Source organism: Actinomadura rugatobispora (assembly GCF_055379765.1).
The window spans coordinates 5,447,950-5,503,402 of the sequence record NZ_AP029191.1 but is presented as its reverse complement, the minus strand read 5'-3'; the positions used below and the strand labels follow the sequence as shown (position 1 = coordinate 5,503,402).

Annotated in this window: 58 protein-coding genes and 1 pseudogene (2 of these 59 running past the window's edge); 26 read left to right on the top strand and 33 right to left on the bottom strand. The window is 72.1% G+C overall.

The features are described 5' to 3' along the window. The 5 genes from ACZ466_RS24530 to ACZ466_RS24510 form a co-directional block, all read right to left on the bottom strand. Positions 1–84 carry the start of an AAA family ATPase gene (locus ACZ466_RS24530; RefSeq protein ID WP_378284067.1) on the bottom strand. 2,418 nt of this gene lie to the left of the window's left edge, so 84 of the gene's 2,502 nt are visible here — the first part of the coding sequence; it begins with the start codon at positions 82–84; its stop codon lies beyond the left edge, outside the window. Then, on the bottom strand, positions 74–1,465 hold the full coding sequence (locus ACZ466_RS24525; RefSeq protein ID WP_378284066.1) for a coiled-coil domain-containing protein: 1,392 nt from the start codon (positions 1,463–1,465) through the stop codon (positions 74–76). The genes ACZ466_RS24530 and ACZ466_RS24525 overlap by 11 nt, the downstream gene beginning before the upstream one ends. After that, complete coding sequence (locus ACZ466_RS24520) at positions 1,462–2,052, bottom strand: 4Fe-4S single cluster domain-containing protein (RefSeq protein ID WP_378284065.1); 591 nt, start codon at positions 2,050–2,052, stop codon at positions 1,462–1,464. Before ACZ466_RS24520 ends, ACZ466_RS24525 begins: the two co-directional genes overlap by 4 nt. Next, the gene (locus ACZ466_RS24515) at positions 2,049–3,698 is read right to left on the bottom strand and encodes a DUF4407 domain-containing protein (RefSeq protein ID WP_378284064.1); all 1,650 of its coding nucleotides are present in this window, start codon (positions 3,696–3,698) and stop codon (positions 2,049–2,051) included. The genes ACZ466_RS24520 and ACZ466_RS24515 overlap by 4 nt, the downstream gene beginning before the upstream one ends. 537 nt (positions 3,699–4,235) lie before the next feature. Beyond that, entirely contained in the window at positions 4,236–5,381 is a 1,146-nt protein-coding gene (locus ACZ466_RS24510) for a CaiB/BaiF CoA transferase family protein (RefSeq protein WP_378284063.1), read from the bottom strand. Positions 5,382–5,469: 88 nt separating this feature from the next. Here ACZ466_RS24510 and ACZ466_RS24505 point away from each other — a divergent pair, with 88 nt between their 5' ends. From ACZ466_RS24505 to ACZ466_RS24480, 6 genes are all read left to right on the top strand, one after another. Beyond that, positions 5,470–6,654 carry an acyl-CoA dehydrogenase family protein gene (locus tag ACZ466_RS24505; protein WP_378284062.1) on the top strand — a complete coding sequence of 395 codons (1,185 nt, stop codon included), beginning with the start codon at positions 5,470–5,472 and terminating at the stop codon, positions 6,652–6,654. Between the two features lie 30 nt (positions 6,655–6,684). Further along, the gene (locus tag ACZ466_RS24500) at positions 6,685–7,350 is read left to right on the top strand and encodes a GntR family transcriptional regulator (protein WP_378284060.1); all 666 of its coding nucleotides are present in this window, start codon (positions 6,685–6,687) and stop codon (positions 7,348–7,350) included. Positions 7,351–7,419: 69 nt separating this feature from the next. Continuing rightward, complete coding sequence (locus ACZ466_RS24495; protein ID WP_378284059.1) at positions 7,420–8,631, top strand: MFS transporter; 1,212 nt, start codon at positions 7,420–7,422, stop codon at positions 8,629–8,631. A gap of 14 nt (positions 8,632–8,645) precedes the next feature. Then, positions 8,646–9,083, top strand: coding sequence for a MarR family winged helix-turn-helix transcriptional regulator (locus ACZ466_RS24490; protein ID WP_378284058.1), 438 nt, complete (start codon positions 8,646–8,648; stop codon positions 9,081–9,083). A 95-nt stretch (positions 9,084–9,178) separates the two neighbouring features. Continuing rightward, positions 9,179–9,625 (top strand): hypothetical protein, encoded by a 447-nt coding sequence (locus ACZ466_RS24485; RefSeq protein ID WP_378284057.1) that lies wholly within the window; start codon positions 9,179–9,181, stop codon positions 9,623–9,625. Beyond that, a complete protein-coding gene (locus ACZ466_RS24480) occupies positions 9,622–10,305 on the top strand; it encodes an HD domain-containing protein (RefSeq protein ID WP_378284056.1) in 684 nt (227 codons plus the stop codon). The genes ACZ466_RS24485 and ACZ466_RS24480 overlap by 4 nt, the downstream gene beginning before the upstream one ends. Here the strand turns inward: ACZ466_RS24480 and ACZ466_RS24475 are convergent. Both ACZ466_RS24475 and ACZ466_RS24470 read right to left on the bottom strand, forming a co-directional pair. Next, entirely contained in the window at positions 10,302–10,625 is a 324-nt protein-coding gene (locus ACZ466_RS24475) for a DMT family transporter (protein ID WP_378284055.1), read from the bottom strand. The genes ACZ466_RS24480 and ACZ466_RS24475 overlap by 4 nt on opposite strands. 49 nt (positions 10,626–10,674) lie before the next feature. Continuing rightward, on the bottom strand, positions 10,675–11,637 hold the full coding sequence (locus ACZ466_RS24470; RefSeq protein WP_378284054.1) for a helix-turn-helix transcriptional regulator: 963 nt from the start codon (positions 11,635–11,637) through the stop codon (positions 10,675–10,677). 62 nt (positions 11,638–11,699) lie between these two features. Between ACZ466_RS24470 and ACZ466_RS24465 the strand changes: the two genes are divergently transcribed. Continuing rightward, on the top strand, positions 11,700–12,860 hold the full coding sequence (locus ACZ466_RS24465; RefSeq protein ID WP_378284053.1) for an epoxide hydrolase family protein: 1,161 nt from the start codon (positions 11,700–11,702) through the stop codon (positions 12,858–12,860). Between the two features lie 136 nt (positions 12,861–12,996). Beyond that, the gene (locus ACZ466_RS24460; protein ID WP_378284052.1) at positions 12,997–13,347 is read left to right on the top strand and encodes a hypothetical protein; all 351 of its coding nucleotides are present in this window, start codon (positions 12,997–12,999) and stop codon (positions 13,345–13,347) included. 15 nt (positions 13,348–13,362) lie between these two features. Here the strand turns inward: ACZ466_RS24460 and ACZ466_RS24455 are convergent, their stop codons facing one another. After that, positions 13,363–14,043 (bottom strand): hypothetical protein, encoded by a 681-nt coding sequence (locus ACZ466_RS24455; protein ID WP_378284051.1) that lies wholly within the window; start codon positions 14,041–14,043, stop codon positions 13,363–13,365. 323 nt (positions 14,044–14,366) lie between these two features. On the opposite strand from ACZ466_RS24455, the gene ACZ466_RS24450 reads away from it, so the two are divergent. Together ACZ466_RS24450 and ACZ466_RS24445 are read left to right on the top strand one after the other, a co-directional pair. Further along, positions 14,367–14,810, top strand: a complete 444-nt coding sequence (locus tag ACZ466_RS24450; RefSeq protein WP_378284050.1) for a hypothetical protein — start codon at positions 14,367–14,369, stop codon at positions 14,808–14,810. Beyond that, entirely contained in the window at positions 14,810–15,820 is a 1,011-nt protein-coding gene (locus tag ACZ466_RS24445) for a hypothetical protein (protein ID WP_378284049.1), read from the top strand. Before ACZ466_RS24450 ends, ACZ466_RS24445 begins: the two co-directional genes overlap by 1 nt. Here ACZ466_RS24445 and ACZ466_RS24440 read toward each other — a convergent pair. Then, positions 15,817–16,233, bottom strand: coding sequence for a hypothetical protein (locus tag ACZ466_RS24440; protein ID WP_378284048.1), 417 nt, complete (start codon positions 16,231–16,233; stop codon positions 15,817–15,819). The two genes, ACZ466_RS24445 and ACZ466_RS24440, sit on opposite strands and share 4 nt — an antisense overlap. Then, positions 16,230–16,652, bottom strand: a complete 423-nt coding sequence (locus ACZ466_RS24435; protein WP_378284047.1) for a YbaB/EbfC family nucleoid-associated protein — start codon at positions 16,650–16,652, stop codon at positions 16,230–16,232. The genes ACZ466_RS24440 and ACZ466_RS24435 overlap by 4 nt, the downstream gene beginning before the upstream one ends. 249 nt (positions 16,653–16,901) lie before the next feature. On the opposite strand from ACZ466_RS24435, the gene ACZ466_RS24430 reads away from it, so the two are divergent. Next, complete coding sequence (locus tag ACZ466_RS24430) at positions 16,902–17,855, top strand: MBL fold metallo-hydrolase (protein ID WP_378284045.1); 954 nt, start codon at positions 16,902–16,904, stop codon at positions 17,853–17,855. Between the two features lie 12 nt (positions 17,856–17,867). Here the strand turns inward: ACZ466_RS24430 and ACZ466_RS24425 are convergent, their stop codons facing one another. Together ACZ466_RS24425 and ACZ466_RS24420 are read right to left on the bottom strand one after the other, a co-directional pair. Further along, a complete protein-coding gene (locus tag ACZ466_RS24425; protein ID WP_378284044.1) occupies positions 17,868–19,766 on the bottom strand; it encodes a WD40 repeat domain-containing serine/threonine protein kinase in 1,899 nt (632 codons plus the stop codon). Positions 19,767–19,989: 223 nt separating this feature from the next. Continuing rightward, positions 19,990–20,562, bottom strand: coding sequence for a TetR/AcrR family transcriptional regulator (locus ACZ466_RS24420; protein WP_378284043.1), 573 nt, complete (start codon positions 20,560–20,562; stop codon positions 19,990–19,992). A gap of 79 nt (positions 20,563–20,641) precedes the next feature. Between ACZ466_RS24420 and ACZ466_RS24415 the strand changes: the two are divergent. From ACZ466_RS24415 to ACZ466_RS24405, 3 genes and pseudogenes are all read left to right on the top strand, one after another. Continuing rightward, positions 20,642–20,731, top strand: a pseudogene (locus ACZ466_RS24415) (oxidoreductase); the annotation flags it as partial. Between the two features lie 200 nt (positions 20,732–20,931). Continuing rightward, entirely contained in the window at positions 20,932–21,087 is a 156-nt protein-coding gene (locus ACZ466_RS24410; RefSeq protein WP_378284095.1) for a hypothetical protein, read from the top strand. 35 nt (positions 21,088–21,122) lie between these two features. Beyond that, positions 21,123–21,497, top strand: a complete 375-nt coding sequence (locus ACZ466_RS24405) for a VOC family protein (RefSeq protein WP_378284042.1) — start codon at positions 21,123–21,125, stop codon at positions 21,495–21,497. A 637-nt stretch (positions 21,498–22,134) separates the two neighbouring features. Here the strand turns inward: ACZ466_RS24405 and ACZ466_RS24400 are convergent. From ACZ466_RS24400 to ACZ466_RS24380, 5 genes are all read right to left on the bottom strand, one after another. After that, a complete protein-coding gene (locus ACZ466_RS24400) occupies positions 22,135–22,326 on the bottom strand; it encodes a DUF397 domain-containing protein (RefSeq protein ID WP_378284041.1) in 192 nt (63 codons plus the stop codon). Positions 22,327–22,426: 100 nt separating this feature from the next. Next, entirely contained in the window at positions 22,427–22,534 is a 108-nt protein-coding gene (locus ACZ466_RS24395) for a DUF397 domain-containing protein (protein ID WP_378284040.1), read from the bottom strand. Between the two features lie 15 nt (positions 22,535–22,549). Next, positions 22,550–22,738: a DUF397 domain-containing protein gene (locus tag ACZ466_RS24390; protein WP_378284039.1), complete on the bottom strand. Its 189-nt coding sequence runs from the start codon at positions 22,736–22,738 to the stop codon at positions 22,550–22,552. Positions 22,739–22,753: 15 nt separating this feature from the next. After that, positions 22,754–22,942, bottom strand: a complete 189-nt coding sequence (locus tag ACZ466_RS24385; RefSeq protein WP_378284038.1) for a DUF397 domain-containing protein — start codon at positions 22,940–22,942, stop codon at positions 22,754–22,756. Then, positions 22,933–23,742 (bottom strand): helix-turn-helix domain-containing protein, encoded by an 810-nt coding sequence (locus ACZ466_RS24380; protein ID WP_378284037.1) that lies wholly within the window; start codon positions 23,740–23,742, stop codon positions 22,933–22,935. The genes ACZ466_RS24385 and ACZ466_RS24380 overlap by 10 nt, the downstream gene beginning before the upstream one ends. A gap of 136 nt (positions 23,743–23,878) precedes the next feature. Between ACZ466_RS24380 and ACZ466_RS24375 the strand changes: the two genes are divergently transcribed. Next, positions 23,879–24,268, top strand: coding sequence for an ATP-binding protein (locus ACZ466_RS24375; protein WP_378284036.1), 390 nt, complete (start codon positions 23,879–23,881; stop codon positions 24,266–24,268). 1 nt (position 24,269) lies between these two features. On the opposite strand, the gene ACZ466_RS24370 is transcribed toward ACZ466_RS24375, so the two are convergent. From ACZ466_RS24370 to ACZ466_RS24350, 5 genes are all read right to left on the bottom strand, one after another. Next, positions 24,270–25,451, bottom strand: coding sequence for an MFS transporter (locus tag ACZ466_RS24370; RefSeq protein ID WP_378284035.1), 1,182 nt, complete (start codon positions 25,449–25,451; stop codon positions 24,270–24,272). Between the two features lie 78 nt (positions 25,452–25,529). After that, positions 25,530–25,817, bottom strand: coding sequence for a DUF6510 family protein (locus tag ACZ466_RS24365; RefSeq protein WP_378284034.1), 288 nt, complete (start codon positions 25,815–25,817; stop codon positions 25,530–25,532). Then, on the bottom strand, positions 25,814–26,581 hold the full coding sequence (locus ACZ466_RS24360) for a ferredoxin reductase (protein WP_378284032.1): 768 nt from the start codon (positions 26,579–26,581) through the stop codon (positions 25,814–25,816). Before ACZ466_RS24360 ends, ACZ466_RS24365 begins: the two co-directional genes overlap by 4 nt. Continuing rightward, positions 26,572–27,204, bottom strand: a complete 633-nt coding sequence (locus ACZ466_RS24355) for a sulfite oxidase-like oxidoreductase (protein WP_464043952.1) — start codon at positions 27,202–27,204, stop codon at positions 26,572–26,574. Before ACZ466_RS24355 ends, ACZ466_RS24360 begins: the two co-directional genes overlap by 10 nt. Next, a complete protein-coding gene (locus ACZ466_RS24350) occupies positions 27,201–27,713 on the bottom strand; it encodes a hypothetical protein (RefSeq protein WP_378284031.1) in 513 nt (170 codons plus the stop codon). Before ACZ466_RS24350 ends, ACZ466_RS24355 begins: the two co-directional genes overlap by 4 nt. Before the next feature lie 129 nt (positions 27,714–27,842). On the opposite strand from ACZ466_RS24350, the gene ACZ466_RS24345 reads away from it, so the two are divergent. Continuing rightward, the gene (locus ACZ466_RS24345; protein WP_378284029.1) at positions 27,843–30,179 is read left to right on the top strand and encodes a hypothetical protein; all 2,337 of its coding nucleotides are present in this window, start codon (positions 27,843–27,845) and stop codon (positions 30,177–30,179) included. A 113-nt stretch (positions 30,180–30,292) separates the two neighbouring features. Here the strand turns inward: ACZ466_RS24345 and ACZ466_RS24340 are convergent, their stop codons facing one another. Then, entirely contained in the window at positions 30,293–30,547 is a 255-nt protein-coding gene (locus ACZ466_RS24340) for a hypothetical protein (protein WP_464044078.1), read from the bottom strand. On the opposite strand from ACZ466_RS24340, the gene ACZ466_RS24335 reads away from it, so the two are divergent. Both ACZ466_RS24335 and ACZ466_RS24330 read left to right on the top strand, forming a co-directional pair. Further along, positions 30,461–30,736 (top strand): DUF4132 domain-containing protein, encoded by a 276-nt coding sequence (locus ACZ466_RS24335; RefSeq protein ID WP_464044022.1) that lies wholly within the window; start codon positions 30,461–30,463, stop codon positions 30,734–30,736. The genes ACZ466_RS24340 and ACZ466_RS24335 overlap by 87 nt on opposite strands. Positions 30,737–30,775: 39 nt before the next feature. Beyond that, a complete protein-coding gene (locus tag ACZ466_RS24330) occupies positions 30,776–32,155 on the top strand; it encodes an LVIVD repeat-containing protein (RefSeq protein ID WP_378284028.1) in 1,380 nt (459 codons plus the stop codon). A 467-nt stretch (positions 32,156–32,622) separates the two neighbouring features. Here ACZ466_RS24330 and ACZ466_RS24325 read toward each other — a convergent pair whose 3' ends face one another. Next, a complete protein-coding gene (locus ACZ466_RS24325; RefSeq protein ID WP_378284027.1) occupies positions 32,623–33,783 on the bottom strand; it encodes an SEL1-like repeat protein in 1,161 nt (386 codons plus the stop codon). 406 nt (positions 33,784–34,189) lie between these two features. Between ACZ466_RS24325 and ACZ466_RS24320 the strand changes: the two genes are divergently transcribed. Then, on the top strand, positions 34,190–34,375 hold the full coding sequence (locus ACZ466_RS24320; RefSeq protein WP_378284026.1) for a hypothetical protein: 186 nt from the start codon (positions 34,190–34,192) through the stop codon (positions 34,373–34,375). 718 nt (positions 34,376–35,093) lie between these two features. On the opposite strand, the gene ACZ466_RS24315 is transcribed toward ACZ466_RS24320, so the two are convergent. Next, positions 35,094–35,453, bottom strand: coding sequence for a hypothetical protein (locus ACZ466_RS24315; protein WP_378284025.1), 360 nt, complete (start codon positions 35,451–35,453; stop codon positions 35,094–35,096). A 719-nt stretch (positions 35,454–36,172) separates the two neighbouring features. On the opposite strand from ACZ466_RS24315, the gene ACZ466_RS24310 reads away from it, so the two are divergent. Beyond that, positions 36,173–36,679: a flavin reductase family protein gene (locus ACZ466_RS24310; RefSeq protein WP_378284024.1), complete on the top strand. Its 507-nt coding sequence runs from the start codon at positions 36,173–36,175 to the stop codon at positions 36,677–36,679. Positions 36,680–36,693: 14 nt separating this feature from the next. On the opposite strand, the gene ACZ466_RS24305 is transcribed toward ACZ466_RS24310, so the two are convergent. Then, positions 36,694–37,089: a rhodanese-like domain-containing protein gene (locus ACZ466_RS24305; protein WP_464043951.1), complete on the bottom strand. Its 396-nt coding sequence runs from the start codon at positions 37,087–37,089 to the stop codon at positions 36,694–36,696. Next, entirely contained in the window at positions 37,086–37,562 is a 477-nt protein-coding gene (locus ACZ466_RS24300; RefSeq protein WP_378284023.1) for a cysteine dioxygenase, read from the bottom strand. The genes ACZ466_RS24305 and ACZ466_RS24300 overlap by 4 nt, the downstream gene beginning before the upstream one ends. Before the next feature lie 297 nt (positions 37,563–37,859). Between ACZ466_RS24300 and ACZ466_RS24295 the strand changes: the two genes are divergently transcribed. Both ACZ466_RS24295 and ACZ466_RS24290 read left to right on the top strand, forming a co-directional pair. Then, positions 37,860–40,622, top strand: a complete 2,763-nt coding sequence (locus ACZ466_RS24295) for an ATP-binding protein (protein ID WP_378284022.1) — start codon at positions 37,860–37,862, stop codon at positions 40,620–40,622. Between the two features lie 162 nt (positions 40,623–40,784). Further along, positions 40,785–41,522, top strand: a complete 738-nt coding sequence (locus ACZ466_RS24290; protein WP_378284021.1) for an SDR family NAD(P)-dependent oxidoreductase — start codon at positions 40,785–40,787, stop codon at positions 41,520–41,522. A gap of 93 nt (positions 41,523–41,615) precedes the next feature. Here the strand turns inward: ACZ466_RS24290 and ACZ466_RS24285 are convergent, their stop codons facing one another. Beyond that, positions 41,616–43,922: an alpha/beta hydrolase family protein gene (locus ACZ466_RS24285; protein WP_378284020.1), complete on the bottom strand. Its 2,307-nt coding sequence runs from the start codon at positions 43,920–43,922 to the stop codon at positions 41,616–41,618. Positions 43,923–44,321: 399 nt separating this feature from the next. Here ACZ466_RS24285 and ACZ466_RS24280 point away from each other — a divergent pair, with 399 nt between their 5' ends. Then, the gene (locus ACZ466_RS24280; protein WP_378284019.1) at positions 44,322–45,524 is read left to right on the top strand and encodes a metal-dependent hydrolase family protein; all 1,203 of its coding nucleotides are present in this window, start codon (positions 44,322–44,324) and stop codon (positions 45,522–45,524) included. Positions 45,525–45,549: 25 nt separating this feature from the next. Here the strand turns inward: ACZ466_RS24280 and ACZ466_RS24275 are convergent, their stop codons facing one another. Next, a complete protein-coding gene (locus tag ACZ466_RS24275) occupies positions 45,550–45,927 on the bottom strand; it encodes an Mth938-like domain-containing protein (RefSeq protein ID WP_378284017.1) in 378 nt (125 codons plus the stop codon). 735 nt (positions 45,928–46,662) lie between these two features. Here ACZ466_RS24275 and ACZ466_RS24270 point away from each other — a divergent pair. From ACZ466_RS24270 to ACZ466_RS24260, 3 genes are read left to right on the top strand one after another with little or no spacing between them, the layout of a single operon-like run. After that, positions 46,663–48,498: a substrate-binding domain-containing protein gene (locus ACZ466_RS24270; protein WP_464043949.1), complete on the top strand. Its 1,836-nt coding sequence runs from the start codon at positions 46,663–46,665 to the stop codon at positions 48,496–48,498. A 17-nt stretch (positions 48,499–48,515) separates the two neighbouring features. Then, a complete protein-coding gene (locus tag ACZ466_RS24265; RefSeq protein ID WP_378284015.1) occupies positions 48,516–49,838 on the top strand; it encodes an ABC transporter substrate-binding protein in 1,323 nt (440 codons plus the stop codon). A gap of 60 nt (positions 49,839–49,898) precedes the next feature. Continuing rightward, positions 49,899–50,768, top strand: coding sequence for an alpha/beta fold hydrolase (locus tag ACZ466_RS24260; protein WP_378284014.1), 870 nt, complete (start codon positions 49,899–49,901; stop codon positions 50,766–50,768). Here ACZ466_RS24260 and ACZ466_RS24255 read toward each other — a convergent pair. From ACZ466_RS24255 to ACZ466_RS24240, 4 genes are all read right to left on the bottom strand, one after another. Further along, the gene (locus tag ACZ466_RS24255) at positions 50,734–51,258 is read right to left on the bottom strand and encodes a hypothetical protein (RefSeq protein ID WP_378284013.1); all 525 of its coding nucleotides are present in this window, start codon (positions 51,256–51,258) and stop codon (positions 50,734–50,736) included. The genes ACZ466_RS24260 and ACZ466_RS24255 overlap by 35 nt on opposite strands. Before the next feature lie 34 nt (positions 51,259–51,292). Next, a complete protein-coding gene (locus ACZ466_RS24250) occupies positions 51,293–54,169 on the bottom strand; it encodes an FAD-binding and (Fe-S)-binding domain-containing protein (protein ID WP_378284012.1) in 2,877 nt (958 codons plus the stop codon). 754 nt (positions 54,170–54,923) lie between these two features. Beyond that, on the bottom strand, positions 54,924–55,145 hold the full coding sequence (locus ACZ466_RS24245; protein ID WP_378284011.1) for a DUF397 domain-containing protein: 222 nt from the start codon (positions 55,143–55,145) through the stop codon (positions 54,924–54,926). A 263-nt stretch (positions 55,146–55,408) separates the two neighbouring features. After that, positions 55,409–55,453, bottom strand: partial view of a helix-turn-helix domain-containing protein gene (locus tag ACZ466_RS24240; RefSeq protein ID WP_378284010.1) — the 3' portion only. The gene runs 828 nt beyond the window's last position; 45 of the gene's 873 nt are visible here — the last part of the coding sequence; its start codon lies beyond the right edge, outside the window; its stop codon occupies positions 55,409–55,411.

Genomic DNA, 55,453 nt, shown 5'->3' with positions numbered 1-55,453 from the left:
CTTCACGCCCGGCCCGTAGACGAGCAGGACGAACTCCCCTTCGCGCGCCGCGTCCCGCAGGGCCTCCAGCCGCTCAGGAACCATGGCCTTGCCGGCCCCTGTCCCGCACCCGCCCCTCGGCCGCCCGCTCCCGGGTCCGCTCGCGCCGGATCCGGTCGAGGTCCCGGTACGACCGGTCGGGCTCCCCGCCCTCGTCGACCGCCTCGCCCACGTCCAGCCCGTCGGTCCGCAGCGCGTCGCCGACCGCGCGCACCCGCTCGCGCCGCTCGTGGTCGGACGGCGCGTTCTCGTACGACAGGATCCGGACCGTCATGTCCTCGTCACCGGACGGCGCGACCTCGACGACGATCTCGCTGTCGTCGGGATGCCGGAGCTTGGCGAAGAACGCGTCGCGGAAGTCCTCGCCCGCGTACGTCGGCCGGTCCGGCCCGGTGCCGACCTGGTACCCGTTGGCCCGCAGCCGGGTCGCGATCTGGTGGGCGACGTTGACGCGGCGCTGCGAGGCGAACAGCCGCCCGGAGGCCCGCTCCACCAGCTCGTCGAGGCGCTCCCCGTACTGCGGCGCGCGCTCCTCGACGATCGCGCGGAGCGTCTCGACCGTGCACGGGCTGTCGGGGGCGGCGGCCTCGCCGGTCAGCCGCTCGATCTCGGCGCGCAGCTCGGTCAGGCCGCCGTCGGTCCAGAAGTCGACGTCGAGGGAGCCGCCGTCCAGCTCGCGCCCCTCCTCGTCCACGACCGGGCGGGTGGCGTTGGCGGCGACGCGTTCGGCGACGGCGCCCAGCGTCGCGACGGCGACGGCCTGCGCGGCGCGCCACTCCTGGTCGAGCCGCGCCACCTCGGCGCGCAGCTCGCTGAGGTCGAGGTAGACGTCCTGCACCTGCGTGAGGGCGAAGCCGGGCGCCTGCGACTCCAGGTTGGCGCGGGCCACGTCGAGCCGCACCCGCAGCCGGTCCAGGCGGCCGGGCGCGAACCGCTCGTGCGGCAGCTCGTCGCGGATCACGTCGTGGACGGTCACCGCGTCCTGGAACGTCGCCAGCGCCGCCTGGGCCGCGCGGTCGCTCTCGTCCCGCAGCTCGCCGACCCGGGAGTCCAGGGCCTTGATCTCGCGGCGGCGGGCCTCGCTCTCGCGGTCGAGCTCGGCGCGCAGCAGGCGGCCCTGCTCGGCGATCGCCGCGTGCGCCTCGTCCCGGACCTCGCTCAGCCGCCGCGCCTGGGCGCGCAGCCGCTCGTCGGTGCGGCGTTCGAGGTCCTTGGTGTGCTGGCTGAGCTTCTTCAGCCTGCCCTCGACGCGGTCCTGGCGGGCCGAGACCTGCGAGTGGACCCGGTTGAGCTCCCGCTCCATCCGGCGCCGCTCGTCGGCCAGCACGGTCGGGAGGTTGGCCTGCACCTGCGCGAGCTGCTGCCGCGCCCGCTGGGCCCGCCGCCATTCGCCCTCGCCGACGGTGATCCGCTTGGCCCCGCTCATGAGAGCTCCTCTCCCAGCGCGTGCCAGGCCGCCGCCACCGCCTTCGGGGGGACGCCCACCATCAGGGCCTCGTCCCCGCGCAGCCGGATCTCGGCGGTGCGCGGGCCGTCGTCGAAAGGGAAGTCCCGCAGCCGCCCGGTCAGGTGGTGGATCCGCTGGTTCGCGCTGCCGCGCAGGCCGCGGTCGTCGTTGCGGGCGTCCACGTAGCGGCCGTCGATGAGCACGTCCACCTCCCGCAGCAGTTCCTCGGGGCCGGGCCTGCCGCGCAGCTCCTCGATGCGGTGGCCGGTGAAGCAGACCAGGGACAGCGGGCGCCGCCGCCGCGCCGCGCGGATCAGCGCGGCCAGCGCGCCGGGCTGGGCCATCGGCTCGCCGCCGGAGAAGGTGAACCCCTCCACGTCCGGGTCGGCGAGGAGTTCGCCGGCCAGGTCGGCGATGTCCACGTGCCGTGCGGGACGGTCGGGGATCCAGTCCGGCGCCAGGCAGCCCCGGCACCGGAACGGGCATCCCTGCACCCAGACCGCCGCGCGCAGACCGGGGCCGAGGGCGCGGGTGGCCCCGCAGGTCTCGGCCACGTTCAGCATCATCGACGGCGCCTTCCGCGACCGAACCTCCGCCGGAACCAGCCGCCGTCCTCGTCCCGCCGGTCGGGGTAGAACCTCAGGTCGTCGCGGGTGGTCCCCGCGTTGCCGCCGCTGCCGTTGCCGCCGTTGTTGTTGGAGCCGATGCCCCGGATGATGCGGGCCTGGATCGGCTCTCCGGGAGGCGGCGGGGGCGAGCCCCAGTGCCCCTTGGGGTCCTGGACGGGCCCGCCGGGTCCGCCCGGGGCGCCCGGCTGAGCGCCCTGCCCGCCCCACGGGTCGCGGCCGCCGGGAAGCGCCCCGCCGCCGCCCCACGGGCCGCCGCCGTCGTAGGGCTGCCCGTAGTGGGCCTGGCCGCCGTGGTCGCCCTGGGTCACCTGCCGCATCTGCTCGCGCTCCCAGCGCTCCAGCTCGGCCTGGTGGACGCGGGTCTCGGCCTCGATGGTCCGTTCGACGAGGTCCTGCCGCATCTCGGCGCGGCGCCGTTCCAGCATCTGCGAGTACGCGATGTGCTCGCTGTTCTCGCGCAGGCCGACGCCCTGCTGCTTGCGTATCTGGTCCTGGAGCAGCAGCCGGTCCTTGGCCCGGTGCCTGGACACGGCGTCGTCGTACGCGCCGGGCGGCCCGAACAGCTGGAGGACCTTCACGATGATCGGCAGGCACTCCAGGACGGTGATGAACAGGAAGAGCAGGAGCCTGGCCCACATGAGCTGGCTCTCGCCCTCCGACGCCCGGTCCAGCGCCTTGAGCCGGATCAGCAGGCCGCCGTTGTCGCTGTTGCGCTCCTCGAAGGCGGCGCGCCGCTCCTGCTGCCGGTCGCGCAGGGTCTTCAGCTCGCCCTGGACGCCGGGCAGCGCCCGCGCGGCCTGCCCCTGGAGGACCTCCTTGTTCTGGGTCGCCTCCGTGCGCAGCGCCTTGGCCTTGTCCTCGATCTGCTGGTTGATCTGGTCGATCTGCCGGCGGAGGTCGTTCCTGCGCTTGTCGAACTTCTGGAAGCGCGGGCCGGAGCCGCTGCGCCCGCTGGTGTCGGTGCAGCGCTCGCCGGTGAGCTCGCAGGTGGCCTTGTCGTCGTTCTCCTTGTACTCCTTCTGCAGCGCCGGGAGCGAGGCGCGCAGCTGCTTGATCTCCGGGTCGTCCTCGGGGTTCACCAGCCCGTTGCCGCTGCGCTGGGCGAGCAGCTTGGCCTCCTGGGCCTCCAGCTCCTTGATGCGCCGGCCGTCGGGGCCGTTGACCAGCTCCTGCTGGAAGTCGCGGGACGCGTCCCCCTGGAGCTCCTTCACGGCGACCTCGACCTCGGCGTCGAACACCTGGAGCACCAGCGGCGTCGAGATGATCACGCCGAACAGCAGGGCCATCAGCACGCGCGGCACCGCGAGCATCAGGGTGTGCATCTTGCGGTCGCTGCGCTGCAGGGAGACGACCAGCCAGCGGTCCAGGTTCAGGATGACCAGGAACCAGACCAGGGAGAGCAGGATCGCGGCCCAGACGGGGGCGCCCATCGCCATGCGCATCGCGAAGAACATGGAGAGGGTGGCGAGCCCGGCCGTGGTCAGGACGGCGCCGCCGATGCCGATGTACTTCGCGCGGTCGGTGGAGGCGTTCCGGAGAATCTGGGGGTCCGCGCCGGAAAGCCAGATCAGTGGATTCTTCATCGCTCCCGCCCGCGTCGGGGAATCTCCCGAACCTCCTAGAGATAGACGCCGCTCGGGCATTTCGGGTTCAGGGCCGCCGCGGAACAATCGGCCCAGCGAGAGCCTCCGCGCGCTGCCCTCGCGCGAGCGCGTCCGGTCTTCGGGCAGATCGGCCGAACGCGGTGGAGAACCTGGGCTCTCGGGCGGGTGTGGTGGCATGGACCGGCCGCGGCCCGGCCCTTGAGACGGCTCGTTCGGACGCGACACCATCGCCCCCCGGTATCCCGATCTCCCCCGGCACCAGGGCGTCCCTGTATCCGCCCGCGCCAACGAGTGGCACAGTAACCGATCCCGGCGGAACAAATCACCTTACCCCGGGCATGAGCCGAAGAAGCGTGATCCGACCGTGACGGAGCGCATGATCGCGGGGACGCCGGGGAACACCCCCTGATCAGGTCGGCGTGTCGGGAAGGGCCGGTACGGGGGCGGCGCCCGACCGGACCGATTGAGGCACGCGATGATCAGGGCGAAGGTAAAGCGGGCGGGTTGGATGGCGAATTACGGCCCTGTTTCAACAGGGCGATTCGCGGACGGGGATTCGCCCAGGGACGGCGGCGCCGAACGGTAGGCGGGCGGGGTCGCCGAGAGGCCGATCGGGTTGCGGGTGAGGCGGGCGACCGTCCCGTCGCCGCGCGGAACCTCGACGATCGGGTCCAGGCCCAGCGACCCGGCCAGGTCGAAGGCCCCGGCGATGTCGTTGACCTGACCGGCCGGCACGCGCGCCTCGGAGAGGGCGGGCACCCAGACGGCGGCGGGTTTGGCGGCGAGGGCGTCCACCAGGATCCGGCGCAGCTCGTCCCGGTGGGCGACGCGGGCGTCGTTGGTGCGGAACCGGTCGTCGGCGGCCACTTCCGGACGGCCGACCGCCTGGGCGAGCGCGGCGAACTGGCGGTCGTTGCCGACGGCCACCACCAGGTCGCCGTCACCGGTGGGCAGCAGCTCGTACGGCGCGACGCTCGGGTGGGCGTTGCCCATCCGCCCGGCGACCTGCCCGGCCAGGGTGTACGCCGAGCCCTGGTTGACGAGGGCGGCCAGCAGGCAGGACAGCAGGTTCACCTCGACCCGCTGCCCCTGGCCCGTGCGGTCGCGGTGCCGGACCGCCGTCAGGACGCCGACGCTCGCGAACAGCCCGCTGATCACGTCGACCAGGGCGACGCCGGCCTTCTGCGGTTCCCCGTCGGGCCTGCCGGTGATGCTCATGAGGCCGCCGAGCGCCTGGATGAGCAGGTCGTACCCGGGCAGCGCGGCCCCGGCCCCGGCGCCGAAACCGGTGATCGAGCAGTAGACCAGGCCCGGATTCGCGGTGCTCAGGGTCTCGTAGCCCAGGCCGAGGCGGTCCATCACGCCCGGCCGGAAGTTCTCCACGACGACGTCCGCCCCGGCGGCCAGTTCCCGGGCGCGGGCGGCGCCCTCGGGGGTGCCCAGGTCGAGGACGACGCTGTCCTTGTTGCGGTTGACGGACTGGTAGTAGGTGGCCTGCCCGGCGTCGTACGGGGGTCCCCAGGCCCGGGTGTCGTCGCCGGTGCCGGGGCGCTCGATCTTGGTCACGGTCGCGCCCAGGTCGGCGAGGATCATCGTCGCCAGCGGTCCGGCGAGCACGCGGGAGAAGTCGACGACGCGGAGGTCGTCCAGGGCATGGGTCATGTGGGCGGCCCTTTGTCAGGTTCGAGGATGATATGCGAGTATCGAGTTTAGATTTTCGAAGATTTTCCCGCAACGAGAGGCGGCGGCGATGAGCGAGCGCGACGACCGGGTCGAGCTGCGGCCCCACGACTTCCTGGACCTCGACCATGCCCTGTCCGACGAGGAGCGCGACATCCGCGCCACCGTCCGGGCCTTCGTCGACGACCGGGTGGTCCCCCACGCCGGCGACTGGTTCGAGGAGGCGCGGATCCCCCGCGAGCTGCCGCGCGAGCTGGGCAAGCTGGGCGTCCTCGGCATGCACCTGGAGGGGTACGGCTGCGCCGGCACCAGCGCCACCGCCTACGGGCTGGCCTGCCTGGAGCTGGAGGCGGGCGACAGCGGCGTGCGCAGCATGGTCTCCGTCCAGGGCTCGCTGGCGATGTACGCGATCTGGCGCTGGGGCTCGGAGGAGCAGAAGACGCGCTGGCTGCCCGGGATGGCGGCCGGCGAGACGATCGGCTGCTTCGGCCTGACCGAGCCCGACGCGGGCTCCGACCCCGGCGCGATGCGCACCCGCGCCCGCCGCGACGGCGACGGCTGGATCCTCGACGGCCGCAAGATGTGGATCACCAACGGGTCCATCGCCGACGTGGCCGTGGTCTGGGCCGCCACCGACGAGGGCGTGCGCGGCTTCCTCGTCCCGGCCGGAACCCCCGGCTTCACCGCCCCGGAGATCCACAAGAAGCTGTCGCTGCGCGCCTCGGTCACCTCGGAGCTGGTGCTGGACGGCGTCCGGCTGCCCGGCGACGCCGTCCTCCCCGAGGTCTCCTCACTGCGCGGCCCGCTGTCCTGCCTGAACGAGGCCCGCTACGGCATCGTCTGGGGCGCGGCCGGCGCCGCCCGCGCCTGCTTCGAGACCGCGCTGCGCTACTCCATGGAGCGCACCGCGTTCGGCCGCCCGATCGGCGCCACCCAGATCCAGCAGCAGAAGCTCGCGCACATGGCGCTGGAGGTCAACCGGGCGACGCTGACGGCCCTGCACCTGGGCCGGCTGAAGGACGCGGGACGGCTGCGTCCCGAGCAGATCAGCATGGGCAAGCTCGGCAACGTCAACGCCGCCCTCGACGTCGCCCGCACCGCCCGCCAGATGCTCGGCGCGAACGGGATCTCGCTGGAGTACCCGGTCATCCGCCACATGACCAACCTGGAGTCGGTCGTCACGTACGAGGGCACGGCCGACGTCCACGCCCTGGTCATCGGCGGCGCCCTGACCGGGGTCCAGGCGTTCCGCTGACCCGGAAAGGGGACGGCTATGCTCTCGCCGGTGAACGGTCCGCAGTCCTCGGTTCCCACCGCCCAGCAGCATGCCGTCGACTCGCTGCGCCGCCTGATGGTGTCGGGCGCGCTGCGTCCAGGGCAGCGGGTCAACCAGGAGGACGTGGCCGCGCAGGCCGGGCTCAGCGTCGCGCCGGTACGGGAGGCGCTGCGCGTGCTGGAGCAGGAGGGCCAGCTCACCTACCGGCCCCGCCGGGGCTACTTCGTCACCGAGCTGCAGTTCGAGGACCTGCGCGAGATCTACGAGCTGCGCCGCGTCCTGGAGGAGCGGGCGGCCCGGCACGCGCTGCCGCTGATGGACGCCGAGGCGCTGGACCGCGTCACCGAGGCGGCCCGCGCCTGCGCCGCGGCGGCCGAGGCCGGCGACGTGGCCACCGAGCTGGCGGCCAACCGCGTCTTCCACTTCGCGATCATGGAGGCGCCGGGGCAGCCGCACGTGCTGCGGCTGATCCGGCTGCTGTGGGACTCCACCGAGGTCTACCGGGCGATGTACTACAACCTGCCCGAGGAGCGGTCGGCGTCGGTGCACGCCCACGACCGGATCATCGAGGCGATCCGGGACGGGGACGCCGACCGGCTCGTCCGGGAGATGGACGACCACCGCGAGCGCGCGCTGAAGGTCCTGCACGGAGTGCTCGCCCGGCCGGGCGGCTGACGCCCTCCGGTTGCCCGCCGGCCCGCGGACCGGTTCACTGACCCGGCGGACTACGCGGGGAGGGTGCGGGTGGGGGGTCGTCTGGGGCGGGACTTCACCCGGCTGTGGGGGGCGTACACCGTCAGCACGGCCGGCACCGCGGTCGCCACCGACGTCTTCGCGATGATCACCGTGCTGGTGCTGGCCGGCAGCGCGCTGCAGGTCTCGCTGCTGTCGGCGCTCGGCGGCGCCGTGGGCGCGCTGCTGGCGCTGCCGCTCGGGCCGTGGATCGAGTTCCGGCGCAAGCGCCCGGTGATGATCGGCGCGGACGTCCTACGGTGCTGCGCGCTGCTGAGCGTGCCGGCCGCGTACCTGGCGGGCGTGCTGACGTACGCGCACCTGGCGGTGGTCGCCGCGCTCGCCGCCGTGTGCCAGATCGTGTTCATCGGGGCGTCCGGCGCGCACCTGAAGTCGCTCGTCCCGCGCGAGCACCTGACCGAGGCGAACGGCCGGTTCGAGAGCGTGCTGTGGACGACCATGGCGGTGGGTCCCCCCGCGGGCGGGCTGATGAGCTCTGTCTTCGGGCCCTTCATCACGGTCACGGCCGACGCCGCGAGCTTCCTGCTGTCCGCGCTGGGCGTCCGGTCGATCCGCGCGCCGGAGCCCGAGCCGGCGGAGCACGCGGAGGGAGGGGCGTGGTGGCGGGGGCTCGGCGAGGGGTGGCGGCACATCTGGTCGGACGCGATGCTGCGGCCGCTGTTCGTCAACACCGTCGCGGTCAGCGCCCTGACCATCGCGATGTCGCCGGTCCTGGCCGTGATGATGCTGCGCGAGATGGGCTTCAGCATGTTCCAGTACGGGCTGTCGCTCGGGATCCCCTGCGCGGCCGGGGTCGTCGGGGCGCGGCTCAGCCGGCGGGTCGCGGCCCGCCAAGGGCTGCCGTTCGTCCTGCTCGGCGGGGGGATCGCACGGGTGCTGTGGCTGCCGTTGCTGCCCTTCGTCGGAGGAGGCTGGGCCGGACTGGCGGCGATCACCGCGATCCACACCGGCACCGTCTTCTTCACGAGCCTCTTCATGCCCGTCTTCGCGACCGCCCGGATCGAGCGGACCCCCGACCACAAGCTCGCCCGCGTCCTGACCTCGTGGACGATCAGCAACAACGTCGCCCGCGCCGGCTGCACCCTCGCCTGGGGGCTCCTGGCCACCCTCACGACGCCGCGGTTCGCCCTCGCCGCCGGGGCCGTGCTGCTGCTGGCGACCTGCGCGTCCCTCCCCTCGCGGGCGACCGGGACGGCGCGGTAGGAGAAACTGGGGTCGTGACCGCCGAGAACGAGCGCCCCGCACCGCCCGTGACCAGCACGTCCATCATCGTGCTCACGCTGGCGCGCCGGGTCGAGACCGAGCTGAGCGCCGCCCTCGCGCCGCTCGACCTCACCGTGAGCAGGCTCGGGCTGCTCGGTCACATCGCGGGCGTGCCGGGGGTGTCGTTCAGCGATCTGGCCCGGATGTCGGGGATCACCGTGCAGAGCGTCCACACGGCGGTGAAGGCGCTCGCGGCGGCCGGGCTGGTGCGCGACACCACCGCGCGGGCCGGGTCCGCGTCGGCCATCGAGGTCACGCCGGAGGGCGCGCGGCTGCTGGAGGCGGCGGAGGCCGCGATCGCGGAGGTCGACGACCGGCTGTTCGGCCCCGACGCCGACCCCGTCCTGCGGCGGATCAACGACACCGTCCGCGCCGCTTTCGGCGGCTCCTGACCCCTTCCCAGGGCGCCCCCGTCGCGGGGCCCCTTCAGCATGCCTGAAGGTCGGTGTTAGCCTTCAGGTGTACTGAAGGTTGCTGAGGGAGCCCCATGGAACACCTGTTGCTGTCGGTCCACGTGCTGGCCGGCATCGTCTTCGTCGGAGGCTCGGCGATCGCGACGAGCCTGTTCCCCCGCTACGCACCGGTCACCGCCGGGACGGGCGACTCCGGGGAGCGGAACCCGGCGGTGGCCGCCGCGCTGCACCGCATCACCCGCGGCTACGGCATCGCCGGGATCGCCGTGCCCGCGGTCGGGATCGCGCTGGCGATCGTCCAGGGCCGGATGTCGGAGATCTGGATCAACGTGGCGATGGTGCTCACCGCCGCCGCGGGCATCCTGCTGGCCGCGCTCATCTACCCGCGCCAGAAGCAGGCGCTCGCCGAGCCCGACGACGGCGCGCGGCTGCGCACGCTGTCCATGCTCGCCGGCTTCTACAACCTGCTCTGGGCGATCGTCGTCATCCTGATGATCGTCCGCCCCGGGGCGGAGTCATGACCGACCTCGACATGGACGCCTTCGACGGCCTGCCCTTCCCCCGCACCGACCTGGCGGTCCGGGCGATGCGCCACGCGCGCCGCATCGAGGACCCGGCGATCTTCAACCACAGCATGCGCACCTACCTGTACGGGCGCTTCCTCGGCGAGCAGGAGGGACTGCGCCCCGGCCGCGACTACGACGACGAACTGCTGTTCCTCGGCTGCGTCCTGCACGACGCCGGGCTCAGCGCCGAAGGCGACGGCGACCAGAGCTTCGAGATCGACGGCGCCGACCTGGCCGCCCGGTTCCTCGCCGGCGAGGGCGTGGCGGACGACCGGATCGCGGTGGTCTGGGATGCGATCGCCCTGCACCTGTGCTTCGCCGTCGCCGCCCGGAAGCGTCCCGAGATCGCGCTGGTGACCGCGGGCGCCGGGTACGACCTCGGCCCGCACGGCCCGGCCCTCCCGGACGGTTACGCCGACCGCGTCCACGCCGTCCTGCCCCGCCTGCACGCCGCGGCGGCGCTCGAAGACGCCATCATCGGCCAGGCCCTCGCCAAACCGCAGAAGGCGCCGCCGTTCAGCATGCCCGGGGAGCTCGTCCGGCAGCGCACGGGCCAGGTCTGGCCCACCTGGGAGCAGTTGATGTCCGAGGCTCCCAGCTGGAACGACTACGACGGCTACCACCGTCCCGGCTAGTGGGCGCTGGTGAGGTTGAGGGTGACGACGCCCGCCACCACCAGCGCGATGCCCGCGACCTTGGCGACCGTGACCGGCTCGTCCAGGAACAGCGTGCCGATCACCGCGATGAGGGTGGTGCCCAGCCCCGCCCACACCGCGTAGCCCACCCCCACCTGCATGCCCCGCTCGATCGCCTGGGCCAGCAGGACGAAGGCCGTGCCGTAGCCCGCCAGGCACGCCAGGGTCGGCCAGAGCTTGGTGAACCCCTCGGTGTTCTTGATCAGGCTGGTCGCCGCGACCTCGGCGATGATCGCCCCGGCCAGCAACAGGTAGGCCATCGTCCACTCCCGCACCTCGGGTACATATGTACAGGGCGAACGTACGCCGTCACCGGCGCGGGGTCGCGGCGGCATAGCGGCGCCCGAGGACGCGGAGCGCGTCGACCAGTTCGGGCGGGTCGGTGACGGTGAAGTCCACCCCGAGGAGCCCCAGGTGGACGGCGAGGGATTCGAGGGTGTCGGATCCGGTGCGGAGCACGCAGGTGTCCTCGTCCACCGCCTCGACCGTGCCCACGGCCGGATTGATCCGCGCGAGGACGGCGTCGGCGGGGGCGTGCACGGTCACCTCCGCGCGGTGGCGCCAAGCGGCCGAGGAGACGCCGCGCGTCACCCGGGCGACGACGTCCTCGGGCGGCTCGCGCGGGGTGAAGCGCGGCCCGGCCGGGGGCCGCGGGACGAGCCGGTCGACGCGGAACGTCCGCCAGTCCGACCGGTCGACGTCCCAGGCCACCAGGTACCAGCGGCGGCCCCACGCCACCAGCCGGGACGGCTCGACCACGCGCCTGCTCTCGGTCCCGTCGTGGTTCCGGTAGTCGAGGCGCAGCCGCTCGTGGTCGCGGCACGCGGCGGTCAGCGTGATCAGGGTGTCGGCGGCGACCTGCGGTCCGGGCCGGTCCGGCGGCACCGGGACGGTGTAGTTCTGCAGCGCGTTCACCCGGCGGCGCAGCCGGTCCGGCATGACCTGTTCGAGCTTGGCGAGGGCGCGCAGGGAGGTCTCCTCGACGCCGGTGATCGAGCCGCCGGCGGCGGTGCGCAGGCCGACGGCGACGGCGACGGCCTCCTCGTCGTCCAGCAGCAGCGGCGGCAGCCGGGTGCCCGCGCCGAGCCGGTAGCCGCCGGCCGAGCCGCGGGTGGCGTGCACGGGGTAGCCGAGGGCGCGCAGGCGCTCCACGTCGTTGCGGACCGTCCTGGTGCTCACCTCCAGGCGGGCGGCCAGCTCCGAGCCGGGCCACTCGCGCGGGGCCTGCAGCAGGGACAGCAGGCGCAGGAGTCGTGCCGAGGTCTCCAACATTCCTCCAGCATCCCAGCCCATTAGGAACGAAGTCTGCCTATAGGGCTCCTATCGTTCGGGACATGACGGAGAACACCGAGATCACGCCGTTCCGCATCGACGTCCCGCAGGCCGACCTGGACGACCTGGCCGCCCGGCTGGCCCGCACCCGCTTCGCCGAGGAACTGCCCGCCGCGGAGGTCACCGACGGGACCGCCAAGGGCCCGGTCCAGCCCGGCTGGGAGTACGGGGTGCCGGGTTCGTTCGTCCGCGAGCTGGTGGAACGCTGGCGCGACTCCTACGACTGGCGGGCCCAGGAGGCGAAGCTCAACGCCTTCCCGCAGTTCACCACCGAGATCGACGGCCAGACGATCCACTTCGTGCACGTCCGCTCACCCGAGCCGGACGCCGTCCCGCTGATCCTCACCCACGGCTGGCCCAACACCTTCGTCGAGTACCTGGACCTGGTCGGACCGCTCACCGACCCGCGCGCGCACGGCGGCGACCCCGCCCACGCCTTCCACGTGGTGATCCCGTCCCTGCCCGGCTTCGGTTTCTCCGGGCACACCCGCACCAAGGGCTGGGACGCCGCGCGCACCGCCGACGCCTGGGCCGAGCTGATGCGGCGGCTCGGGTACGAGCGCTTCTGCGCGCACGGCAACGACGCCGGCGCGATCGTCAGCCCCGAACTGGGACGGCGCCACGGCGACCGGGTGATCGGCGTCCACGTGAACCAGATCTTTTCCTTCCCGAGCGGCGACCCGGCCGAGTTCGAGGGGCTCGCGCCCGAGGAGCTGGAGTACCTGGGCTTCCTACAGGGCTTCGTGGAGCACGCCGTCCACGACCGCGCGCAGCAGGCGCAGCCGCAGACGCTCGCGCACGCCCTCGCCGACTCCCCCGCCGGGCAACTCGCCTGGATCGGGCAGCTCCTCGCCGGGCTGCCGGACCCGGACGTGATCCTGACGAACGCCACCATCTACTGGCTCACCAACACCGCCGCGTCGTCCGCGCGCTTCTACTACGAGAACCACCACGCGGAGCAGGGGCCGTCCGAGCCGACCACGTTCCCCCTGGGACTGGCCTCGTTCGCGTTCGACTTCCGCCCGCTGCGCCGCTTCGCCGAACGGGACCACCGCAACATCGTGTCGTGGAGCGAGTTCGACCGCGGCAGCCACTGGGCCGCCCACGACGCCCCCGACCTGCTCGTCGGCGACCTCCGCCAGTTCTTCGGCGACCTCAAGTAGCGGACGCGGGGCCGCCCCACCGGCCATCGCCCGGCACCCCGCGCCCGGGCGATGGCTGCCCAGCCCGGACGTCATCGTCCACGACATAACCCCGCATTCCCGGACGGTTCCCGGCGCTTCGTGGAAGATGGTGACCATGGAACCGGCCCCCCGCCCCCGGAACGTGACCATCGCCGCGACGATCTGGATCGTCTTCGCCGTGATCCTCGCCCTCGGCGGGCTGAGCTACGCCCTGAACCCCGAGGCCACCAACCTGAACGCGGGCCCGTTCGCCCCGGTCTTCCTCATCGGCCTCGGAGCCGCCTTCGTCATCCTGGCCATCCGCCTGCGGAAGGGCGGGAACGGCGCCCGGATCGCGCTGACCGTGATGGGCGCGCTGCTGCTGGTGGGCGTCTGGACCGTCCTGTTCGTGGTCCCGGCCCTGGTGTTCCAGTTCCTCCCCGACAGCAACGCCTGGTTCAAGGCCCTCACCCCGCCCAAGGAGTGACCGGTCGAATGCCGATCAAGCGTCCTCGCCTTCCGGTGGTGGCAGGTAGGGGCTGAAGTGGTCGGCGACGATGTCGGCGATGGCACCGGCGTCGCGGGATCCGTCGATCTCGATCACACGGATGCCGAGGCGGCGGGCGGAGCGGACGGCGTCGTCGGCGACGAGGCGGTCACGTTCCAGCCGGTTGCGCTGGGCTTGCGCCGGGTCGCTGACGTCATGGCCGATGGCGGCGGCTCGGGTGAGTGCGTCGAGTTGCCGGTCGCGAAACGCCCCGGTGGGCACCATGACGACCATCTGCCGAGGCGAATCGGTGATCGGGGCGACCAGCTCGGGGCGAAGCCCCCAGCCTTCGGCGATGATGGGGCGTCCGGAGACCAGAGCGCGCAGGTCGTCCAGGGCCCATTCGAACCGGGCCGGGAAGCCGGCCAGGGTTTCGGCGGCCATGTCCTGCGGGGTGGTGTTCACCCAGGTGGCGTCGGGATCCGGGTCCGCGGGAGGTTCGCCCAGCTTGACGCGGCGGGCGATCCGGCGGTCATTGTGGCCGCGGGCATCATGGTAGTCGTAGTGGTAGGCGGTCAGCCCGTATCGGACGCCGAGCAGCCGGGCGACAGTGGACTTGCCGGCCCATTGCCCGCCGCCGATCCACAGGACCCGGCGCAGCGTGCCGAAGGGGTCCCACACGTCGTTCCTGTTCACGAGTCTCCTTGTCCGGGTGCTGACGTCGGCGGCGCAGGTTATCCAATCGCCGGACGAGCACAACGATTGATCCCCACGTCCAGGCCGGACTCTGGCCCGAGGCGCCCACGCCCATGCGGCAGATATCCGGAATTCCGGTCAGCACGCGTCCGCTCTTTTACCAATGACCACAACACGCCTCGTCAGCGACCGTCCCTTCTGGCACGCTACGTTGGCTCGTGCTGACAGCCCGCCATGAACCCGCCAGGTCAGACGATTACCCCGCCGGTTGAGCCGCTCGCTCGACGCTCACCGAACCGTCCCTGAGCGTCGGAAGGAGCATTTTGGGCGAGAACAAAGTCGCCACGATCCTGAACCAGCCAGGGACGAACCCCGCACCCCGCCCCACACCCGCTCCCTCACCGGCCCCGCCCGGGGGCGGCGGCCCCACCTCCGGCGCGCCGCCCGCGTCCGGTGGCGGAGGCGGCCACGAGGTCGAATGGGTCGCTTCGAGCATCAAGAAGCTCGGCCACGCCTTCGAGACCGAGGTCGGCGAGATCGTCCGGCAGGCCCGCAACAAACTGAACGTCAAGCCGCGCGACGCCCAGCCCGCCGCGTTCACCACGTTCGGCATCTCCTGCGCGCTGGTCTACACGCAGCTGATCGAGTTCGCCGACCAGGACCTGATCTCCAAGACCGAGAACCTCAAGGAGATCAACGGCAAGCTGCAGAAGACCGCCGCCACCGCCGAGGAAGCCGACCGCAGGTCGGTCATCAAGGAGATCTGATGGGCAACGCACTCGGCCCGGCGGAGAACCTCGCCAAAGCGGCCACGATCGAGGCGATGGTCGCCGCCGTGATCATACCGGCGGCCATTCCCATCGTCCCCATCACCTACCTCGCGCAGGGAAACCCGCAGCAGCTGTGGGACGCCGCCGACGGCTGGAAGGAGACCATCGACGAACTGGAGAAGGCCCAGGCCAAAATCGAGGAGCTCTACCAGCGCAGGCTCAGCGAACAGGAGTGGAAGGGGGACGACCGCACCGCGTTCGAGGCGAAGATGAAGGAATTCGTCAACCAGCTCGACGCCGCCATCGTCATGGCCTGGTGCGCGGCCATCTCACTGTGGGTCCTCGCGGTGCTCGTCGCGGCCTTCATCTACATGGAGTTCGTCATGTGCTCCATTCTCGCCATCTTCGCCGCCGCCATCGCGATCGCCGCGAGCACCGTCGTCGGTGCACCGGCGGCACTCCAGATGGAGGCCCAGGCCAACCAGTTCGCCGCCATGTTCCACCGCGTCCTCAGCATCGGCTCGGAAACGCTCCGCAACATCTTCCACGCCACCGCCGCCATCTTCGGCGCGTTCATGGGCGGGAATATCGTCACCCAGGCGATCAAGGGAAACGGCGATGTGTGGGGCACGTTCGCCCAGTCGTTCGTCAACAGCCTGGACGACATGGCCTTGGGGACGCTCGCCTACGGCGAGCAGAAGCTGACCGCGAACCTCATGGGAGGAGTACCGGTCTACAAATCCGGTCCGGCATGGAAGCCGGCGCTCGGGCTCCCCACGACATCCCGGATCGCGCCCGTGACCGGCATGGAGGCCAATGCCGGGGCCAAGGCTCTTCTCGACACCGCCGAAGGAGGACCCAGCCTCCACAAAAGGGTCAACGACCTCGTGGAGTGGATGCGGGGCGGGCAGCAGTACGGGTCGGACGAGGACGCGAAGCCCGGCGAGAAGCAACCCGGCGTCAAGTACGTCGACAAGACCCACCCGACGCTGGGGCAGCCCTCCTAACTCGGGCGGTCACGCTTTGCCAGCAGACGCGCCTCTTCCTCGGCCACCCATCGGGGCCTCGCGAAGCGCGGCAGCCACCAGAAGCTGACGCACGTGATCATGCCGGGAGGAATGCCGAACAGGAAAATGACCAGCGCGGCATTGGAGGCACCGAGCACTCCGCAGATCGTCGCGACATAGACGATCAGCCCCGTCACTGAGGCCCAGAAGACCGTCAGTGGCGGGGCGATGCCGTGCATGCCGGTGCCGTTGTAGTGCCAGGATCGCCACCGGCCAGTGTAGGCGAACACCCCTTGGGCAATGCCGCAGAGGAGTAGGACGGCGGTGAGGACGGCCGCGAAGATGTTGCCGGCCGATGCCTCCATGCCCGAATCGGCCACCGGGCGCGAGGCGATCAGCACGGGGCTGATCATTTGGCGCCTCCGGGTTGGTCTTTGCCGCCGAGGTGCTGCTGGAGTTGGTCGATCAACGACCGGGCGTCGCGTCCTGCCTTGCTGAACATGCCCTGGACCTCGCTGAGGGTCTGCTGGAGCCGCTCCCCATTGTTGAGGAGGTCGAGGGGGTTGTCGTCGCCGTACTCCTGGGCCGCCAGCTTCTCGACCTGGCGATCGCGGTCGGCGAGGGCGCGTCGGGCGGTCTCCCTGATGGCGGCGGCGAGGTCGTCGGAGGCCATCCGCATCGCCCTCGGATCGATGCGCAGTTCCGCGAGAGGGTCGTCGGCGGTGCACGTCACCTTGATGCGGCCATCGGGCGTCTCGGCGGTTCCGGTCAGGGCGCCGGCCTGCTCCCGCATGCTCGCGATCCTGGCCACCCGCTCCTGCGACTGCCGCACCAGAGCATCGAATTCCGCGCCATCGGCTCCGAACAAAACGAAGACCTTTCCTGGGGAGCGTACGGCGTCCCAAGGTAGACCAAGGCTCCGGAAGGACTCCAACCGAACCGAATTCCGGACCGACCATTACCGGCTCCATGAATTCAACGACAGTCGGCCCGGAAAATCGGTGGGCCCACGGCGGATCGGCCGCTACGATCGCGGCGGCCGGGAAGCGCGGCCCATGACCGTTCAGGGAAGGGTGTCCCGATGATGCGGCCCGACCACCCCGAACCACTGGAGCAGGGCCATCCGTTCCGCCAGTGGAAGACATGGCGGATTCCCGGCGCGGACCTGACCCTCACCGGCTACTCCCGAGCCAACGACAAGACCTTCTTCCACATACCCGAGCTGCGGTGCAGCCTGGACGCCGGTCTCTGCGAGGGCCGGCAGGTGGACACGGTCTTCCTGACCCACACCCACCACGACCACTCCAAGGACCTCGATTTCCTGGCGTCCAACGCCTCCGGCACCGACATCTACCTGCCCGCCGACGCGGTGCCCTACGTGGAGTCCTACCTGCGCGCGTCCGCCGAGCTGAACCACGGACCGACCTTCGACCCGGCCCTCGCGGGCGGCCACCGCCTGCACGGCATGCGCCACGACGACCAATTCGTCTTCGGACGCCGAGGGCACCGTGTCCGGGTGGTGGAGTGCGAGCACAAGGTGCCCTGCGTGGGCTACGCCTTCTCCGAGAGACGCAAGGCACTGCGCCCGGAGTTCGAGGAACTACGACGGTCCCTGGTGAACGAAGGGCGGGGCAGCGATTTCGGCCGCATCATGGCCCAGCACCGCAAGGACGGAACCGAGGTCGACACTCAAGTCGACCGCCCCCTGTTCGCCTTCCTCGGCGACACGCACGTGAACGTGTTCGAGCGGAATCCGTGGCTCTTCGAGTATCCGGTCATCATCACCGAGTGCACGTTCATCGACGACGCCGAGATGGACCGCGCCGATCGAGTCGGGCACACGGTCTGGAGCCGCCTCCGCCCCGTGGTGGAGGCCCACCCGGAGACCCTGTTCGTCCTGACCCATTTCAGCCTGCGCTACTCGGACCGCGAGATCCTCGCGTTCTTCCGCCAAGAGGGGCACCCGGACAACGTCCTGCCGTGGGCGCACCCGGCAAGCCGCCTACCCGAGCAACACCAGCACACCGGCTCCTGAACGGCCGTGCGTTCAGGCGGGCGCACGCTGACGCACGACCGCCACGTCCCACAACCGCACCGTGTGGTCGTCGCTCGCGCTGGCGAAGGTCTTTCCGTCGGGGCTGAACGCCAGGGCGCTGACAGTGTCGGTGTGGCCGGGGAGGGGCCGGCTGAGGGGCCTGCGCGCGGCCACGTCCCACAACCGCACTGTCCGATCTTCGCTCGCGGTGGCCAGGATCCTGCCATCGGGGCTCAACGCCAGCGCGCCGACAGCGTCGCTGGGCACGAGGGGGTCGCCGATGGGTTCGCGGGTGCGGGTGTTCCACAACCGCACCTCCCGATAGTGGCCTGCGGTGGCCAGGGTCCTGCCGTCCGGGGTGAACGCCAGCGCGCCGACGGTGCTGCTGTAACCCTTGAGGCGCCGGAAGACGGGGCTGCGGATCGCCACGTCCCACAACTGCACCTCAGTGCTCGCGGACGCCAAGGTCTTGCCGTCAGGGCTGAACGCCAGCGCGTGGACCCCGTTGGTGTGCACAAGGGGGGCGTCGGGGTGTTCGCGGGTGCCGAGGTCCCACAACCACGCCGTCCCGTCGCCGTCTCCCGTGGCCAGGATCTTGCCGTCGGGGCTGAACGCCACCGCCTCGATCGCTTCGAAGTGGTCGCCGAGGGGCTTGCCGAGAGGGGTACGAGCGACCGCGTCCCACAACCGCACCGTTCTGTCGGCTCCTCCGGTGGCCAGGATCTTGCCATCGGGGCTGAACGCCACCGCCCTGACAGCATCGGTGTGGCCGGTGAGGGGCTGGTTGAGGAGCGTGCGGGCGGCCACGTCCCAGAACCGCACCGTCCGGTCACCACTCGCGGTGGCCACGGTCTTGCCGTCAGGGCTGAACGCCACCGCGCTGACAGGCCCGCCATGGCCGGTGAGGGCCAGACCGAGGGAAATCGGTCCAGACGGAGCGGGAGTGCGGTTCCCACGGGGCCGTTCGGCCTGCCGCTCGTCGGTGAGCAGGTAACCGACGGGGACGGCCAGGGCGAGGGCGGCGGCGCCCATGGTGACGAGGTAGGCGCGCCGCGAGAGCGACGGTGCTGCGGGGCCCAAGCTCACCATGTCCGGTGACGCGACGGCAGGCGGTGGGGCGTCCCCCAATGCGGTCAGTGCAGCTACGGCGGCCTCAGCGGTAGGACGCCGCTGGGGATCACGGTTCAGCAGGTCGCGCAGGATGGGCGCCAGGAGCTGAGCGCGCCGGGTGGGTGCGGGTTCGCCCCGGGAGACGGCCAGGAGCAGCGCCGCGAGGGTGCCGCCGGTGAAGGCGGGACGGCCTTCGACGGCGGCGTACAAGGTGGCGCCCAGGGACCACATGTCGGAGGCGGCGGTGGCTTCGCGGTCGTTGACCTGCTCAGGAGACATGTAGGCGGGGGTGCCCAGCAGGGCGCCGGTGGCGGTGAGGGTGGCCTCTCCGGGGACGGCGGCGATCCCGAAGTCGGTGACCACGACCCGCTCGCCTTCGAGCAGGATGTTGGCGGGTTTGATGTCGCGGTGCACGATCCCCGCCTGGTGCGCGGCGGCCAGCGCCGCGGCGATCTGCGCCCCGATCCGGGCGGCCTCCGCCTCGTCCAGCGGGCCGTTGTCGCCGATGACGGCGGCCAGGGAGCAGCCCCGCACCAGTTCCATCACGATCCAGGGCAGGCCGTCCTCGTCGTGGAACTGGTCATGGACGGTGATGATGCCGGGGTGCTTGAGCATCCCGATCGACCGCGCCTCCCGCTCCATGCGCGCGACCATCTGCTCGCGCACGCCCGTCGCCAGGCTCACGGGGATCTTGAGCTGCTTGAGCGCCACATCGCGGCGCATCCGCTCATCGTGCGCGCGCCAGACGGCGCCCATCCCGCCCTCGCCCAACACCTCCACCAGCCGATACCGGCCGCTCACCACCGTTTTCGCGTCCTCCGCCACAAAGGCACACAATCACGCGACCAAGCGCTCCGGTACCGCCACCGCCCCAATTGTGATCAGTTCGCGGTCGGAAGGAACGCCCGCACGGCCTCGCGCAGCGCGGCGCGGGTCACCAGCAGCACCCCGGCCCGTCCGGTTCCTTGCTGTCACTCGCGGCCACCACACCGGGAAACCCGCCAACTCAACACAGTCACCGCCGTTAGCCATGGTTGGCTGCGCCGCAGCGCAACCCGTCATACAAGATCGTGGCGATGTGCACTGCATCGTCCTTCCAGCCTTCGGCGCGCATCCCGCAGATGCCGCCGAGGGCGCGCAGGACGATGCGCCCGTTGATGCCACTGCGGACGAGACCGGCCGCGATGCCTGCCGCGAGAAGTTCGTCAAGGGCACGGGTCATCTCGTCGCGCGCGTCGTCGAAGACCGGCGAATCGGTTCCCATGATGCACTCCAGCGCCTCGCCCATACCTCTGCCTACTGCCGCGTGCTCCACGAGCAACAGCAGGAAGGTGCGCAGTGCTTCGTCCGGGGCGTGTTGTGCGAGCAGTCGGGCGGGAGTCGAGCAGAGATCGGCGACTTCCTGGCGGTACACCTCCGCGACGAGCGCTTCGCGCGTTTCGAAGTGGCGATAGAGGGTGCCGACAGCCACGCCGGCTCGGCGGGCGATCTCCTCCACATGCGCGTCGTCGTCGGCGAGGAACGCCTCCCGCGCCGCGACCAGAAGCGCGTCGCGGTTGCGGCGGGCATCGGCGCGCAACGGACGTGATGACGGCAACGGCCCTCCGTAAGGTGAATCGGACTCCGGTTGTGTACAGTTTCCGGAGTCGGGTTCATCTTATTGCCGGAGCACCCCCATGACGATCGAGCACAACGGGCTCGTCGGCCTGCGAGCGCTGGTGACCGGCGGTAGCCGAGGGCTCGGGGAGGCGACGGCTCGTCGTCTCGCCGCAGCCGGTGCCACCGTGCTGACGGCCTCACGAACCGCGCCCCCGGGAGACCTGCCCGCCACCTTCATGCCCGCCGACCTGCGATCTGAGAAGGGGGTGGCGGAACTCGGCCCGAGTAGTGGACAGCGTCTGAGGCATCGACGTCCTGGCCGACAACGCCGGAGCCGCAACCGGACCGATGCCGCCCTGGAGCGGTCGTGTTCGTTCTGCCGGGCTTCGTCGTCACCGAGGGGGCGAGCGACCCCCTCCAGCAAATGGCCGACGGCCAGGGCATCGACATCGACGACGTCAAGCAGCAGATCGTGGACCACCTGAAGGCGCCGACGCGGCGCCCAGTTCCGAGTCGGGCCTGAGCCGCACCCCAACACGCAATCCAAGGAGAGACACCATGCCCTTCAGCCTGACGTCACTGATCGTGGACGCCGCAGACCTGGAGAGCGAAAGCTCATTCTGGCACCGGCTGCTCGGCGGCTCGATCACGAGGACGGCAACGCACCACTTTCTGCAGATCGACGGCTTCCCCGTGATCGTGATCCAGCACGCTCCGGGGCAGGTACCGCCGCAGTGGCCCGACGGCGCCTCCCAGCAGATGCACTTCGACCTCGCCACGGACGACGCGGCGACCGCGGACAAGCGGGTGCTCGACGCCGGCGGTCGACGACTACGACCGACTGACGATGTCGTCGTCTCCACTCAGCAGGGCTCCCGGGTGTACGCCAGCCCGGCCGGACATCCGTTCTGTCTTCGGTCGGCCCGCCCCTGAAACCGAGCACGAACCCACGCCAACGCTGTGTCGGCGAATGCACCACACGTCCCGCACGGCAGGGGGCGCAGGCACCGGGCGGCTTCCACCGTCTCGGTCGTGGCCCGCGACCAGACCGGCGCCGGATCGAACCAGCGGTGCTCGGCGAGTTGGCTCATCCAGGCAAGCAGGGACTAGAGCAGCAGGCGGGGCACGAGCCACCCGAGCAGCAGGACCGACACGAACCCCATCGGCGCGTGCGCGGCCGCCTCGGCCGGCAGGTCCCCGATGGCCCCTGGTGTGCACGGCGTGGAGCGACACCTCCTGCAGGTGCCGCATCTTGATCGCCATCGCCACGGCGGCACCGCACCAGCCGACCGGACCGAGGCAGGCGACCAGCCGCCACCCAACGATCTCAACCCAGTGCCCGGCGAGAAGGAGGGTCGGCGTGACGTCGTTCACTCGTTCCCGCTGGACGGCGTTGAGGTCTCGCGGTGTCGTGAGCGCGGGGAGCCGCAGAGGGGGCTGTGGTGCCACCGATCGATCTGCTGCACAGCGATCCCGAAGGCGATGACTCCCAGATAAACCATGGGCGCCCCTCCGAGCGGGCGTCAGCGGCCAGGGAGCCGTTGATTATGATCAACGCCCTGGCGACCAGTCACCCCTCAGGCTGAACCACCGCCCGCACGGCCTCACGCAGCGCGACACGGGTCACCAGCAGCACCGGGCCATTGGTGTCCTTGCTGTCACGCACCGCCACCACGCCAGCATCACCCGCCAGTTCAACGCAGTTGCCACCATTGGAACTGGTGTAGCTGCTCTTACGCCACTTAGCTCCGGTCAGGTCCATCGATCCAGCACCTCGTCACCTCGTCGGGAGGGCCGCCCGGACGGCTTCGCAAAGCGCAGCGGGGTCACCACCAGCACTGGGCCCATCAGGGTCTTTGCTGTCACTGCACGGCCACTGCACCGGGCAGCAGCCAAGCCAACTCGACGCACTCGCCGCCGTTGTTAAGGCTGCGTGCCGCCTTACGCCACTCGGCGCTTGTCAGGTCCACCGCTCCAACACCTCGTCAGGCTGTCGGAAGCGCTGCCTGGACGGCTTCGCGTAGCGCGGCGCGGGTCACCAGCAGCACCGGGCCGTCCGGATCCTTGCTGTCACTCACGGCAACGCCACCCGGGAAATCGGCCACCTCGATGCAGTTACCGCCGTTGGCACTGCTGTAGGTGCTCTTGCGCCACTTGGCGCTCGTCAGGTCCATCGCCCCAGCACCTCGTCAGGCAGTCGAAAGCGCCGCCTGGACGGCCTCGCGCAGCGCGGCGCGGCTCACCAGCAGCACCGGGCCGTCCGGGTCCTTGCTGTCACGCACCGCCACCACGCCAGGGAGTCCGGCAACCTCGACACAATTGCCGCCGTTGGACCCGGTGTAGCTGCTCTTACGCCACTTGGCTCCGGTCAGGTCCATTTCTCCTGGACCACCTTTCTCACCAGTTCGCACGACATCTCTTCTGTGAGCGCCCTTGATCGGAGCGCTACAAGGGTTCGCGACAGAGTGGACAGGTCCTCGGGGTTGTCGGTCGTGATCGGGCGTATGGCCGTCTCGACATACGCGACCTCGCTTCGATCATCCATCGTCGCTACGACAAACGCACCCATGTTGCCGTCATGCTCGCCTCTCGCCAACACTACTTGAACTGTGACATTGGGCAATGAGGTAAGTGCGACCAGGTGCTCCAGTTGCTCCTTCATCGTCTCGGCGGTGCCGACGGGGCGGTGCAGCGCTTGCTCATCCACGAGGAGAACAAGGAACGGCGCCGCCTTCTCTCCATCTCTGGAGGTGATGACCTGACGCGCGAGGCGCGCCTCCACGGCTTCCTTGTTGCCCTTCAGCAGGGCCGAGGCGTAAGCCGGTGTCTGGGCCAGCCCGGCGATCAGCGTGGGTTCCCAAGAGACGAGCATGGCGGCGTCGGCTTCGATCTGGGGCCAGTCGAACCAGATGGGGACGGGGTGGCCGTCCTTGTTCAGGTCTTCCCACAGCGTGATCAGTGAGCCGCCCGCTTCGAGATGGTCATCGACGATCTCGACGTACGCGCGGGTGGCCCGCCGCTTTCCATTCTCGATGCGGCTGACCTGGGCGCCGCTCATCTGGGTGAGCTGAGAGATGGTCTCCTGCTTGACCCCCTTGGCCTCTCGCATCCGGCGCATCTGGCGGCCGAACGCGATGAGCGCAGGGGATTCGCGAGGACGCTGACGCCTGGGGGGCATGGCGCCTTCCTCTCCACGGAACCTACCGACCTCGGCTCACGCCTTACCAGTAGTGACCAATTGACTCCGGTACGTGAATCCTAGACGGGGAAGTGGCTCAATGTGTGCTGTACGCCACACAAAGTGAGGAGAGATCGTGGGCGAGGCAGTGCGTGGGGAGATGGTGGTCAAGCGGGATCTGGTGGCCGTCGCGGAGGCTCGGAGGTTCGTGCGGCTCACGCTGGGGCGCTGGGAGATGGAGGACTACGTGCCGTGCCTGGTGGCCAGCGAGCTGGTCACCAATGCCATGCGGTACGGCAGCACGGCGGACGATGATGTGATCCTGCGTCTGGTTCGGGCGGACGACGGGATGCTGTCGGTGGAGGTGCAGGACGCGACCTGGGAGATGCCTCGGATGCGGATCGTGGATCTGACCAGCGAGTCGGGGCGCGGGCTGTTCGTCGTGGAGACGTTCACCCGGTACTGGGGCGTGCGGCCCCTGGCAGGGAAGGCGGGGAAGGTGGTCTTCGCCGTTCTCTGGCCGTGAGTTATGGGCCTCGGGTGCCGAAGGCTGAGATGAGGGCGAAAGCGCCTACTCCTAGGAGGGCTGCGGTGGTGGTAGTAGGCCCTAGGTCATAGAGGCGGCCCAGCAGGAGGTCGCCTGCGGACGAGAACATGCCCGCGCAGAACGCCAGGACGCCGTAGTACGAGCCGAAGCGTTCGGTCGGGGCGTGGCGGGCGGCGCGTTGGAAGATGGAGGGCTGGATCAGGCCGTTGGCGACGCCGTTGAGGACGGCGGCGACCATCAGCGGGCCGGTCTGGGTGCCGTCCAGCGGGGCCAGGACGAAGAACGCGCCCGCAGCGCACAGCAGGCCCAGGCGTAGCACCCAGGGGCGTTCGCCTCTGCGGTTGGACGCGACGAACGGTTGGGCGGACGCGGCCACGGCGGCCAGCACGCACAGGCAGACGGTCGCGGCGGCGGAGCCGAAGCCCAGGAGCGGCACGGCCGTCATGATGTGGTTGGCGAGCAGCGTCGTGGGCGCGGTCATCAGCGCGAAGAGCACGAACCTGCGGTCGCGGAAGACCGCGCGTATGCCTGTGAAGATGTCCTTGAAGCGTGGGGTTGTTGCTTTGGCGGCCCGGCGCGGCAGCGAAAGGTACAGGACGCCTGCCAGGGCCCACAGGGTTGCGGCCATCACGGCCACAGGGGTGAAGCCGTGGCCCAGGGCGAGGAGGCCCAGTCCTACGGGAGGGCCCGCGATCGTTCCTATGTGCTGGGTGGCGACATAGGCGCCGAAGCCGCCTGAGCGGCGATCTGGGTGGACGCTCGCCAGCAGGCTCTGGGCGGACGGGTTGGACAGCGCGCCGCCCGCGGCGATGGCTACGGCCGCGCATAGGAGTGCGGTTATGTCGTCGGCGGTGCCGAGGAGGGCGAAGCCGACGGCGCGGATGGCGCAGGCGATCATTCCGGTGCGGCGGGCGCCGATCGCGTCCGTGAGCGCGCCGACCGGGAGCAGCAGCGCGAACTGGACCCCCACCCGGATCCCGAGGATCAGCCCGATCGTCCCGGCCAGCAGGCCCACGTCGTGCCGCAGGTGCGCGACCAGGTGGGACATCACCGCGAAGTAGCCCAGGCAGCCGGCGAGCTGGCACGCGACCACCGTCACGATCACCCTGCGGTCGGACGGGGCCGCGGCGGGCGGGGCGGGAGCGGGGGCGGTGATGGTCACCGGCAGAGGACACCAGAAGGATGCCCGGTCGGTCCAATATGGATATGGGTCGGGCTGCCATAGGCGAATCGATATCGGTCAGGTGTGCGGGATGGTCAGGGAGCTGCCGTGCGGCAGGTCGAGCCGGAAGCGGTCCGGGGTGACGACCAGCCGCAGCGTCACCTCGCCGCAGACCGGGCAGCGCATCACCTGGCCGGGCGCCTGAGTGTACAGCGGGGCGCGGACGAGCAGGTCGGAGTGCCCGCAGGTGCCGCACTGCCCGGACGCCAGCGTCATCTCAGGGACGAACAGCAGGCTGAGCGGGCCGGCGAGGGCGTTGCCGTCCAGGTGCCGGTCGTCGGGGTGCCAGCCGTGAACCATGGTCATCCTCCACTGGGGCCGAATCGTTCGGTACGGATCCGCGCCGGGTCGTGCCCCATGCCGGTGAGCAGGGCGCTCATCGCCTCCACGAATCCGGTGGGGCCGCAGACGTAGCAGCGCGGGGCCCGGTCGGGCGGCACGCCGTACTCGGCGACCTCGGCCGGGGTCAGCCGTCCGGGCGGGCGCGCGGAGCCGGGCGGGGCCCGCCGGGTGTAGGCCAGCAGCAGCCCGTCGTCGAGCGCGGACAGTTCGGCCGCGTAGCACAGCAGGTCGCGGGAGCGGAGCGAGTAGAGCAGCCGCAGGGACCCGGGGCCGCCGCCGTCCCGCCAGGCCCGCACCATCGCCATGATCGGGACGATGCCCGCGCCGCCCGCCACCAGCAGCGACGGCGGTTCGGCGGCGGGCCGCCACACGAACCAGCCGCCGACCGGGCCGAGGATCTCGATCGCGGCGCCGACCGGGAGATCGTCCACCAGGTACGGGGACACCTCGCCGTCCGCCACCCGCTGCACCGTCAACTCGACGCGTTCACCGTCGGCGGGCGCGGCGATGGAGTAGCTGCGGCTGGCCTGGTACCCGTCGTCGGCGGTGAGCCGGACGTCGACGTGCTGGCCGGGCAGATGGCCTGACCAGCCGGGAACGCGCAGGACCAGCGTCCGGGTCACGTCGTTCTCCCGCCGGTCGGCGACGAGCAGCGCGGGCCGCCATTCCGGGCGCGGGCGCGGCGGCGGCCGGGTCGCCGCGGGAGCGCCGTCCGCCGTCAGTCCCACGAGTAACGCTGCTCACGCCAGGGGTCGCCGTAGTTGTGGTAGCCGGCCGTCTCCCAGAAGCCCGGCTCGTCGTGGACGAGCAGCCGGAGCCCCTGGATCCACTTGGCGGACTTCCAGAAGTACAGGTGCGGGACCAGCAGCCGCGCGGGGCCGCCGTGCTCTGGCGCGAGCGGGTACCCGTCGAAGGTGTGCGCGATCCACGCCTTCCCGCCGGTGATGTCCTCGAGCGGGACGTTGGTGGTGTAGCCGCCGTAGCAGTACGCCACCGCGTACTCGGCGGCGCCGGTGTCGAGGCCGTCCAGCAGCGTGTCCACCGAGACGCCCCGCCAGGTGGTGTGGAGCTTGGACCAGCGGGTCACGCAGTGGATGTCGACGGTGGGTTCCTCCTGGGGCAGGCCCATGAACTCCTGCCACGTCCACGTCCGCCGCTCGCCGGGCCCGGCCTCCAGGGTGAGGCTCCAGGAGTCCCGCTCGATCGGCGGGGTGGGCCCGGCCGACAGCACGGGGAAGTCCCGCGTGAGGTACTGGCCCGGCGGCAGGCGGACGCCGGTCTCGTCCTCCTGGCGGCGCCGGTGGAATCCGGGTGAGAACGCCCCCATGTCAAGCCCTGCCCTCGCGGTCACTCATCGTTCTCCTCCCGCTCCCGGGCCTCCTGCGCGGCCATCTCCCGCAGCACGGCGCGCACCGCCTCCGGCAGCGTCTCGTCCAGCGCTTCGTCCAGGACGGCGCCGCGGTCGGCGTCCTCGCTGGTGATGGACATCGCGACCTCCTCCGGGCCGCCGTCGGACTCCTCGTCCAGTTCCCGGGCGAGCAGTTCGCCGTCACCGCCGTCCTCGGCGGCCAGGCGTCCGGCGCGCGGCTCGGGCTCGTCGTCGGGCCCGTACCAGTGCGGGTCCGCCTCGTCCTCGGGCGGTTCCTCCTCGGCCAGCAGCTCGTCGAGCGTCTCGCCCTGCTCCAGCTCGTCGGCGGTCGTGCCGTAGCGGACGGCCGCCGACCAGTGCTCGGGAACGGTGATCCCGCGGTCGAGCGGGTCGGCGGTGGGATCCTCGCCCTCCAGCGTCTGGGCCGGGTCGAGCACCCCGTCGTCTTCGACCGGGTCGCACGGCGGCCTGCGGTCACCGCGCCGCTTCATGGCGGCCTCCCACGCACACCACTCCATAGTCATCAAACGACGATCGACCTGGGCAACCCCGGAATGTGCCCCCACCCCTCAAAGATCGGTCAAGCCCGCGTGTCGGAGGGACTCGGTAGCGTCCCGCCCATGCCGGAGATCGACGAGGACGCCTTCGTCATGCCGGACGCCTGGCGCGCCCATCTGCATCCGTGCCGCGGGGGCGCCCCCGGGCCGCCGGTCGAGCCCGACCCCGGGGCGGCCGAGGCCGTACGGGGGTTCACCGAGGAGGCGCGCGACGCGCTCCACCACCTGCTGGACGCCGAGCAGAGCCACCGCGATCTGGTCGAGTCCGCCCGCGCCCATCTGGACGGCGCGCCCGACCCCCGGGGCGCGGGCGTGATCGCGGCGGTGGTCGCGGCCGAGTCGGGCATGATCGACGACATCTTCGCGTCCGTCGACCGCCTGGGCGCGACCTGGAAGTTCGCGGACGCCTGGATCGCCGAGCACGGGCTCGGGTTCGCGGCCGCCGCCACGGCCGAGCTCGGCCGGGTCATCGTCGACGGCTACACCTACCGGGGACGACAGCCGTGGCGGCATCTCCGCGCCTACCGTCCCGGCGAGGAGGAGCCGCCCGTGGACAAGGTGCGGCACTGCCTTCACCTGGTCGCGAAGAGGGTGCGCGCCTCCCTCGCCGCCGCCGGCGAACGCGACTACCGGGAGGCGGTCGAGGCCCTCGCCCACTGCCGCCGTGACGGCGCGCAACGCCTCATCGCCTCGTACCTGGCGCCGACCCGCCTCGACTGGTCGGACGAACTCTGCGCGTCCCTGCCCGGAGAGCCGAGCCACGGCGAGCTGATGCTCCTGCTGCCCGCGATCGGCTCGCTGGAGCAGCTCGAACTGCTCGAACGGCTCGACCACGTCGATCTCTCGCCGCGCACCTGGACACCCGACCCGCTCTACACGGTCGTCGAAGCCGTCGGTTCCGCGATGGCGCCGAGGATCGCCGCGGCCTATGACGACGGCGACCACTTCATCGCCCAGCAGGCACAGGTGCTCGCCGCCCTGCCCACCGACGAGGCGTTCGGGCTCCTGCTCGCACGCCTGGACAAGCCCCAGATGCACGCCGCCGTGCAGGAGGCGGCGCGACGCTTCCCCGCCCGCGCCCTCCGCCTGCTGGGCGACGCCGCCGTCCAGCGGACCGCTTCGTACGCCACGCGCCTTCTCCGCCGCCACGTGCGAGCCCACCCGGCCCTCACCGCGGCGCTCCTGCCCGGCCTGCCCGCCGACGTGCGCCGCGCCGTCGAAACGGCAGGCGAGGGGTGGGCCGAGGAGGCACCGCCCGAGGCGCTGCCGCTCCTACTGGCCGACCCGCCGTGGACGCGCGAGGGCGTCCACGTCAAGTTCATGATCGTCCGGGGCCTGAAGGCGCCGAACGAGCCGGAGACGGCGTGGGAGCCCGGCGAATGGGAGGAATGGTCGTCGTCCCAGAACGTAATGAAGCGCGTCATCGCCAACGACGGAACGGACGCACTGCCCGCCGCGCTGGAGCTGGCCCTGTCGGAGCCTGCGACCGCCACCGAACTGCTGCTGCCGCTGTGCGACGCCCGAGTCGCCGCACTCATGGCCGAGTCGCTCGACCGCCGCCCATGGCTGCATCCAGTCGTGGAGGGCTGGTTCCAGCGGCACGCGTTCGCGGCAGCGCGCGCGCTCATCCCGGCGGCTCTGGGCAAGGCCGGCCGACAGCGACGCGAGGCGGAGGCCGCGCTGCGCTTCCTCGCCTCCAACGGGCACCGCGACGACGTCACCGACGCGGCCCGCGCCCACAGGTCCAAGGCCGCCGCCGCGCTCGAAGCCCTTCTCGCCACCAACGTCCTGAACGTCCTCCCCGAGACCATGCCCGAGATCGACCCCTTCGTCGATCCGCACCTGCTCCCCCAGGTGTTCCTGCGCGACGGACGCGGGGCGCTCCCCGGTGAGGCCGCCGGTCACATCATCACCATGCTCGCCCTGTCCAAGCCCGACCACGCCTACCCGGGCATCGACGTGGTGAAGGAGACCTGCGACCCCGCGTCCCTGGCCGCGTTCGCGTGGGGCCTGTTCGAGCAGTACGGGTTCGCCGGGCGCAGCGGCGGGCCGGGCGACGACGCGTGGGTCCTGAACGCGCTCGGGCTGCTCGGCGACAACGACACCGTGCGCCGCCTCGCCCCGCTCATCCGGACCTGGCCCGGCGCCGGTGGCCACCACCTGGCGGTCGCGGGCCTGGACGCACTCGTCGCCATCGGCACCGACATCGCCCTGACGCATCTGAACGGCATCGCGCGGAACGTCCGGTACAAGGGCCTGAAGGCCAAGGCCCAGCAGCGTATCGCCGCCCTCGCCGCCGACCGAGGGCTCTCCCCCGAACGGCTCGTCCGCGACCTCGGGCTCGACGGCACGGGCCCGCGCCGCTTCACCGTGGGGTTGGACGAGCGGCTCAAGCCGTAACTCATCGGGCGGCGGGCCGCGCTGCCCCGCCGCCCACAAGCACTTCGCCGCATTGAAGAAGGACGTGCGGACGGTGGCGGCCGACCAGATCCTCCGGCTCGAACAGGCCATGGTCACCCAGCGGCGGTGGACGGGGGGAGTTCCAGACCCTGATCGTCCGGCACCCCCTCCTGTGGCACATCGCCCGCCGGCTCGTATGGACCACCGAGGACGCCCGGACGTTCCGCATCGCCGAAGACCACACGCTCGGCGCCTGGCGCCAGGTCTTCGCCGACTACGAGATCGCGCAGCCGTTCCCGCAGCTCGACCGCCCGACCTCCACGCTCACCGAAGACGAGAGCGCGGGCACCGAACTGAAGCGGTTCCACGGCATCACCGTCCCGGTCGGGCGGGTGCTCGGCATGGAACGCCGGGGCACCGCCGAGGACAACGGCTTCCAGACATGGATCAGCCGGGAGATCGCCGGCGGCCGGGCCGTCGTCGCCGACCTCGACCCCGTCACCGCGTCGGAGATCCTCACCGACCTGACCCCTCTGACCTTTCGGACGCCTTTATGACCCGGCTCCTTAGATGATCAAGATTCCGAGGAGGCGATCATGGCATCGAAGGAGTTCGGGCGGCGGCAGGCGCTGCGCGCGTCGCTGACGGGAGCCGCCGCGCTCGGCGCGGCACAGGCCGGGCTCACACCCGCCGAGGCCGCCGAAGGACGCACGCCCCGGCCACCGCGCGGCGCGTACGCCCACAACATGGAGGCGGTCGGGTACAGCGACCTCGACCACCGGCCCGCGTTCAAGATGGCGATCCGCCAGGTCCGCGGCCGCTGGTACCTCTACACCGGGCACTTCTGGGACAGCGGCTGGAGCGTCGTCGACGTCACCGACCCGCGCCGCCCCGAGGTGGTCGCGTTCGTCCCCGGGCCCGCCGACACGTGGACGCTGCAGGTCGACCTGTCGGGGAACACGATGGTCACCGCGCTGGAGAGCGTCTTCCCCAACTTCGGCGGCGACCCGTCCGCCGACTTCGAGGACGGCGTCTACATCTGGGACATCGAGGACCCCGTACGGCCGCGCCGACTCAGCCACTTCCGGACCGGCGGCACCGGCACCCACCGCAACCTCTATCCGGGCGGCCGGTACGTCCACCTCGCCGCGGGCGTCCCCGGCTTCACCGGGAACATCTACATGATCCTGGACATCTCCGACCGGACACGTCCACGCGAGGCGGGCCGCTGGTGGGTCCCCGGCCAACGCGACGGCGAGGCCAAGGAACCCACGACCCGGCAACCGCACTCGCACGGCTTCTGCTGCGGCAACGCGGGCGACGTGTCGCTGCACGGCCCCGCCTACCCGGCCGGCGACCACGTCTACCTGCCGTACGGCGGCGCGGGCATGGTCGTGCTGGACATCTCGGACGTGTCGCGGCCCAAGCGCGTGGGCGGGCTCAGCTTCAGCCCCCCGTTCCACTCCCGGTTCGGCGTGCACGGCGTGCTGCCCGTCCCGGAGCGCGGCATCGCCTTCGCGAACTCCGAGGACGTGTCGTACGGCGCGGGCCCTGCCCCGCACGCCTCGATCATCGACATCTCCGACCCCGCCGAGCCATGGCTGCTGTCCACGCTGCCGTCGCCCGTCCCCCCGGAGAACGCCCCGTACGACGACTTCGCCACTCGCGGCGGCTGGAGCGGCCCGCACAACATCAACCACCACCAGCACCACCCGGACGTGCAACGGCAGGGGAACCTCTTCTACATCGCCCACTTCAACGCGGGACTGCGCGTGTACGACGTGTCGAACGTCCGGCTGCCCCGCGAGGTCGGCTACTTCATCCCACCCGAACCCACCCGCCGCTACGGCCCGATGCCCGAGGGCGACCTGGTCCTGCAAACCGAAGACGTGGTCGTGGACCGCCGCGGCTACATCTACATCTCCGACAAGAACCAGGGCCTATGGATCACCCGCTACACCGGCCCCCGCCCCTAACCCACCCGCCAACTCACGGACGCCACGTCCGACCACGGGCCGCCTGTGCGCCCCCGCCCGCACGGCGGCCCACCGGCCTGCGGGCCCTTCATCGGACCAGACGTCCGACCGCCCCCACGCGCCGGATCACCGAGCCCGGGCCCGACCACCAGCCGCTCGTCCGGATCCGGCGAGTCCAACGATCGGCCCAGCGCCGGGCCAGCAACCCCCGCGTGTGCGACCACCCGTCCGCGCGGCGGCCACCGGTCGACGGGCCCGACCACCAGCCGCACGTCCGATTACCCACGCACCGGAGATCCGGCGCCGCGTCCACCGCTGCCCAGCGCTGGGTCGCCAGCCCGCACATCCGGCCCCGGGCCGCGCGGCCGACCATCGCGACGCCTGTGTGATCTCCAGGTCGCGGATCCGGCCGCTGCCCACACGTCCAACCGCCCACCCACGGGCCGGACCAGCGGGCCGCGGGGTGATTAGTTGTCCGCTTCGGGTTTGGCGCGGGTCTGTGCGGCTTTTACGAGCTGGCTGGCCCTGCTGAAGAGGTGGAGCGCGGTGAGGTCGTCGCCGCGGGCCCGGAACATGAGGGCCAGGTGGTACGTGGCGCCGGGATGCCCGGTACGGGAGGCGCTGCGGTAGTAGGTCTCCGCACCGGTCGGGCGGCCGTCGTCCCGGCGCCACGCGTCGCCGTACCCGGGCAGGGTGAGTTCGTAGGCGAGCTGCGCCGCCAGTCGGGTGCGCCAGACCGGGTCGGCGTGCACGAAGACCTCGGCCACGACGTCACCCGCCGCCGCGGCCGACTCCAGCCAGGCGATGCCCTCGGCGGTCCGCCGCTCGCACAGCAGGAGCAGCCCGAGCCTGCACGCGGCGTCCATGTCCCCCGCCTCGGCGGCGTTGAGGAGGTCGAGGCCGTGGACGCCGAACAGCGCCCGGTAGCGCCGTCCGGTCATGGACTCCAGCGCGCCCCCGGCCGTCCAGTCGTCCACGAGATACGGCCCGCGTCTCGCCTCATCAACGGCCTCGGGTTTGTTCTCTTCACGGGGCGGGAGCCACTTTGCTTCGGCGGTGGGAGGCGGCTGGACGCGGCGATCGCTTCGGCTGCTGGGCGACCGCTCGGTCGGTTTTGCACGTGCAGAATCCTCGCCGGGTTCCGGGCCCGGAAGATCATGAGCCGTCTCCGGTCGGCTCTCGACATCTTCTTCTGCCGAACCGGAATCCAATTCGGCGGTGAGGCTTTCGATCAAGGCCGACATCGATGCGCCGATCAAGGCCTCGTCCAGGACCGCCAGCGGCAGGGTCGCCGCCCGGACGGCGCGGTAGCGCCGGTGCCAGCCCGGCAGGCTGCCGAGGCCCGGGTCCTCCGGCCAGGCCCCGCTGCCCCGCGCGTAGGACTGGCAGGCCAGGACGTAGGAGGCGACCCAGCTCCACGCGGGCGGGCGTTTGCGGCGGCGGGCCAGGACGTCGCTGATCGCGGTGGCCGACAGCTCCTGCAGCCCCGCCAGCTCGTTCGCGTGCCGGGCCTGCGCCTTCCGGGAGAACGACGCCAGGTCGCGCAGGCTCGGTGAACCGCACGCCTCGCGCAGCTCGATGAGGTCCTGGACGAACTCATCGAGCTCGTCGGGAGGGTTATGGATCATCGACGCACCTGACCGATCATCAGCACCGGGCGACCGCTCGCCTGCACGGAGTGAATGGTGTCAAACCGATGACCCGCACGGTATCGACACGGCCTTCCGAATCGTTCCACATCGTCGATCACGACCCGATGACCCCGGATCAGAACGCGGCAGAACGACATAGAAGTGGACTGCGGAGACCGGCTACCATCGAAACCGAATTCGTCTCGGAGTTTTCCACATTAGGGGTGATTGTTGAATTACGTCCGTTTTTATGGGGGAGCCAGGTCCGGACGTACCATCTTGTTCCACTCCGATCCGATACATGGATTCCGCGCCCACTGACCGCCACGGATGTGGCGTACTGGGACGTGGCGGGCCGGCGGCATGCTCCCGAGCCGAGGCCGAGGACACCTACAGAGGTCAGGTGGCGATGAACCTCCCGCACAGCGACGACGAGTACTTGGCCTTCCTGCTGGTGGCGACCTGGTCCTTGCACACCGGCCGGCAACTGCCGCAGGTGCCGGTCGAGGAGCTCACCGCGGAGGAACTGATGGAGTTCTGGAGCGATCCGGCCTGGGAGACCGCGCCCACCCTGGACCGCTCCCCCTGACGGCACCGGGCCGCTCGCGGAGGCGGGCGGCCCGTCCGGCAGACCGCGTCCTCATGGCGGAACCGAGCCGCGAGCGCGTCGGCGCGGGCACGCTCCTGGGACCGCCGGCCGCCTGGGCGCTGCACGACGCCGAGGAGGCTGCCATGCTGCCGCGCTGGGCGCATGCTCTCGTGCCGGAACGGCTCTGGCGGCAGTTGGAGTCGATCGGCGGCGTCCGGTTCGCGGTCGCGGCGGCGGGGATGGGCGTCCTGGTGCCCGTCGGCGGCCGCCGACGGGGGCACCGCACCGGCGGGCGCTCGCCCGCCTACCAGGCCGGTTTGCACGGCGTGGCGCATCCGGCCCAGGCCACCATCGTGCGCGGGTGCGGAGTTGAGACAGCCGTTGGCGCTGAGATGGATTTGAGGGGTTCGCCCTACTCAAAGGGCCGTGACCCTCTGCCACGGACTGCGCAGGCTTCCATTCCGCTCCGTGGCCCGGGTTTCGGCGGCAGGCCGCCGCGGGCGCTCGGGGCCGAACCGGCGCGAGAATCGCCTGCGGAGCGTTGACCTGGGGAGATTCGGTTGAGGGGACCGGACAGCTGATCTGTTCCATCTGGCCCCTGTCCTTGGGGGCGGCCTCCCTGAAGAACCTCGCCCTGAACGACCGCGGGTTCGCATTCGGTGCGAGAACCCCGCACCGGATGCGAACCCGCGACAAGTCGAGCTATCGGGGCCGGAGGTCAGGTCTGGTATTCCAGCAGCCAGCTCGCGGGGATGTCGTCTGCGGTGTCGTTGGGGCCGGCCTTCGCGCGGCCGACGCTGACCTTCTGCGACCCGGCGGGTAGCTGCTCGCCGACGCGCAGGCCGCTGCTGGTGACGGTGATGGTCTTGACGCTGGTCCAGCTGGTGCCGTTGTGGACGGCCATCCTGAGTCGCACGTCGCCGAAGTCGCTGCCGAAGCTGACGTAGCCGTCGCCCAGCCAGTTGCCCTGGTTGGCCTGGGGGATGGCCAGGACGATGGCGTACTTGTAGTGGATGAGGGCGCCGTTCTCGGTGAAGGCGAACCCGTGGGGGATCTGGCCGGTCTGGAAGACGGACATCGTGCTCCTCTCGGTCCGGTGCGGGTGCCGTCGGGGGACGGCGCGCCGGCACCGGGGGAAGGCCGTGGTGATCGGCGGCCGGCCACGGCCCCTCGGCTTCACCCAGCCGCCACAACCAGCGTAATCAAACGGATACGGAAAGCCATCAAATGGCATCTGACCTGGTCTGACATGCCAGGTATCTGTCACCTAGGGGCTGCGCGGCACACGACGCCCGCCGCCGAACCGTCGACCAAGCACCGAACGCCCCGCCGAGAACCCGGAGGGAGGTAGGACGTCACAGACCTCCAGCCGGCCAGGGGCAACACCGCAAGATCGTCCTTGACCGCCAACGGCTGTCCACAGGTCCTCAACCCTGCCGCGCACGGGTCGGTCGCGACGCCGTTGGCGGTCGTCCCGTCCATGCCGTGGGCGCGCCGCCGGCTCCACCGGGCCGGGCTGCTGCGTCCGACGCGGTCCAGAGCCTCGCCCTGGCGGGCGCCGCGCCGGCCCTGACCCACACGGCGGCCCACCACCTCACCCGCCGGCTCCGCACCGCCCCCTGACGCCGAGCCGCTGGTCGGAGGAGTGAGGACGGACACTATTTCCTAGTTAACTGGTAGGCAATATTGACTTAGATGGGATGTCGTGTTTGCATCTATGTGGGCGTGTTCGACTGCTCAGCCCCGGCCCCCATGTCGCGCCCGCCATCCCACCTGCCCGTACGGAGGGACATCACTGTGACCGAGATCCTGCCGAGCCAGGCGGTCGACCCCGCGCGTTACCGCCAGGCGCTGGCCCTGCACGCGGCCGGGGTCGTCATCATCACCGGATCGTCCGAGGGCGAGCCGGTGGGGCTGACGGCGACCTCGTTCTCCTCGGTCAGCCTGGACCCGCCGCTGGTCTCGTTCTATGTGGACCGTTCCTCGACCACCTGGGCGTCCCTCCGCAACGCCGAGCGCTTCGGCGTCAACATCCTGGGGGGCGACCAGGCGGAACTGGCGGCGCGCTTCGCCCGCAAGGGCGTCGACCGGTTCGCCGAGCCCACCGCCTGGCGCCTGGACGAGCACGGCACGCCGCTCCTGGACGACGTCTGCGCACACGTGCTGTGCCTGCCGCACACCACCCTGGAGATCGGCGACCACTTCCTCGTCGTGGGCCTGGTGACCGGCACGGAACTGGTCGCGCCCGGCCGCCCGCTCCTCTACCACCGCGGACGGTTCGGGCGGTTCCTGCCGCACGGATGAAGCGCCCGGGGCGGTCAGCCTGTGGGGAGGCCGGCGGCCTGCCAGGCCTTGAAGCCGCCCGCGAGGTCGGTCGCACGGGTCAGCCCCAGGTCGTGCAGGGAGGCCGCGGCGAGGCTGGAGGTGTAGCCCTCCGAGCAGAAGACGATGACGCGCACGTCGTAGCCGGTGGCCTCGGGGATGCGCGCCTCGGACGCGGGGTCGAAGCGCCATTCCAGCACGTTGCGCTCGATGACGAGCGCGCCGGGGATCTCTCCTTCCGCGGCCCGCTGCGCCGCGGGGCGGATGTCGACCAGCAGCGCGCCGTCGAGCGACTCGGCATGGGCCCGGCCGGGGTCCAGGCGTTCCAGCCGGGAGCGCGCGCCGGCGAGCATCTCGTCGATGGAGCGCGCCCCGGCCGGGCGTCCGGTCACCACTGCTCGGCCTTCTCCTCGACGAGCCGGACCAGCTCGCCGGAGCCGTCGAGCTCGTAGCGGTTCATCGTGCTCAGCGGCGGCGAGTACACGTGGACGCTGACCGCCGGGGCGGTGGAGGTGTTGCGCACCTCGTGAATGTACTCGGCCCCGAACGCCCGGGTCTGCCCCATGGTGACCTGGCGGCTGCCGCCGAGGTCGTGCTCCTCCAGGGCGCCCAGCGCGACCGCGAACGCGCCGCGCGAGCCGCCGTGGTCGTGCAGCCCGGTGGTCTGGCCGGGCAGCCAGCTGATCAGCCAGATCTCGGTCTCGCCGTCGTTGTGCAGCCGCTCGTACCAGCGTCCGTGCGGGCTCAGCCGGACCCGGAGCAGCCAGTCGTCGGGAGCGGCGGCCAGCGCGCTCGCGGTCGTGGCCAGGTCGGTCGCCTTCTCGGCGGGGACGGCCAGGGCGGACGCGGGTGTGCTCAGCGTCATCGGTTCGGGTTCCTTGCCTTCGTCGTTCGTGCGCCTCGTCGTGGGTCTAGGGACGGGCGCGGCGACACAGATCGCTGGCCTGCCGCCGGAAGTCGACGTGCAGGCGTGACCAGAGAGGAAGGCACGGCCGCATGACCGCCAGGATCGCACCTATTCCCTAGTTAGTCAATCTGGATTGTTGGCTAGAAGATCGGTCCACCGGGTCCACTGACCTCCCCTTTTAGGTCATCCCTGACAAAGTCAGGACATGTCATGACTGCTCCGTTCGGGCCGGGCCGCGGTTGCTAACCTGGCCGCGTGCTGGTGGGGCGCGGCCGTGAGCTGGAGCGCATCGCGCTCGCGCTCGCGGACGTCCGCGCGGGGCGCGGCGGCGCGCTGGTGATCCGCGGCGAGGCGGGCATGGGCAAGACGAGCCTGCTGGACCACGCCGCCGCGGGCGGAGCCGGCGAGGGCGTGCGGGTCGTGCGCGGGATGGGGATCGAGTCCGAGACCGAGCTGCCGTTCGGCGGCCTGCACATGATGCTGCACCCGTTCGCCGACCGCTTCGGCACGCTGCCGGCGCAGCAGGCCGCCGCGCTGCGGTCGGCGTTCGGCCTGGCGGAGGCTCCGGTGCACGACCGGTTCCTGATCGGCGCCGCCACCCTCACGCTGCTGTCCGAGCTGGCCGGGGAGCGGCCGCTGCTGTGCCTGGTGGACGACGCGCAGTGGCTGGACCGGGCCTCGGCCGACGCGCTGTTCTTCGCCGCCCGCAGGCTCGGCGCCGCCGACCCCCTCGTGATGATCTTCGCGGTCCGGGACGGCGCGCGGCCGTTCCCCGTCCCGGGCATCGAGGCGCTCCCGCTCGGCGGCCTCGACCGTCCCGCCGCGGCCGAGCTGCTGGACGCGCACGACGCCGGGACGCGGCTGACCGTCCCGGCCCGCGAGCGGCTCCTGGACGAGGCGGGCGGCAACCCGCTGGCCCTCATCGAGCTGGCCGCCGTGCTCGCCGCCGAGGAGGCCGCCGGCCGGACCGACGCGGCCGGCCGGGTGGGGCCGCTGCGGGTCGGCGGCCGGGTCCAGGAGGCGTTCCGGCTGCAGCTCAAGGAGATGCCGCCGGCGACCCGGCTGCTGCTCCTGGTCGTGGCGGCCGACGGCACCGCCGATCTGGGCGTCGTGCTGCGCGCCGCGAGCGTGCTGGGGCTGGCGGCGGCCGACCTCGGACCGGCCGAGGAGGCCCGGCTGGTGGTGCTCGGCGCGTCCGGGGAGGAGGTGCGGTTCCGGCATCCGCTGATCCGCGCCGTCACCTACCAGGACGCCGCGCACCACCAGCGGATCGCCGTCCACGACGCGCTCGCCGCCACGCTGACCGGGCCCGCGCACGCCGACCGGCGGGCCTGGCACCTGGCCGCGGCGGCCGCCGGTCCCGACGAGGCGGTGGCGGCGGAGCTGGAGCGGGCCGCGCGGCGGGCCGGGCAACGGGGCGGGTCGGCCGCGGTCGCCGCCGCGTACGAGCGCGCCGCCCGGCTCAGCGTCGACCGGGAGGGCCGGGCCCGCCGGATCGCCAGCGCGGCGCGGGCCGCCTACGACGCCGGGCAGCCGGACCGGGCGACGCGGCTGGCCGCCGAGGCCGCGTCCCTCACCCGCGAGCCGGCCGTCGCGGCCGAGGCCCTCTATGTCCGCGCCCAGGTGGAGTACGAGCGGACCTCGCCGGCGGCGGACGCCGCGCTGGCGCTGGAGGGCGCCGAGCTGATCGCCTCGTCCGACCCGGAACGGGCGGTGTCGATGCTGACCGAGGCGATGTGGTGCGCCCGGGACGCGTGCGCGCGCGACCTCCTGGGACGCGGCGTCGACCGGCTCGCGTCGGTGGTGCTGCCGCCCGGCTCGGCCCTCGTCCCGGTCGTGGATGGGCTGGTCGCCTACGGGCGGTTCGCCGAGGGCGCGGCGGGCGAGGTGGTCCCGCCGATGCGGGCGCTGGTGGAGGCCGCGCGCGCCGGGACCGTGGACGACCTGGTGCAACGGCTGATCGCCGTGTTGATGGGGCTGCTGGTGGCCGACGACGAGGCCGCGGCGGAGGTGCTGGAGGCGGCGGCCGCCGACGCGCGGGCGGAGGGGGCGCTCGGCTGGCTCCCGTACGCGCTGGAGCCGCTGGCGATCGCGCGGCTGCTGCGCGGCGACTTCCGCGGGGCGGAGGCGGCGCTGGCCGAGGGCGTGTCGCTGGCCACCGACATCGGCATGGACATGCAGGTCACCGTGCTGAAGGGCATCGCGGCCCGGCTGGAGGCGGTGACCGGGGACGCGTGCCGGTGCCGGTCCCTGGCGGGCGAGGTCCTGGAGCACGCCGATCTCCACCCGGTCAACGCCGCGCTCGCGTCCTGGGGCCTGGGCCTGCTCGATCTCGCCGAGGGGCGGGCGGAGGCGGCGCTGGAACGCCTGGGGGCGGTGTGCTCGGGTCCGGCCCGGCACGATCTGCTGGTCCGGGCCGTCCCGGACCAGGTGGAGGCCGCGGTACGGGCGGCGGGCCGGGCGAGCGACCGGGCCCGGACGTACCTGCCCGCGTTCCTGGAGTGGGCGGGCCACGCGGACGGGCCGACCGCCGCCGCCCTGGCGCTGCGCTGCCGCGCCCTGCTCGCCGAGGGCGACGAGCCCGGCGGGCACTACCGCGCCGCGCTGGAACTCCATGAGCAGGCCGGCGGCGACCGCGGGTGCGACGCGGCCCGCACCGGCCTGCTGTACGGGGAGTGGCTGCGGCGGCGGCGGCGCAGGACGGAGGCGCGCGAGCAGCTGACCCGGGCGCGGGACACGTTCGCCCGTCTCGGCGCCGAGCGGTGGGCCGAGCGGGCCGGGGCCGAGCTTGAGGTGCTCGGCGACCGCCCGGTCGCACGGGCGCAGGACGCGGACCTCCTCAAGCGCCTCACCCCGCAGGAGCTCCAGGTCGTCCGGCTCGCCGCGGCCGGTTACAGCAACCGCGAGATCGGCGCGCAGCTCTACCTCAGTCCGCGCACGGTCGGCCACCACCTCTACAAGGCGTTCCCGAAGATCGGTGTCACGCGGCGCATGGAGCTGGGCCGGTTGCGGCTGTGACCGCCGTATCGGTCATCCGTGCGCGCCCCCGCCCGCCGACCTGCGCGGATTCCCCGCGAAACCGCCTCTGACCTGTGCTTTTCCTGGACCCGTCGGTCGTCCGATGCGGGCCCGTCCAGGCCGCGCGTAGCGTCGTGCCAACGACGACGAACGGAGATCGACATGCTTCTGGAGAACAAGACCGCGGTGATCTACGGCGGCGGAGGCGGCATCGGCGGCGCGATGGCACGGGCCTTCGCCGCCGAGGGGGCGCGGGTCTTCCTGGCCGGGCGCACGGCCGAGAAGCTCGACGCCGTCGCCGCCGACATCCGGGACGCGGGCGGGCTGGCCGAGACCGCCGTCGTGGACGCCCTGGACGAGTCCGCCGTCAACACCTGGGTCGACTCGATCGCGGGGATCGCCGGCAGCATCGACATCTCGGTCAATCTGATCTCCCAGGACGCCCTCTTCACGCCGATGATCGAGATGCCGGTCGCCGAGTTCGGCCGGGCGATGGAGAAGGTCGCCCGCTCGTTCCTGCTGACGACGCAGGCCGCGGCCCGGCACATGGTCAAGCAGGGCTCCGGGGTGATCCTGCACTTCGGCGGCTCCGACGCCACCAACTCCGCGCCGGGGATGGGCACCGTCCAGATCGGCTGCGACATGGTCGAGGCGATGCGGCGGCAGTGGGCGTGCGAGCTGGGGCCGCACCAGGTCCGGGTGCTGTCGATGCGCACCGGCGGGATCCCGGACCCCGCCATGCCGGACGAGATCAAGCAGCAGATGGTGGACCACACTCTGCTCAAGCGCACCGCGACGCTGCAGGACGTCGGCGACGTCGCGGTCTTCCTGGCCTCCGACAAGTCCCGGAGCCTGACCTCCACCCAGGTCAACATCTCCTGCGGCGCCCTCGTCGACTGACCCTCCAGCGTTCCTTGCCGCGCACGCCCGCTGCCGGAAGCGTGCGGGGCCCGGCCGCGGATCGTCGCGGCCGGGCCCCGGGCACTCGGACGGTCAGGCCACGTCGTCGTCGGTCACGGTCAGCCGGGCGAAACCGCTGCCGATCAGGGCGCCCTCCGGAGACGAGGCCACGATCTGGTACGACTGCGCGGCCGGCGCCACCGTCGTGTTCCCCTGCAACGGGACCGTGAACGTCGCGGACGACGCCCCGGCCGGGACGACCACCTCGGCGGCGACCTGCCCGATCACCGGCGCGGCCCCGGACGCGATCGACTGGAGGTGGACGGTCACCGCCTCCTTGGCGCGGCGCGACAGCCGCACCGTCACCGCGGCCGTGCCGGGCCCGTCGCCCTCGGCGACGGTGCGGCTCTCCACCGAGACGTGCGGCAGCTCCGCCAGGTCCGCGCGTCCCGCCTCGGCGTCGGAGAAGGCCAGGTCGGCCAGGTAGACGGCGCCCGGCCCGCCCGCGCCGGAGATCCGGACGTCCCGTACCGAGCGCAGGTTCACGCCGGTCAGGGACGACGTCGGGATCCGCACCGTGCGCAGCCAGGTCTTCGGCAGCGGCGAGGCCGTGCCCGGGAAGCGGGTGAGCGCGTCGCCGACCTCCGACACCCGGACCGTCTGGGACCCGCCCTTGGTGTCGGTCACGGTGACGGCCAGGTCGGCGGACGGGGCGGTCTCGTCCAGGGCGGTGCGGAAGGTCAGCGCGTCGTAGCGGCCCAGGTTCTTGGACCCGGCCGGGACGGTGGCCCTGACCTGGCCGGTCTCGTCCGTCCAGGAGAAGCGCAGCACCGGGGTCGAGGGGACGTTGGGCGCGTAGGTGGCCGGGGTCCACGACGGGGCCTGCGAGGTGGTGAGGGTGGTGGCGCACGACGGGAGCCCGCTCTGCGGTGAACGGTCCAGCATGCCCGCGCAGACGGCCCCGGTCGCCGCGCCCTCGATCCGGACGGACGGGGGCAGCGAGGTGAAGGTGGCCACGTCGACCCGGTCGCGGACGGGCGACTGGGCGACGGCGTGCACGACGGTGCGGCCCGCCGAGGCGGCCGTTCCGCCGCTCCCGTCGAACAGCGGCAGCAGCTTGCTCTCCCCGCCCTGGACGAGCCGGAAGAACCCGGCGATGTACGCGGTTCCGGTGGCGTACTGCTCGGCGGCGCTCAGCCGGGACGGCGCCGTGTTCCCGCACACCGGGTCGGCGTTGTTGAACCAGTCGTCATTGGCGGGCGCGTGGGCGACGCCCGGGGTCCACTCGGTGTTGAAGAAGTTGTGGTTGACGCCCATCATCATCAGCGACGACCTGAACGCGGTGTCCTTGGCGTCGGCGTAGCGGGTGTCGTCGTAGAAGTGCTGGCCCTGCTGGTTGGAGACGTCGCCGTCGCAGTACGGCAGGATCACCGCCATCGGCGTGTTGGGCAGCGTTGCGCGGGCGAAGTCGGTGGGTGCGAGCGGCAGCACCGCCCGGATCCCGTAGGGGCGGTCGCGGCCGTCGTTCATCAGCGCGGCCTTGACCACGCCCTCGCCGCCGCGCGAGTGGCCCATCAGGCCGATGTCGTCCATGTCGATGCGGTTCTTGAGCGCGACGGGCAGCGGGCCCTGGCCGCGCGCGGCGGCGGCGAGGAGGTCGAGGTGGCGCATCACGACCTCGCCGCGGGCGAGGGCGCCGCGGTCCTCGCTGTAGGGGTTGTCGGCGGCGTTCACGCCGTTGGCGCTGACGGACACGACCGCGTAGCCGTGGCTGGCCAGCGCCTCGGCGGGCCCGTCGTACCCCTTGAAGCTGTCGATGGGCTGCTGCCCGGTGGGGCAGGGCCACTGGGAGTTGGACGTGGTCCAGGTGGTGGGGTTGAAGCAGGCGGAGTGGCGCCCGTGCAGGAACAGGACGAGCGGCCGCTTCCCCGAGGTCTTCGGCAGGTACGCCTCGGCGCGGATCTCCGCCTTGCGCCCGCCGAGCCCGGCGAGCTCGATGGCGGTGTCGCCGAGGTCGTAGGTGGTGCGCTCGATCTCGTAGGGGCCGCGCGTCCCCGGGTCTACTGGAACGTTCCGGCCGGTGGGCGGCTGCGGCGCCGGGACGGCCTTGGCCGCCGACCTCGGGGTCGTGCCGGGGACCTCGCCGTTCCAGGCCACCTGGACGGACCGCGGCGCGGCGGCGCGCGGGTCGCCGGTGGTGAGGGTGAGCGTCCTGCCGTCCGCGGACTCCTGCGCGGGGCCGAGCGACCTGCCGTCCACGGCCAGTTCGGGGACGGCGTCGCGGACCGGGAGCGGGTCGTCCAGCCGCAGGGTGATGCGGTGGCCGCCGCCCGCGACCTGCTCGACCGTCCAGTCCGGAGCCTGTGCCGGGGCGGCGTGCGCCGCCGGACCGGTGGCCAAGAGCGTGGATATGACCGCCAAGGCCGCGATTCCCGAGGTTCGGCCGCGGATGCCCCGTCCCATGTCGCCTCCGAGCGCCTGCCCAGAAGTCCGGATACGTGTAGTACGTCCTGGACCTGGGCTTTTGTATGATTACGCCGGGAATCACACCGCGCCCACCGGCCCCACGGGTTACGCGCCTGTTGCACGCCTGTAAACGATCAGCAGGGCCGCGGCCGTTCGAGGCCGGCCATCGAGAGAAGCGCCGCGCCAGGTCACACCCCGTGCGGGGACGTATCCTCCGTGACGGGCCGCGGCCATGACGGGACGGCACGGCGCCGCCCGGAACCGGCCGCCTTCCGCCCCGAACCGGCCGCGCTCGCACGGGCCGGACGTCCCCCGCCGCCGAGGAGGCACCGCATGACCGCCCTGACCATCACCGACGCCCTGATCTTCGACGGCTGGTCGGCGGAACTGCGGGAGGGGTCGCTGCACGTCCACGACGGCGTGATCACCGAGATCGGCGACCGGGTGACCCGGGCGGAGCGGGTCATCGAGGCGCGCGGCCGCACCGTCCTGCCCGGACTGATCGACGCGCACTTCCACGCCTACGGCATCTCGCTGAACAGCCTGGAGTTCGACGGCGCCCCGCTCAGCTACCTCGCGCTGGCCGGGGCGCGGCGGCTGGGCCGGGCGCTGCGCCGCGGCTTCACCACCGTCCGGGACGTGGCGGGCGGCGACCCCGGGCTCGCCAAGGCCATCGCCACCGGGCTGATCGCCGCGCCGCGCTACCTGTACACCGGCCCGGCCCTCAGCCAGACCGGCGGGCACGGCGACGGCCGCCCCGCCGACCTGGAGATCTGCCTGTGCGCGCAGCACATGAACGAGGTCGTGGACGGGGTGGACCCGCTGCGCGTCGCGGTGCGGGAACGGTTCCGCCGCGGCGCCCACGCCATCAAGATCATGACCTCCGGCGGCGTGGTGTCGCCGACCGACCCGATCCGGCAGCCGCAGTACTCGCCCGAGGAGATCCAGGCGGTGACCGGCGAGGCCGCCCGCCGCGGCGGCTACGTGGCCGCGCACTCCTACTCGCCCGAGTCGATCCGGCACTCGCTGGTCAACGGGGTGCGCTCCATCGAGCACGGCAACCTGCTGGACGAGCCCACCGCCGAGCTGATGGCCCAGTACAACGCCTACCTCGTGCCGACCCTGGCCACCTACGACGCGATGAACCGGCGCGCGGACGAGGTGGGCCTGTCGGCCGTCGGCCGCGGCAAGAACCAGGAGGTCCTGCACGCGGGGCAGCACGCCGTCGAGCTCGCCCACCGGGCCGGCGTCCCGGTCGGCTTCGGCACCGACCTCATGGGCGACCTGGAGGACGACCAGCTCAGCGGGCTGCGCCTGCAGACCGAGGCCGCCGGGGCACTGGCCTGCCTGCGCTCGGCGACCTCGGTGAACGCCAGCCTCATCAACCGCGCCGACCTGGGCCGGATCGAGATCGGCGCCCGCGCCGACCTGCTGATCGTCCCCGGGAACCCGCTGGAGACGCCCGAGGTGCTGTGGGACGTGGACGGCCCGCGCCAGGTCGTCCAGTCAGGCGTCCCCGTAGAGCAGAACGCCTGACCCGCCGCCGGAGCGCGGAGCGCGGTCAGCAGGTGGAGTGGAAGACGCCGCCGACCGCGTCGCCGTCGCGCGCCAGCCGGTTGTAGAGCTCGACGGCCGCGCCCGTCTCCTCCACGTGTACCGCGACGCCCGCCGCCTCCAGTGCGCGCAGCGCCTCGCCCGTGGTCTGGAGCCGCAGTTCCATGCCCCGGCTGAGCACGACGACCGTGCTGCCCTTGTCGATCAGTTCCCGCACGTCGGCGGCCTGGATGCCGGGGACGTGCCGGGTGCCGGTCTCGTCCCAGTCCCACGGCCGCCCGCCGCCCGGCCAGAGCTTGAAATCCTTGCCGGTGCCGAGGCCCTCGATTTCCATGCGCCCCCACGACAGATGCGTGATGACCGGCGACTTCACATCCTCGTCCATGTCCGTCCCCTCGGCCGCGGCACCCCGCGCGCCTTCCGAACGCGCGCCGCCACCCCATTTTCATGAGGTGCCATTGGCGAAAACAAGTTATGTTGACGTGGACGCCCACTCCGCGTCAATGGCCCGCGAACCCCCGGGCCGCCCCCTGGGCGTCGCATATCCGTGCATTTGCCCGCCCCTTCGAGCCCTCCCCGCCCCACCATGACGGAACCGCGGCACCGCGCCATCTTCTGGGTCGACATCGCCGGCTCCAGCGCCCTGAGCCGTACCGACCTCGACCGCCACAACGCCCGCGCGGGCATGTACCGCGCGCTGCGCAGGGCGTTCCGGCGTGCCAGGCTGCCTTGGTACATCTATGGCAACCGTTTCGGCCGCCACCGGGAGGACCGCGGGGACGGGCTGTTCTGCCTCGTGCCGCCGTCCGTCCCGAAGAACCGGCTGGTGGCCGCTCTTCCCGCGCTGGAAAGCGCGCTGGAGGACTACAACCGCGACGCTCCGGAAGGCGCGGTGATCCGGTTGCGGGTGGCGCTGCACGCGGGCGAAGTGCACTTCGATCCCGAGGGTGTCAGCGGAAATGCGATGGATTACACCGCGCGGCTCCTGGACGCCCCGGAGTTCAAGACGAGTTTCGCCGGATCCGGCTCCTACCTGGGCGTCATCGCGTCGGACTGGTTCTATAAGAACGTCATCAACCAGAATCCGAAGCACCAATTCGGGCAATATAGCCTGACCGTGGTGACGGTGCGCGGCGCGGGGGCGCCCGAGGCGTACGTGCGGCTGTTCCCCCGGTCGGCGCCGCCCGCCGAGGGGCCCTGGCGGCTCCCGGTGCCGCCCCGTCCGGTCCGGGCCGCGGTGGCGCTGGCGGTGCTGGCCGTGCCGCTGACGGCGGCGCCTGGCGAGGCCCCGGTGGCGGCCTGCGCCGCGCCGCCCGTGCAGGTCAAGGTGCGGGTCTCCACCGAGAAGGAGGCGATCGTCCGGGGGCTGGCGCTGGAGTTCGAGCGCGACACGCGCGGTCCGGACGGCTGCCGCCGGGCCGATGTGAACGTGGTGTCCGCCTCGTACCCGGGCGGCGCCCGGGAGGCGCTCCACCAGGGCTGGCTGACCCGCGACCCGAAGGAGGTCCTGGACGAGGCGGACGTGTGGCTGCCCGACTCCTCGCTCGAGGTGGAGCAGGTCCGGGAGGCGCTGCGCCGGAACCGGATCGGCACCGTGCGCCTGGAGGCCAGGGAGCCGGTCGCCACGTCCCGGCTCGTGCTGGCCGTCCCGGCCGCGATGGCCGACGACCTCGGCCTCTCCGGGCACACCGTCGCCTGGGACGACGTGCTCGGCTGGCCCGGCCGGGGTTACTCCTTCGGCCGTGCGAGCCCGCGCGCGTCCAGCGTCGGCCTGGTCGCCACGGTGGCGCTGTACCAGGCCGCGCTCGGCACGTCCATCCTCAACGAGAGCGCGCTGACCAGGGGGGACGCGGCGAGCCGCCTGCACACCGTCGAGCAGGCGATCGCGCGGGAGGACGACGATCCGGGCAAGCTGCTGTGCGCGATGCGCGAGTCGCCGCCGGACGGCGAGCTGCGCCGCACCGCGCTGCTGGTGTCGGAGAAGTCGCTCATCGACTACCGCGGGAACGCGCCACTGGGCAGTGGCGGCTGCGGCCCCGGCGGGCCGTCGGCGCAACCGGAGCTGCGGCCGTTCTACGCCGGGAACGGCATGCCGCTGTTCGACCACCCGTTCGTCACGATCACGCGGGCGCAGCCGCCCGCCGCGGCCCGGCAGCGGGTCATCGACGCCTTCCACCGGCGGCTGCGGCAGCCCGACGCGCAGGCGCGGCTGAAGGACGCCGGCTACCGCGACGCCTCGGGCACCACCACGGCGCGGCAGGACGCGATCCCGTCGCTGCTGCCCGGCCTCGACCTCACGGAGAAGGTGCACGACGAGCCGCTCCTGGACGCGTGGAACAAGGCGCGCAAGTCCGCGCGGGTGCTGTTCGCGGTGGACGTGTCGCGCTCGATGGCGGCGCCGTTCCCGCACATCGGGGGCGACCGGGTGTCCGCGGCGGCCGACGCGATCGGGCTGGCCCGGCCGCTGATGGGCGTCCGCGACCAGATCGGCCTGTGGGAGTTCGCCGACGGGATCGGCGACGGCGACGGCGACCACCGCTCGCTGGTCGCGGTGGGGCCGCCGGATCCGGAGCGGATCGAGCACCTCACCGGCCGGCTGGGGGACCTGGCCTCGACCGGGCGCGCCCCCGGCCTGCTGCCCGCCGTCCGCGCCGCGGTGCGGGAGATGCGGAAGGACGACGCCGACCCGGACGAGACGACCCGCGCGGTGATCATGCTGGCGCACGGTGCCGGCTCCGGCCCCGGTGCCGCCGAGGCCGCCGCGCTCGCCGAGGAGCTCTCCTCCGGCGACCCGGTCCGGGTGTACGTGGTCGCGTTCCACCCGGAGAGCTGCGCGGCGGGGCTGGACCGGGTCACGCAGGCCGCGGGCGGCGCCTGCTACGAGATCGACGGAATGACCGCGATGCGGCGGGCCCTGGACGGCATCGCCGCCGGCCTGTGGGGCACCCCGCCCTGACCGAGGAGGCGCCGGCTGTGAAGATCCTCGAACCCGACCCCGCGGGGCGCTCGCGTGCCGCGGTGGTGGCGTTGCTGACCGTGGCCGCGCTCGGCGCGTGCACGATGGGCGACGAACCCGACCTGGACGGCACGGGCCCGATCGTGTTCGCCGACGGCCGCGACAGCAGCCGCGGCGCCCAGATCAAGCGGCTGGTCGCCCAGTGGAACCAGGCCCATCCCCGGGAGCACGTCGAGATGGTGGAGCTCGCCGAGCGGTCCGACGAGCACCGCGCCCAACTGGTCACCCGCGCCCAGGACGCCGCGGCGGTGCGGGCGACGGCGAGCGGGCGCGGCCAGGACGGCGGCGAGACGGAGACCGATCCGTCCTGCTACGACGTGGTGGCGCTCGATGTCACCTGGACGGCCGAGTTCGCCCGCTGGAACTACATCGTCCCGTTGGACGAGAACGCCATCGACCGCAGGGCGTTCCTGAGCGAGCCCCTGGGCAGCGCGCGCCACGGGGGCAAGCTGTGGGGCGTCCCGCTGCGCACCGACGTCGGCCTCCTCTACTACCGCAAGGACGTGCTCGACGCCGAGGGCCTGGCACCGCCCACGACCTGGGAGGAGCTCCGGCGGCAGGCCAGGACGGTCGCGCCCCGGCACAAGCTCCAGGGGTTCATCACCCAGCTCGACCGGTACGAGGGGTTCACGGTCAACACCCTGGAGTCGGTCTGGGACACCGGCGGCACGGTGATCGGGGCCGACGGCGAGATGCACGCCAGGCCGGAGGTCATCGGGAAGGGGTTCGGCCGGCTGGTCCAGGGCGTCCAGGAGGGGTGGATCCCGCGTGACGCGCTGAGCTTCAACGAGGAGGGCGCCCGCAGCGCGTTCCAGGACGGCCGCGCCCTGTTCATGCGGAACTGGACGTACGCCCACGAGCTTCTGAACGCGGGCGACTCCCCGGTCGCGGGCAAGGTCGGGGTGGCCCGGCTGCCGACGCCGTCCGCGCTCGGAGGCTGGAACCTCGCGCTCTCGCAGTGCTCCGGGCGGCGGGCCACGGCGCTGCGGTTCATGCGCTATCTGTCCAGCGAGGCGAGCGAGCGGAGGCTCTTCGCGGGAGCCGGATTCGCGCCCGCCCGCAAGGCGCTGTACGAGGACCCCGCGGTGCGGCGGTCCCACCTGCCGATCATCCGGGCGAGCGTCGAGGGCGCGCGCAACCGCGGGGCCAGCCCGTACTACAACCAGATCTCCAGCCTCTTCCAGGCGCGCCTGCACGACGTGCTGCTGCGCCCCTCCGGCCTCCGGGACGGCCTCGGCGGCCTCACCACCGACCTCTACCGGGCCGCCGACGGCCGCTGACCCCCATCACTTGAACATCGTTTAGGATAATCAAACAGTGTTCAAGGAGAGGGGACGGCCATGACCGAGGTCCACGTTCACGTCACCACCTGGGACGACACCGCCGCCGGACACGGGCGCGCCGTCCCGCCGGCGCTGTTCGTGCACGGCGTCCTGAGCTGGGGCACCGACGACCGGTACGGCTTCGGCGCGCAGCGCCCGCTGGCCGGGAACCGGCGGCTGCTCATGATGGACCGGCGCGGCTTCGGCGCCAGCCCCGGCACCGCCACCGGACGCAGCGACTACGAGGCCGACGCCGACGACATCACCGGCCTCCTGGAGCGGCACGGCGGCGCCCACCTGGTCGGCCACTCCTACGGGGGCGTGGCCGCGATGCTCGCCGCCGCGCGCCGCCCCGGCCTGGTCCGCTCGCTGGCGCTGATCCAGCCCGGCGCGATGCGCCCGGCCGAACGCCACCCGGTCGTCGCGGAGATGCTCGAACGCGCCCGCGCCGCCCGCGCCGCCGGGGACGCGGACGGCGCCCCGCCCGGCATGGCGCCGGAGGAGTTCGTCCGCGCGTCCACCGAGGGCCTCGGGCTCCCGATGCCGGAGATGACCCCCGAACGGCTCCGCGCCGCCCGCACCTCCATGCGCGAGCGCCCCTGCTGGGACGCCGACGTCCCGCTGGAGCCGCTCGCCACCGCCCCGTGGCCCACACTGATCATCACCGGGACCTGGGAGGACGCCCCGGAGCTCTACCGCAGGTACGCGGGCGAGCCGCTGATGGCCGCGGCCGGGGTCATCGCGGAGGAGATCGGCGCCGAGCACCTGCGCGTCCCCGGCTTCTACCCGCAGGTCGACCAGCCCGCCCTGGTCAACGAGGCCCTCAGCGCCCTGTGGGCCGAGGCCGACCGGCCTAGGAGCCGGACGCCTTCTCCGGTTCGACCGTGATGGACTCGAACGGCTGCGGCCAGGGCACGCCCAGGGCCGTCCACCAGGTCAGATAGGGAACGCCCAGCACGCACGGCTGAGCGCCTCCCTCGCTCCAGGTCGCCGACACCCTGTCGAGGGCGGACGGCTCCACGCCGAACAGCGCGGCCGCGGCCCGGCGGCTCTCCGGCGTGTCGTCCTCCGGGAGGCCGCCGCCCTCCTCGTCGATCGAGGCGGTGTGCACGGCCGCGCCGTCCGGGCCGAGGACCTCGTTGGTCACGCCGTGCTCGTCGAAGTCGGAGGCCGCGATCGCCCGCGCGCCCCACTCGGGCAGCAGCTTCTCCACCGCCGACGACAGCGTCACGCCGAAGTCGGCGAAGACGAAGACCCTGGCCCCCTCGACGACGACGTCGAGCGCCGCATCGTGGGCCGCCGCGAGCGCGCGGACGAACTCACCGGGATCCCGCCCGTCCTTCAGGTCGACGACGGCCCATCCGCTGAACGATGACATGGCGCGACCGTACCAACGCCCTCCGACAATGCGCCTAGAGCGCCCGGCGTAGCACCTCGGCCAGGTGCAGGGCCCTGTCGCCGGTGCCCTGGGCGATCTGCGTGCGGCAGGAGAAGCCGTCGGCCAGGATCAGGTCGTCGTCGTCCGCCTCGCGCACCTTCGGGTACAGCTCCCGTTCCGCGCACGCCTGGGAGACGTCCCAGTGGCCCGGCTCGAACCCGAAGTTCCCGGCCAGGCCGCAGCAGCCCGCCCCGATGACGTCCGGGTCGATGCCGAGGCGCTCCAGGACGGCGCGATCCGGGCCGTAGGAGCCCTTCGCCTCCTGGTGGCAGTGCACCTGCGCGACCGCGTCGGCGTCCAGCCGCCGGAACGGCCACTCGCCCTCGTGGGAGGCGACCAGTTCGGCCAGCGTCACGGTGCGGGCGGCCAGTCGCTTCGCACGCGGATCGTCGGGAAGCAGCTCGGTCGCCTCGTCCCGCAGCATCACCGTGCAGGACGGCTCCAGCCCGACCACGGGAAGTCCGGCTTCGAGCGCGGGCTCCAGGATGTCGAGGGTCTGCCGCAGGACGCGCTGCGTCACGCGCAGTTGCCCGGTCGAATGCCAGGTCAGCCCGCAGCACACCCGCCCCGGAGGCATCAGCACCTCGTACCCGAGCGCCTCCAGCACCTCCACCGCGGCCTTGCCGACCTCGGGCTGGTGGAAGTTGGTGAAGGTGTCCGGCCACAACACGACCTTGCCCTGACGCGCGGCGGAGGCGTCGCGTCCGCTGCGCCTCTTGCGGAACCAGTCCTTCAAGGGCTCCTCGGCGAACCGGATCATGTCGCGGCGCGGCTCCACGCCCGCCATGCGCTTCGCGGCGGCGGCCACGGGACGCAGGCGCAGCGCCGCGTTCGCCGAACGCGCCAGGCCCGGAGCCCCCGTCACCAGACGCGACCACAGGGGCAGCCAGCCCATCGAGTAGTGCGCCAGGGGACGCACGCGTCCGGCGTAGTGGCGGTGCAGGAACTCGGCCTTGTACGTGGCCATGTCCACGTTCACCGGGCAGTCGCTGGCACATGCCTTGCACGACAGGCACAGGTCCAGGGCGTCCCTTACCTCGGTGGAACGCCAGCCGTCCTGCAACGACTCACCGCGCAGCATCTCGGCCAGAGCACGGGCCCTGCCGCGCGTCGAATGCACCTCGTCCCGGGTCACCTTGAACGACGGGCACATCGACCCTGTATCGAGGTTGCGGCACGCCCCCACGCCCACGCAACGGTGGACCGCGGCAGCGAACGACCCGTTGTCCCGGCTGAGAGCGTGCACCGGAGTGACGGAAAGGGTGTCGCGTCCAGGACCGGGCCTGAGATCGGCGTCCATCGGGACCGGATCGACGATGACACCGGGGTTGAGCATGCGCGACGGGTCGAAGATGGCCTTGAAAGCCCTGAACGCGTCCAGAAGCTCCGCCGAGTACATGTAGCGCAGCAGCTCCGAACGGGCCCGGCCGTCCCCGTGCTCGCCCGAGACCGTTCCACCGTGAGAGACGACCAGTTCCGTGGCCGCCTTCATGAACTCCCGGAACCCGGCCACACCACGCGGGTCGCCCAGGCCGAAGTCCAGGCGCAGGTGCAGGCAGCCCTCACCGAAGTGGCCGTAGGGGACCCCTCTCAGGCCGTGGTCGCGCATCAGCGCGTACAGGCCGCGCAGGTACTCGGCGAGACGCTCCGGCGGTACGGCCGAGTCCTCCCACCCGGGCCACGCCTCCCCACCCTCGGGCAGCCGCGTGACGATCCCCGACCCGGCCTCACGGATCCACCACAGCGCCCTCATCCGCGCGGGCTCGTCCACGACCACGGCCGTCGCGCCGGGGAAACGCCCCCGCACCGCCTCGACGAGCCCGTGCGCCGCCTCCTGCGCCTCGTCGGCCGAGTCGCCGCCGACCTCGCAGTACAGCCAACCCCCGCCCGGCGGCAGGTCCGCCCCGGCATCGGCGCGGCCCGGCTGCGCCCGCAGCGCGGTGAGCAGGTCGGCCGCCATGCCCTCCACCGTCAGGGCACCGGCACGCGCCGCGAACGGGGCCAGCTCCGCGGCGGTGAAGACGTCCGGGAACCCGATCACCGCGAGCGCGCGCACCTTCGGCACCGGCACGAGCCGTACCGTCGCCCGCGTGACCAGCCCGCACGTCCCCTCGCTGCCGACCAGCGCCTTGGCCACGTCGAACCCGTTCTCGGGCAGCAGGTGATGCAGCCCGTAACCGGCGACCTGGCGGCTGAACCGCCCCAGCTCCGTGCGCAGCGACCCCAGATGCGCGTCCCGCAGCCGGGTCAGCTCGGCGTCGACGCGGGCGTCCCCGCTGCCGCCGCGGCCCGCCGACAGCTCGCGGCCGTCCGGCAGCAGCATCTCCAGAGCCGTCACGTTGGCCGCGGTGATCCCCCAGGCCACGCTGTGCGAACCGCAGGCGTTGTTGCCGATCATGCCGCCGAGCGTGCAGCGCGAATGGCTGGAGGGGTCCGGGCCGAACGTCAGCCCGTACCGGCCCGCCGCCGCGCGAAGATCGTCCAGGACCACCCCGGGCTCGACCACGGCCGTGCGGGACTCGGGGTCGATGGACAGGATCCGGTTGAAGCGCCGCGAGGTGTCGATCACGATCCCCGGCCCGACCGCGTTCCCGGCGATCGACGTGCCGCCGCCGCGGGCGGTGATCGGCAGGCCCTCGGCGGCGGCCAGCTCCAGGATCCGGGCGAGATCGTCCGCCGAGCGCGCCTCGGCCACCGCCACCGGCACCTGCCGGTAGACGGAGGCGTCCGAGGAGTAGGCGGTACGGGTCATCAGGTCGGTGCGGAACACCCCGGGCAGCGCGGCCGACAGCCGTCTCCCGGTCGCGTCCGGATCACCCGCGCCCACTCCGATCGGCCGGCCTTCTCCCACGACGGTCGCCCTCCCACCAGGTCGTTCCCGCTCTCGGTTACGACCAGGCTAGAGCCACCCGCCACCACCCCGTCCCGCAACCGCCCCCGACGACCCCGCAACCGCCCTTGACCACCCCATCGAACCCGCTCGCAACCGACGCACCCCGCGACCCCCGCTGCTCAGAGCGTCCGGCTCGCGGACGTCACAGTGACCTGCGCGGCCCAGACTCACGGCTCGGGGCGTTCAGGCGATCCGCATCGTGCGGGTCTGGTGAGCACGTCGCCCAAGGGCGATTTAGAACGGCTTCCGGGGCGTCGGCCCATCCCCGTTCTGTTGAAAGGGGGCGGGCATTTCCGCGGACGAGTAGGGCGGCAGGTAGTTCCGCTTGGCGCGCCGGGGACGCGAATCCGTCTCGCACGCCCCAAGGGCGCGGCTACCAGAGTGGATGCCGGGCCGACACAGCCGCGGCAGGAAGAATCGAGGCGCACCGAGAGGGCCCGCGGCCCCTTTGCCGGGCGGCTTCGCACGGCGAAGGCGCGGGCATCACGATGCGCATTCCATTGCGCACCGAACGCCTCGAAGGAGACGTCCGGGTGCGACGAAAGCACGCAAACGACGGGCCCGGCCCCCTGCTCCTCCCGGCGGCGCGCCCACCGCCGGGATTCGCCCGGGGACCGGCCCGGAATGAACAGGGGAAAACCCGTCTGCTCCGGGCGCGAGAGCCCTGTGGTCATTCACGCATGACCTTGCGCCGCGCGTTGAGTCTGCAGACTCAACGGCACTCCAGTTCCCCGTTGGCGATCCGCCCCAGCAGTCCCCGCCACTGCGCGGAATCGAACTCGAGCGCCCCGGCCGCGGGAGCGTGCGAGTCCCGAACCAGCACCGATCGTCCGGTCGTCGCGACCTCGACGCACTCCGGCGAATCCTCGTTCTCTCCGCTCGCGCTGCTTTTGCGCCAGTTCAGCGCGCTCCCCCGAATCGACCGGTCAACCATCCAGCACCCTCCATCCGTTGCCGGCGGGGTCTGTCTCGCCGTCGATCGGGCAAGGACACCCGCCGGACCAGAGCCGAGCAGGGCATAACAAACCACGACCTTGTGGAAAATTTCCCGCTCATGAGTGTAAACGGTTCTAGTTATCCCGCATACACCGGGAACACAAGATCAGCTCACGCGTTATGAGGCCCGCTCGCCTTGTGGGTGCCGGTCGAGGCTGTCACCTCCGGTGATGATCGACAGCGGTGGAAGCCCGGCGGGGTTCAGGTCATCATCTCCTCGGCGGTCTCGCGCAGCAGCTGGACCGA

Bases quoted from the DNA above. Each gene is read 5' to 3' on its own strand.
- ACZ466_RS24525 (WP_378284066.1), bottom strand. From the start codon at position 1,465: ATGAGCGGGGCCAAGCGGATCACCGTCGGCGAGGGCGAATGGCGGCGG.
- ACZ466_RS24520 (WP_378284065.1), bottom strand. From the start codon at position 2,052: ATGATGCTGAACGTGGCCGAGACCTGCGGGGCCACCCGCGCCCTCGGC.
- ACZ466_RS24515 (WP_378284064.1), bottom strand. From the start codon at position 3,698: ATGAAGAATCCACTGATCTGGCTTTCCGGCGCGGACCCCCAGATTCTC.
- ACZ466_RS24510 (WP_378284063.1), bottom strand. From the start codon at position 5,381: ATGACCCATGCCCTGGACGACCTCCGCGTCGTCGACTTCTCCCGCGTG.
- ACZ466_RS24505 (WP_378284062.1), top strand. From the start codon at position 5,470: ATGAGCGAGCGCGACGACCGGGTCGAGCTGCGGCCCCACGACTTCCTG.
- ACZ466_RS24485 (WP_378284057.1), top strand. From the start codon at position 9,179: ATGGAACACCTGTTGCTGTCGGTCCACGTGCTGGCCGGCATCGTCTTC.
- ACZ466_RS24480 (WP_378284056.1), top strand. From the start codon at position 9,622: ATGACCGACCTCGACATGGACGCCTTCGACGGCCTGCCCTTCCCCCGC.
- ACZ466_RS24475 (WP_378284055.1), bottom strand. From the start codon at position 10,625: ATGGCCTACCTGTTGCTGGCCGGGGCGATCATCGCCGAGGTCGCGGCG.
- ACZ466_RS24470 (WP_378284054.1), bottom strand. From the start codon at position 11,637: ATGTTGGAGACCTCGGCACGACTCCTGCGCCTGCTGTCCCTGCTGCAG.
- ACZ466_RS24465 (WP_378284053.1), top strand. From the start codon at position 11,700: ATGACGGAGAACACCGAGATCACGCCGTTCCGCATCGACGTCCCGCAG.
- ACZ466_RS24460 (WP_378284052.1), top strand. From the start codon at position 12,997: ATGGAACCGGCCCCCCGCCCCCGGAACGTGACCATCGCCGCGACGATC.
- ACZ466_RS24445 (WP_378284049.1), top strand. From the start codon at position 14,810: ATGGGCAACGCACTCGGCCCGGCGGAGAACCTCGCCAAAGCGGCCACG.
- ACZ466_RS24440 (WP_378284048.1), bottom strand. From the start codon at position 16,233: ATGATCAGCCCCGTGCTGATCGCCTCGCGCCCGGTGGCCGATTCGGGC.
- ACZ466_RS24430 (WP_378284045.1), top strand. From the start codon at position 16,902: ATGATGCGGCCCGACCACCCCGAACCACTGGAGCAGGGCCATCCGTTC.
- ACZ466_RS24405 (WP_378284042.1), top strand. From the start codon at position 21,123: ATGCCCTTCAGCCTGACGTCACTGATCGTGGACGCCGCAGACCTGGAG.
- ACZ466_RS24400 (WP_378284041.1), bottom strand. From the start codon at position 22,326: ATGGACCTGACCGGAGCTAAGTGGCGTAAGAGCAGCTACACCAGTTCC.
- ACZ466_RS24390 (WP_378284039.1), bottom strand. From the start codon at position 22,738: ATGGACCTGACGAGCGCCAAGTGGCGCAAGAGCACCTACAGCAGTGCC.
- ACZ466_RS24385 (WP_378284038.1), bottom strand. From the start codon at position 22,942: ATGGACCTGACCGGAGCCAAGTGGCGTAAGAGCAGCTACACCGGGTCC.
- ACZ466_RS24380 (WP_378284037.1), bottom strand. From the start codon at position 23,742: ATGCCCCCCAGGCGTCAGCGTCCTCGCGAATCCCCTGCGCTCATCGCG.
- ACZ466_RS24365 (WP_378284034.1), bottom strand. From the start codon at position 25,817: ATGACCATGGTTCACGGCTGGCACCCCGACGACCGGCACCTGGACGGC.
- ACZ466_RS24350 (WP_378284031.1), bottom strand. From the start codon at position 27,713: ATGAAGCGGCGCGGTGACCGCAGGCCGCCGTGCGACCCGGTCGAAGAC.
- ACZ466_RS24345 (WP_378284029.1), top strand. From the start codon at position 27,843: ATGCCGGAGATCGACGAGGACGCCTTCGTCATGCCGGACGCCTGGCGC.
- ACZ466_RS24330 (WP_378284028.1), top strand. From the start codon at position 30,776: ATGGCATCGAAGGAGTTCGGGCGGCGGCAGGCGCTGCGCGCGTCGCTG.
- ACZ466_RS24325 (WP_378284027.1), bottom strand. From the start codon at position 33,783: ATGATCCATAACCCTCCCGACGAGCTCGATGAGTTCGTCCAGGACCTC.
- ACZ466_RS24315 (WP_378284025.1), bottom strand. From the start codon at position 35,453: ATGTCCGTCTTCCAGACCGGCCAGATCCCCCACGGGTTCGCCTTCACC.
- ACZ466_RS24300 (WP_378284023.1), bottom strand. From the start codon at position 37,562: ATGACGCTGAGCACACCCGCGTCCGCCCTGGCCGTCCCCGCCGAGAAG.
- ACZ466_RS24290 (WP_378284021.1), top strand. From the start codon at position 40,785: ATGCTTCTGGAGAACAAGACCGCGGTGATCTACGGCGGCGGAGGCGGC.
- ACZ466_RS24280 (WP_378284019.1), top strand. From the start codon at position 44,322: ATGACCGCCCTGACCATCACCGACGCCCTGATCTTCGACGGCTGGTCG.
- ACZ466_RS24275 (WP_378284017.1), bottom strand. From the start codon at position 45,927: ATGGACGAGGATGTGAAGTCGCCGGTCATCACGCATCTGTCGTGGGGG.
- ACZ466_RS24260 (WP_378284014.1), top strand. From the start codon at position 49,899: ATGACCGAGGTCCACGTTCACGTCACCACCTGGGACGACACCGCCGCC.
- ACZ466_RS24255 (WP_378284013.1), bottom strand. From the start codon at position 51,258: ATGTCATCGTTCAGCGGATGGGCCGTCGTCGACCTGAAGGACGGGCGG.
- ACZ466_RS24245 (WP_378284011.1), bottom strand. From the start codon at position 55,145: ATGGTTGACCGGTCGATTCGGGGGAGCGCGCTGAACTGGCGCAAAAGC.